This is a genomic window from Bacteroidota bacterium (assembly GCA_021300195.1).
In the GTDB taxonomy this organism is placed as follows: Bacteria; Bacteroidota; Bacteroidia; order J057; family JAJTIE01; genus JAJTIE01.
In genome coordinates this window covers 1-56738 of record JAJTIE010000021.1, presented here as the reverse complement: position 1 = coordinate 56738, position 56738 = coordinate 1, and the positions used below count along the sequence as shown (strand labels likewise).

General features: G+C 58.0%; 57 protein-coding genes (1 of these 57 running past the window's edge). 24 read left to right on the top strand and 33 right to left on the bottom strand.

Features of this window, described 5'->3' with window-relative positions; translation table 11 throughout:
- From LW884_05930 to LW884_05910, 5 genes are all read right to left on the bottom strand, one after another.
- Positions 1 to 390: the beginning of a sodium-translocating pyrophosphatase gene (locus tag LW884_05930; protein ID MCE3007873.1), read on the bottom strand. It extends 1842 nt beyond the left edge of the window; the window shows 390 of its 2232 coding nt (coding positions 1-390); the start codon lies at positions 388 to 390; its stop codon lies off the left edge, out of view.
- Between the two features lie 275 nt (positions 391 to 665).
- Positions 666 to 1649: a hypothetical protein gene (locus LW884_05925; GenBank protein MCE3007872.1), complete on the bottom strand. Its 984-nt coding sequence runs from the start codon at positions 1647 to 1649 to the stop codon at positions 666 to 668.
- Between the two features lie 10 nt (positions 1650 to 1659).
- Complete coding sequence (locus LW884_05920) at positions 1660 to 2331, bottom strand: hypothetical protein (GenBank protein ID MCE3007871.1); 672 nt, start codon at positions 2329 to 2331, stop codon at positions 1660 to 1662.
- A complete protein-coding gene (locus tag LW884_05915; protein MCE3007870.1) occupies positions 2328 to 2417 on the bottom strand; it encodes a hypothetical protein in 90 nt (29 codons plus the stop codon). Before LW884_05915 ends, LW884_05920 begins: the two co-directional genes overlap by 4 nt.
- On the bottom strand, positions 2389 to 2877 hold the full coding sequence (locus LW884_05910; GenBank protein ID MCE3007869.1) for a hypothetical protein: 489 nt from the start codon (positions 2875 to 2877) through the stop codon (positions 2389 to 2391). Before LW884_05910 ends, LW884_05915 begins: the two co-directional genes overlap by 29 nt.
- Positions 2878 to 3111: 234 nt before the next feature.
- Here LW884_05910 and clpB point away from each other — a divergent pair, with 234 nt between their 5' ends.
- A complete protein-coding gene (clpB, locus tag LW884_05905; protein MCE3007868.1) occupies positions 3112 to 5739 on the top strand; it encodes an ATP-dependent chaperone ClpB in 2628 nt (875 codons plus the stop codon).
- Positions 5740 to 5977: 238 nt separating this feature from the next.
- Here the strand turns inward: clpB and LW884_05900 are convergent, their stop codons facing one another.
- A complete protein-coding gene (locus LW884_05900) occupies positions 5978 to 8293 on the bottom strand; it encodes a patatin-like phospholipase family protein (protein MCE3007867.1) in 2316 nt (771 codons plus the stop codon).
- Positions 8294 to 8456: 163 nt separating this feature from the next.
- Between LW884_05900 and rfbB the strand changes: the two genes are divergently transcribed.
- On the top strand, positions 8457 to 9509 hold the full coding sequence (gene rfbB / locus LW884_05895; protein ID MCE3007866.1) for a dTDP-glucose 4,6-dehydratase: 1053 nt from the start codon (positions 8457 to 8459) through the stop codon (positions 9507 to 9509).
- A gap of 102 nt (positions 9510 to 9611) precedes the next feature.
- Positions 9612 to 10475, top strand: a complete 864-nt coding sequence (locus LW884_05890) for a hypothetical protein (GenBank protein MCE3007865.1) — start codon at positions 9612 to 9614, stop codon at positions 10473 to 10475.
- Between the two features lie 99 nt (positions 10476 to 10574).
- On the opposite strand, the gene LW884_05885 is transcribed toward LW884_05890, so the two are convergent.
- The 7 genes from LW884_05885 to LW884_05855 form a co-directional block, all read right to left on the bottom strand.
- Positions 10575 to 12011 (bottom strand): CCA tRNA nucleotidyltransferase, encoded by a 1437-nt coding sequence (locus tag LW884_05885; protein MCE3007864.1) that lies wholly within the window; start codon positions 12009 to 12011, stop codon positions 10575 to 10577.
- A gap of 12 nt (positions 12012 to 12023) precedes the next feature.
- A complete protein-coding gene (locus LW884_05880; protein MCE3007863.1) occupies positions 12024 to 12848 on the bottom strand; it encodes a Smr/MutS family protein in 825 nt (274 codons plus the stop codon).
- Positions 12848 to 13348 (bottom strand): ferritin, encoded by a 501-nt coding sequence (locus LW884_05875; protein MCE3007862.1) that lies wholly within the window; start codon positions 13346 to 13348, stop codon positions 12848 to 12850. Before LW884_05875 ends, LW884_05880 begins: the two co-directional genes overlap by 1 nt.
- A 168-nt stretch (positions 13349 to 13516) precedes the next feature.
- Positions 13517 to 14737, bottom strand: a complete 1221-nt coding sequence (locus LW884_05870; protein MCE3007861.1) for a T9SS type A sorting domain-containing protein — start codon at positions 14735 to 14737, stop codon at positions 13517 to 13519.
- A gap of 148 nt (positions 14738 to 14885) precedes the next feature.
- Positions 14886 to 15110, bottom strand: coding sequence for a T9SS type A sorting domain-containing protein (locus LW884_05865; GenBank protein ID MCE3007860.1), 225 nt, complete (start codon positions 15108 to 15110; stop codon positions 14886 to 14888).
- Positions 15092 to 15772, bottom strand: a complete 681-nt coding sequence (locus LW884_05860) for a hypothetical protein (protein ID MCE3007859.1) — start codon at positions 15770 to 15772, stop codon at positions 15092 to 15094. Before LW884_05860 ends, LW884_05865 begins: the two co-directional genes overlap by 19 nt.
- Before the next feature lie 75 nt (positions 15773 to 15847).
- The gene (locus tag LW884_05855) at positions 15848 to 16123 is read right to left on the bottom strand and encodes a hypothetical protein (GenBank protein ID MCE3007858.1); all 276 of its coding nucleotides are present in this window, start codon (positions 16121 to 16123) and stop codon (positions 15848 to 15850) included.
- 128 nt (positions 16124 to 16251) lie between these two features.
- Here LW884_05855 and LW884_05850 point away from each other — a divergent pair, with 128 nt between their 5' ends.
- Positions 16252 to 16749, top strand: coding sequence for a hypothetical protein (locus LW884_05850; GenBank protein ID MCE3007857.1), 498 nt, complete (start codon positions 16252 to 16254; stop codon positions 16747 to 16749).
- On the opposite strand, the gene aroC is transcribed toward LW884_05850, so the two are convergent.
- The 4 genes from aroC to LW884_05830 form a co-directional block, all read right to left on the bottom strand.
- Positions 16709 to 17806 (bottom strand): chorismate synthase, encoded by a 1098-nt coding sequence (gene aroC, locus LW884_05845; protein MCE3007856.1) that lies wholly within the window; start codon positions 17804 to 17806, stop codon positions 16709 to 16711. The two genes, LW884_05850 and aroC, sit on opposite strands and share 41 nt — an antisense overlap.
- Positions 17807 to 17822: 16 nt before the next feature.
- Positions 17823 to 19397 (bottom strand): acyl-CoA carboxylase subunit beta, encoded by a 1575-nt coding sequence (locus tag LW884_05840; protein ID MCE3007855.1) that lies wholly within the window; start codon positions 19395 to 19397, stop codon positions 17823 to 17825.
- Between the two features lie 248 nt (positions 19398 to 19645).
- A complete protein-coding gene (locus tag LW884_05835) occupies positions 19646 to 20824 on the bottom strand; it encodes a prolyl oligopeptidase family serine peptidase (GenBank protein ID MCE3007854.1) in 1179 nt (392 codons plus the stop codon).
- Between the two features lie 531 nt (positions 20825 to 21355).
- Entirely contained in the window at positions 21356 to 22006 is a 651-nt protein-coding gene (locus LW884_05830) for a nitroreductase family protein (protein MCE3007853.1), read from the bottom strand.
- Positions 22007 to 22502: 496 nt separating this feature from the next.
- Between LW884_05830 and LW884_05825 the strand changes: the two genes are divergently transcribed.
- The 3 genes from LW884_05825 to LW884_05815 all read left to right on the top strand — a co-directional run bounded on the left by LW884_05825 (position 22503) and on the right by LW884_05815 (position 24193).
- Positions 22503 to 22751, top strand: coding sequence for a type B 50S ribosomal protein L31 (locus LW884_05825; protein MCE3007852.1), 249 nt, complete (start codon positions 22503 to 22505; stop codon positions 22749 to 22751).
- 108 nt (positions 22752 to 22859) lie between these two features.
- Positions 22860 to 23927 (top strand): hypothetical protein, encoded by a 1068-nt coding sequence (locus tag LW884_05820; protein ID MCE3007851.1) that lies wholly within the window; start codon positions 22860 to 22862, stop codon positions 23925 to 23927.
- 92 nt (positions 23928 to 24019) lie between these two features.
- Positions 24020 to 24193, top strand: a complete 174-nt coding sequence (locus LW884_05815) for a 30S ribosomal protein THX (protein MCE3007850.1) — start codon at positions 24020 to 24022, stop codon at positions 24191 to 24193.
- Between the two features lie 36 nt (positions 24194 to 24229).
- Here LW884_05815 and LW884_05810 read toward each other — a convergent pair whose 3' ends face one another.
- The 5 genes from LW884_05810 to LW884_05790 form a co-directional block, all read right to left on the bottom strand.
- Entirely contained in the window at positions 24230 to 25126 is an 897-nt protein-coding gene (locus tag LW884_05810; protein ID MCE3007849.1) for a glutamate--tRNA ligase family protein, read from the bottom strand.
- A complete protein-coding gene (locus tag LW884_05805; protein ID MCE3007848.1) occupies positions 25096 to 25557 on the bottom strand; it encodes a GNAT family N-acetyltransferase in 462 nt (153 codons plus the stop codon). Before LW884_05805 ends, LW884_05810 begins: the two co-directional genes overlap by 31 nt.
- A gap of 2 nt (positions 25558 to 25559) precedes the next feature.
- On the bottom strand, positions 25560 to 26453 hold the full coding sequence (locus LW884_05800) for a hypothetical protein (protein MCE3007847.1): 894 nt from the start codon (positions 26451 to 26453) through the stop codon (positions 25560 to 25562).
- Positions 26454 to 26567: 114 nt separating this feature from the next.
- The gene (locus tag LW884_05795) at positions 26568 to 27407 is read right to left on the bottom strand and encodes a 2,3,4,5-tetrahydropyridine-2,6-dicarboxylate N-succinyltransferase (protein MCE3007846.1); all 840 of its coding nucleotides are present in this window, start codon (positions 27405 to 27407) and stop codon (positions 26568 to 26570) included.
- 190 nt (positions 27408 to 27597) lie between these two features.
- Positions 27598 to 29187, bottom strand: coding sequence for an NADH-quinone oxidoreductase subunit M (locus tag LW884_05790; protein ID MCE3007845.1), 1590 nt, complete (start codon positions 29185 to 29187; stop codon positions 27598 to 27600).
- Positions 29188 to 29403: 216 nt separating this feature from the next.
- On the opposite strand from LW884_05790, the gene trxA reads away from it, so the two are divergent.
- The 4 genes from trxA to LW884_05770 all read left to right on the top strand — a co-directional run bounded on the left by trxA (position 29404) and on the right by LW884_05770 (position 34486).
- A complete protein-coding gene (gene trxA, locus LW884_05785; protein ID MCE3007844.1) occupies positions 29404 to 29712 on the top strand; it encodes a thioredoxin in 309 nt (102 codons plus the stop codon).
- Positions 29713 to 29748: 36 nt separating this feature from the next.
- Positions 29749 to 31383 carry a tetratricopeptide repeat protein gene (locus tag LW884_05780; protein ID MCE3007843.1) on the top strand — a complete coding sequence of 545 codons (1635 nt, stop codon included), beginning with the start codon at positions 29749 to 29751 and terminating at the stop codon, positions 31381 to 31383.
- A gap of 51 nt (positions 31384 to 31434) precedes the next feature.
- Positions 31435 to 32604: a DUF1573 domain-containing protein gene (locus tag LW884_05775; GenBank protein MCE3007842.1), complete on the top strand. Its 1170-nt coding sequence runs from the start codon at positions 31435 to 31437 to the stop codon at positions 32602 to 32604.
- 154 nt (positions 32605 to 32758) lie between these two features.
- A complete protein-coding gene (locus tag LW884_05770) occupies positions 32759 to 34486 on the top strand; it encodes a Na+:solute symporter (GenBank protein ID MCE3007841.1) in 1728 nt (575 codons plus the stop codon).
- Positions 34487 to 34676: 190 nt separating this feature from the next.
- Here the strand turns inward: LW884_05770 and sucC are convergent, their stop codons facing one another.
- Positions 34677 to 35891 (bottom strand): ADP-forming succinate--CoA ligase subunit beta, encoded by a 1215-nt coding sequence (gene sucC, locus LW884_05765; GenBank protein MCE3007840.1) that lies wholly within the window; start codon positions 35889 to 35891, stop codon positions 34677 to 34679.
- Between the two features lie 183 nt (positions 35892 to 36074).
- On the opposite strand from sucC, the gene LW884_05760 reads away from it, so the two are divergent.
- Complete coding sequence (locus LW884_05760; protein ID MCE3007839.1) at positions 36075 to 37376, top strand: pyruvate dehydrogenase complex dihydrolipoamide acetyltransferase; 1302 nt, start codon at positions 36075 to 36077, stop codon at positions 37374 to 37376.
- Between the two features lie 157 nt (positions 37377 to 37533).
- On the opposite strand, the gene LW884_05755 is transcribed toward LW884_05760, so the two are convergent.
- The 5 genes from LW884_05755 to upp form a co-directional block, all read right to left on the bottom strand.
- The gene (locus LW884_05755) at positions 37534 to 38046 is read right to left on the bottom strand and encodes an FKBP-type peptidyl-prolyl cis-trans isomerase (protein MCE3007838.1); all 513 of its coding nucleotides are present in this window, start codon (positions 38044 to 38046) and stop codon (positions 37534 to 37536) included.
- Complete coding sequence (locus tag LW884_05750; protein ID MCE3007837.1) at positions 38036 to 39070, bottom strand: DHH family phosphoesterase; 1035 nt, start codon at positions 39068 to 39070, stop codon at positions 38036 to 38038. The genes LW884_05755 and LW884_05750 overlap by 11 nt, the downstream gene beginning before the upstream one ends.
- 64 nt (positions 39071 to 39134) lie before the next feature.
- The gene (locus LW884_05745; protein MCE3007836.1) at positions 39135 to 40574 is read right to left on the bottom strand and encodes a hypothetical protein; all 1440 of its coding nucleotides are present in this window, start codon (positions 40572 to 40574) and stop codon (positions 39135 to 39137) included.
- A gap of 77 nt (positions 40575 to 40651) precedes the next feature.
- Positions 40652 to 41113, bottom strand: coding sequence for a hypothetical protein (locus tag LW884_05740; GenBank protein MCE3007835.1), 462 nt, complete (start codon positions 41111 to 41113; stop codon positions 40652 to 40654).
- 6 nt (positions 41114 to 41119) lie between these two features.
- A complete protein-coding gene (gene upp, locus LW884_05735) occupies positions 41120 to 41782 on the bottom strand; it encodes a uracil phosphoribosyltransferase (protein ID MCE3007834.1) in 663 nt (220 codons plus the stop codon).
- Positions 41783 to 41873: 91 nt separating this feature from the next.
- On the opposite strand from upp, the gene LW884_05730 reads away from it, so the two are divergent.
- Positions 41874 to 42494, top strand: a complete 621-nt coding sequence (locus LW884_05730; protein ID MCE3007833.1) for a hypothetical protein — start codon at positions 41874 to 41876, stop codon at positions 42492 to 42494.
- Here LW884_05730 and LW884_05725 read toward each other — a convergent pair.
- Complete coding sequence (locus tag LW884_05725) at positions 42468 to 43340, bottom strand: flavin reductase family protein (GenBank protein ID MCE3007832.1); 873 nt, start codon at positions 43338 to 43340, stop codon at positions 42468 to 42470. The genes LW884_05730 and LW884_05725 overlap by 27 nt on opposite strands.
- 36 nt (positions 43341 to 43376) lie before the next feature.
- Here LW884_05725 and LW884_05720 point away from each other — a divergent pair, with 36 nt between their 5' ends.
- The 3 genes from LW884_05720 to LW884_05710 all read left to right on the top strand — a co-directional run bounded on the left by LW884_05720 (position 43377) and on the right by LW884_05710 (position 46199).
- On the top strand, positions 43377 to 44165 hold the full coding sequence (locus LW884_05720; GenBank protein MCE3007831.1) for a DUF4905 domain-containing protein: 789 nt from the start codon (positions 43377 to 43379) through the stop codon (positions 44163 to 44165).
- A gap of 175 nt (positions 44166 to 44340) precedes the next feature.
- Positions 44341 to 45708: a PhoX family protein gene (locus LW884_05715; GenBank protein ID MCE3007830.1), complete on the top strand. Its 1368-nt coding sequence runs from the start codon at positions 44341 to 44343 to the stop codon at positions 45706 to 45708.
- A gap of 71 nt (positions 45709 to 45779) precedes the next feature.
- Positions 45780 to 46199: an alkyl hydroperoxide reductase gene (locus LW884_05710; protein MCE3007829.1), complete on the top strand. Its 420-nt coding sequence runs from the start codon at positions 45780 to 45782 to the stop codon at positions 46197 to 46199.
- Here LW884_05710 and LW884_05705 read toward each other — a convergent pair.
- The gene (locus LW884_05705) at positions 46196 to 47023 is read right to left on the bottom strand and encodes a tetratricopeptide repeat protein (GenBank protein ID MCE3007828.1); all 828 of its coding nucleotides are present in this window, start codon (positions 47021 to 47023) and stop codon (positions 46196 to 46198) included. The genes LW884_05710 and LW884_05705 overlap by 4 nt on opposite strands.
- Positions 47024 to 47172: 149 nt before the next feature.
- Here LW884_05705 and LW884_05700 point away from each other — a divergent pair, with 149 nt between their 5' ends.
- The 8 genes from LW884_05700 (at position 47173) to LW884_05665 (ending at position 53947) form a co-directional block, all read left to right on the top strand.
- Complete coding sequence (locus LW884_05700; protein MCE3007827.1) at positions 47173 to 47529, top strand: hypothetical protein; 357 nt, start codon at positions 47173 to 47175, stop codon at positions 47527 to 47529.
- Positions 47530 to 47589: 60 nt separating this feature from the next.
- Entirely contained in the window at positions 47590 to 49065 is a 1476-nt protein-coding gene (locus LW884_05695; protein ID MCE3007826.1) for a lipopolysaccharide biosynthesis protein, read from the top strand.
- A 192-nt stretch (positions 49066 to 49257) separates the two neighbouring features.
- A complete protein-coding gene (locus LW884_05690; protein ID MCE3007825.1) occupies positions 49258 to 49590 on the top strand; it encodes a multidrug efflux SMR transporter in 333 nt (110 codons plus the stop codon).
- 83 nt (positions 49591 to 49673) lie between these two features.
- Positions 49674 to 50621, top strand: coding sequence for a rhodanese-related sulfurtransferase (locus LW884_05685; GenBank protein ID MCE3007824.1), 948 nt, complete (start codon positions 49674 to 49676; stop codon positions 50619 to 50621).
- On the top strand, positions 50611 to 51297 hold the full coding sequence (gene trmD, locus LW884_05680; protein MCE3007823.1) for a tRNA (guanosine(37)-N1)-methyltransferase TrmD: 687 nt from the start codon (positions 50611 to 50613) through the stop codon (positions 51295 to 51297). The genes LW884_05685 and trmD overlap by 11 nt, the downstream gene beginning before the upstream one ends.
- A 189-nt stretch (positions 51298 to 51486) precedes the next feature.
- A complete protein-coding gene (gene rplS / locus LW884_05675) occupies positions 51487 to 51840 on the top strand; it encodes a 50S ribosomal protein L19 (protein MCE3007822.1) in 354 nt (117 codons plus the stop codon).
- 128 nt (positions 51841 to 51968) lie between these two features.
- Entirely contained in the window at positions 51969 to 52691 is a 723-nt protein-coding gene (locus tag LW884_05670; GenBank protein MCE3007821.1) for an IseA DL-endopeptidase inhibitor family protein, read from the top strand.
- Positions 52692 to 52732: 41 nt separating this feature from the next.
- Entirely contained in the window at positions 52733 to 53947 is a 1215-nt protein-coding gene (locus LW884_05665) for an acetyl-CoA C-acetyltransferase (protein ID MCE3007820.1), read from the top strand.
- Positions 53948 to 54085: 138 nt separating this feature from the next.
- On the opposite strand, the gene LW884_05660 is transcribed toward LW884_05665, so the two are convergent.
- From LW884_05660 to LW884_05650, 3 genes are all read right to left on the bottom strand, one after another.
- Positions 54086 to 55177, bottom strand: coding sequence for a c-type cytochrome (locus LW884_05660; GenBank protein ID MCE3007819.1), 1092 nt, complete (start codon positions 55175 to 55177; stop codon positions 54086 to 54088).
- A complete protein-coding gene (locus LW884_05655; protein ID MCE3007818.1) occupies positions 55149 to 55907 on the bottom strand; it encodes a hypothetical protein in 759 nt (252 codons plus the stop codon). Before LW884_05655 ends, LW884_05660 begins: the two co-directional genes overlap by 29 nt.
- 630 nt (positions 55908 to 56537) lie before the next feature.
- On the bottom strand, positions 56538 to 56738 hold a 201-nt coding region (locus LW884_05650), incomplete at its 5' end, for a hypothetical protein (GenBank protein MCE3007817.1).

The following is a 56738-nucleotide window of genomic DNA, read 5'->3' as shown; positions in this document are numbered from 1 at the left end:
CCCACCGGCAAAGCTCACATCCATGGCCCGGCGCAGGCTGGTACGTGCGGCCTGGGTGGTGCGCACATTGCTATTGGTAGCCACGCGCATGCCTATATAGCCAGCCAGGGCACTGCAAAAGGCCCCGATGACAAAGGCGATGCCTACAAACCAGTGGCTGATCTTGCTATCGGCCGTAAACGCTAGCACTACGGCCACTACGGCCACAAAGCCCAGCAGCACGGTGTATTCGGCCCGCAGGAACGACATAGCCCCCAGCTGAATGCGGCGGGCAATCTCGCGCATCTTTTCATCGCCAGTTTCTTGCTTGTTTATCCACTGCGCGCGGAAGTAGGTAACGATAAGCGCCAGTATTCCGGCTGCCGGCACGGCATATAGGTAGGTTTCCATGTAGTGAGAATGGTTTTTTTCTTGGAACGGCAAAGATAGCAGCTAGCGCCAAAGTAGCAGTCCCTGCGATCAAAAAATTGGAAGGGGGACGGACTGGCTAGCCTTTGTGCGCCCCGGGCAGGAGGCCTGCGTGGCCAGTGGGGCGCGGCTCTGGCCAGTAGCCCGCAATTAGAACGCCATTATGGCATCCGTGAATGTCATAATGGCGTTCCGATTACTACTATCTCGGGAATGTTCTGTTGGTTTGCTTGTTAGCTGTATCGCAGCCTGGGAACCTACAGCCGGAAGCTTACACCCGACTGGATGTAATGAACCTGCGACCCGGACGTAGAGGTAAATGTCCGGAAGACAGGATCGCTGTAGTTTACAAACAACCCCAGCCATTTATATTCTACCCGTAGCTCTGTTCCTAGCAGTAGGGGTTCCATGGTGAATGGACGATTGGTATCAATATCACGATTAGTCAAGTCTACGGTATAGGTCTGCGTTCTGCTGCTGAATTCATCCCTATATCGAAACTTCAGTTTCGACCAGACCAGTATTTCTGCGAACGCCGTTAGCGAGAATCGCCAGTTTCCCTGCTGCCTGCCCAGCTCCAGGGGTATGCGCAGGTAGGTAGACTTAAACTTGGCCGCTTTCAGCTCGTCTACCAGTAAAGAGGGCCCTCCGGGTTTCGCTTCTTGTGTGCCATCAGTTATGTAGTCCGAGAAGGTTTCCAGGCTCGGGTTGGCTATGCGTATTTCGCGCACATTCAGTCCCAGGCCGGGTGCCAGGTAGGTCTTGCCGCTTCGGCCCAGGCCAAAACGGCGCTGTACGTACAGGCTACCGTGTATAGAGGTAGGCTTGGACGGTAGATCGCCCGAACCTGGGCCCACAAAGGCGTTGTGGTGCAGGTTGAAGCGCCACAGCCACTTATCCGGATCGGCGGGTATCAGCCTGCGGAAAAAAGAGGGCTTCGGAAGCCGCGAAATCTCTGTGAAGCCGGTATCCTGCAGGATCTCGTTAGACGCACCCAGCGGGTAGGTATGCGCCCACTCGGTATTTCCAGGTCCTCCCTCCTTCTGTGCGGTTTCGGCCAGCTGCTTCAGCAGGCTATCCAGGTTGTACTTGTCCAGGCCCTCGTACTGGGCCAGGTTGTCGGTTACTACGAATACACGGGCCCCATTCGGCAGGTCTATCCACACCGTGTCGCGCATGTGCCCCTTGGCTACGGGTGCCCAGGCAAGTACCAGTAATAGTAAAAACAGAAAATTTTTCATGACAAGGTTTTTATTTGGGGTTTTGGGTTTCTTGTTTGGAGTCCAGGTTGCTGAGCAGGCTGTGCATCAGCTTGCTGCTGAAGCCCAGGCGGGTCGCCGTTTCCGAGGTGGCCACCTGCTCGTAGCGCTGCGGGTCTAGCTTTACCCGCACTTTCAGCACCGCCGTGGGTTTGTTTTCGGCGGTTTTGGCTGGGGGGGGCACCGTAGCCAGTGGCCCAGCTTGGGCTGCCGCTGTGCCAGATGCGGAGCTGTCTGGTTGGCCCTGTGCCACAGGCTGTTCCGGCTCGGTGGGTCGGCTATCCACCACATGGGTAGCCGGGGTGGCGAGGGTCGTGGGCGGTGCACTCAGCCGGTTTTCGGCGGCCCGCGCTGGCCTGGGCGGGCTGTCGGCGGCGGCTAGGGGGGGTGGGGCATGCGGCTGCAGCGGGCGTATAGCCAGCACAGTGGGTGCCTCCTGGCTGGCCAGGCCCGGCTGTACCGCTTCCCCGAGCCACTGAAACAGGAACAGCAGGGCCGGCAGCAGGCAGGCCGCCGCCGCCAGGCTAAGGCGCACCGTCCACTGGTGCCGCCTTTTCCGCCTGCGGGCCTGTTCCATGCGCTGCCACAGGGCATCGGTATCCCAGGCCGGGTCGTAGTCCTCCAGCTTGGCCCTAAACCAGGCATCTAGTGGGTTTTCTTTCATAGCAGGCTCCTTTCCAGTTTTTTTTGCAATAGTTTTCGCGCTTTCAGCAGCTGTGTTTTAGAGGTGCTTACACTGCAGTCTAGCAGTTCCGCTATTTCGGCATGGCTGTAGCCCTCTATGGCGTACAGGTTTAAACACCAGCCTATAGCCGGTGGGCAGTGCCTGCACCAGCCTATGCAGGTATTCGGCATCGCCTTCGTAACCAGCGGTTACATGTTCGTCCGCTAGCCTCTCAGGCTCCACTACTTCGGCTTGCCATTTCTTTTGGGCACGCAGCTGCATGAGCGATTCGTTTACCACAATCTTCTTCAGCCAGGCCAGGGTGGCCTGCTGGCCGCGGTAGTCCAGCGTGGGCAGGGCACGGTAGGCTTTCTCAAAGCTTCGGCTTACAGCTTCTTCAGCCCAAAATCGATCGGCCAGGTAGCGCATGCTCAGGGCCAGCATGCGCGAGCCATATTGCCGGAAGAAGATGCGCTGCGCCCCAGGCTCCTGTTGGCGCAAGCCTAGCAGCAGTTCTTCGAATGAGGTGGATCCCGACGCTGACATTTGCCTGTATAATGCCTGGCGTGCTAGCCAGGGTTGCCTGCCTGCCAATAAAAAATTGCAGCACAAAACCCCGTACCGCATCGCGCTTGGCAAGCCGAATATAAGACATGTGGGCCCAGGCCGCCCATGCTCGGCACTGCCAGTGGTCTGCCATTATTGCGCATCCAGGTTTCTGGCATGCAGCTTGATCGTGAAGCAGGCATAGAAACCGGCTAAACACCAAAAGTCAACACCATGAACTTTAACAACTACACCCTGAAGGCACAGGAAGCTGTACAGAGCGCTTCGGCTGTGGCGCAGGCGCATGGGCAGCAGGCCATAGAAACGGGCCACCTGCTGCACACGCTGCTACAGGGAGACGAAAACGTGATTCCTTTCCTGCTGAAAAAGCTGGAGGTAAACCCGGCCCAGCTGAATAGCCAGCTGGACGAGCTGCTGAACAGCTACCCCCGTGTAGAGGGTGCCAGCGGGGGCCAGTACCTGAGCAACAGCAGCTACAAGGCCCTGGACCTGGCCAACAAGCAGGCCGGGAAGATGGGCGACGAATTTGTGAGCATAGACCACATGCTGCTGGGCATCCTGCAGGCCGATGATAAAACGAGCAAGCTGCTGAAAGACCAGGGCATCAGCGAAAAACTGCTGCTAAAGGCCATACAGGAGCTGCGCGGGGGGAGCAAGGTGAAGGACCAGACCGCCGAAGACAAGTACAATGCGCTGAAAAAGTACAGCACCAACCTGACCGAACTGGCCCGAGAGGGCAAGCTGGACCCGGTGATAGGCCGCGATGAAGAAATACGCCGGGTGATGCAGATACTGAGCCGCCGCAGCAAAAACAACCCCCTGCTGATAGGCGAACCCGGCGTGGGCAAAACAGCCATAGCCGAGGGCATAGCCCACCGCATTGTGAATGGCGACGTGCCCGACAACATCAAGAATAAGCAGGTGCACGCCCTGGACATGGGGACCCTGCTGGCGGGTGCCAAGTACCGGGGCGACTTTGAAGAACGCCTGAAGGCCGTAGTGAAGGAGGTAACGGAGGCACAGGGAGAGATCGTCCTCTTTATAGACGAGATACACACCCTGGTGGGTGCGGGCAAAACGGATGGTGCCATGGACGCGGCAAACATCCTGAAGCCGGCCCTGGCACGCGGCGAGCTGCGGGCCATAGGAGCCACCACCCTGGATGAGTACCAGAAGTATATAGAGAAAGACAAGGCCCTGGAGCGCCGCTTCCAAACCGTGATGGTAGAAGAGCCGGATACGGAAGATGCCATCAGCATCCTGCGGGGGCTGAAGGAGAAGTATGAGGTGCACCACGGGGTGAAGATTACCGATGCCGCCATCATCAACTCGGTGGTGCTGAGCCAGCGCTATATAGCCGACCGCTACCTGCCCGATAAGGCGATAGACCTGATGGACGAAGCTGCTGCCCGCCTGAAAATACAGATAGACAGCATGCCCGAGGCCCTGGACGAGCTGGAACGCCGCATACGCCAGCTGGAGATAGAGCGCGAGGCTATCCGCCGGGAGAAGGACGAGAAAAAGCTGGCCCTGCTGAGCGAGCAGATAGCCAACCTGAGCGAGGAGCGCGATGCCCTGAAGGCCCAGTGGCAGGCCGAAAAAGACCTGATACAGCAGATACGCCGCGAGCAGGAGAACATAGAGCGGAGCAAGACCGAAGCCGAGATTGCCGAGCGCAATGCCGACTTTGGCAAGGCAGCCGAGATCCGCTACGAGCGCATCATCCGGGCCGAAAAAAACATACTGGCCCTGCAAGAGGAGCTGAAGGAAATGACCGGTGGCCAGCGGATGCTGAGCGAGGAGGTGGATGCCGAGCACATAGCCGAGGTGGTGAGCCGCTGGACCGGCATACCCGTAAGCAAGATGCTGGAGAGCGAGCGAGAAAAGCTGCTGACGCTGGAGGATGAACTGCACAAACGCGTGGTAGGGCAGGCCGAGGCCATTGCCGCCATTAGCGATGCCATACGCCGCAGCCGGGCAGGCCTGCAGGACCCCCGAAAGCCCATCGGCAGCTTCATCTTCATCGGCAGCACCGGGGTGGGCAAAACTGAGCTGGCGCGCGCCCTGGCCGACTACCTGTTCAACGATGAGAATGCCCTGGTGCGGATAGACATGAGCGAGTATCAGGAGAAACACTCAGTTAGCCGCCTGGTGGGGGCCCCTCCGGGCTATGTGGGGTATGATGAGGGTGGCCAGCTGACCGAGGCCATACGCCGCAGGCCCTACAGCGTGGTGCTGCTGGACGAAATAGAAAAGGCACACCCCGATGTGTACAACACCCTGCTGCAGGTACTGGACGATGGCCGCCTGACGGATAACAAGGGCCGCACGGCCAACTTTCGGAATACCATCATCATCATGACCAGCAACCTGGGTGCCCACCTAATTATGGACAAGATGGCCCACCTGACGGATGAAAATCGGGATGTGGTGCTGGCGCAAACCAAGCTGGAGCTGTTCGACCTGCTGAAGCAGCAGCTGCCGCCAGAGTTTCTGAACCGGATAGACGAGACCATCCTCTTTACCCCGCTCACCCGCGAGGAGATAACCGGCATTGTGCAGATACAGCTGGCAGGCCTGCGGCACATGCTGGCCCAGCAGGAGGTGAGCATACAGTTTAGCCCGGCCCTGGCCGAGTGGCTGGGCGAACTGGGCTACGACCCGCAGTTTGGTGCCCGCCCCCTGAAGCGGGTAATACAGCGGAAGGTAGTGAATGAGCTGAGCAAGATGATACTGGCCGGAACCATAGACCGTGCCAAACCCATCTGGGTAGACATTACCCAGCAGCATGAAGTAACCTTTGCCAACAAGCAGCCGGAGGTGGACCCCAGCCTGAACTGATCCGCAACTGCTGCGCCGGTGTTCCCCTCAGGCTAAACTTTACCTATTTGAATGCAACAAAATATAGGTTTCAGCCGTTTTATTGGTGTTAGTAAGTAAGTAGTTAGTTAGGTTAGTGTGCAAAGAGGGGGCGAAGGCCCTCTCTTTGCATTTTAAACCAGTCTGTTTGCTACCTGTGTGCGGCCAATCAGCACGCTGCACCTAGTGGTTGGGTGGCCTGGCTTCTGCCAGGTTCCGGCTAGTCCCAGATTCCACGGCCAAACAGCAGATACCCGATATGCGCAATGATCCGAACCTGATCCTGGTCTTCCAGGTCGTGATCGTAGTAGCTGGCCATCAGGGCTATAGGCCCTACCTTGGTGTGGTACACCAGGCCCCCACCCGCTACGATTATCCGGTTATCAGGCTCCAGCACCAGGGTACGGTCGGTTACGCGGCTCGTGGTTTTGGTATCGTGAAAAGACTGCATGTAGTGCACCTGCCCGCGCAACTGCAGGTTTTTCGCCACGGTGTACACGCCCAGAAAGCCGGGTGCGGCAAAGGCCCTGCTGTATAGCTCCGGAATGAAAAGCAGGGGGCTATCCTGTAGCGGCAGGAAAAGCGGACTGCTAAGCACGGTAGCCGTGGGGGCATACAGGTTGGGCAGGGTACTAAAACCCGCATCTACACTGAAGCCCAGCACCCCACTCCTTAGGATTTTGAAATAGTTGACATAGCTAAGGCTAGTATGCAGCCAGCGGTGGTGCGCCCAGAACAGGGTGGATATGTCATCCTCATCATAGCTCTCCTTCATATCCATGTAGAAGGTAGAGAACCGGAGCGACTGGCCTTTGTCGGCATACATTTTTCGGTTTAGCTGGTTTAGCTCATAGCGGAAAAAGATACCCCCTCCACTAAGTTCTGTTCGGTCCAGGGTATCGTTTTGATTCCCCACTTCTTGATTGAAGTACAAATAATCAATGTCTTGTAATACATAGCCTGCTGCCAGCTGGCCCACATTCTTTCCGAGCCGCAGGTTTAGCTCGGGTCTTAGCTCGAACACACTCTGCGAAATATCTGCCGATTTTTCTCCGGCCCGGAGGGTAAAGCCTGGCTTCTGAAGTTCCCAGTTCGACAGCCGGTTGTGCAGTGCGAAGCTGAGCGGTAGCCGTGTGGGGAAGCGGATGCGCCCAAAAATATGTGCCTGGCTGGTAAACGTCCCGTTCACCAGGTCTGCCCCCAGCTCATACCCCACTACACTGATGCCCCGGAAGCGTGCCCCCAGCTGTAGCTGATAATCAGAAGGGGTAAAAAAACTGGCACCAAACTTGAAACTGAGCTTTACCGATGGGTTGATGTTAAATTTAAGGATAAAGCCCCCCCGTTCCGGATCGTAGATTAGTTCAGGAAAAATGCCCGCATAGTTGGCATCGGTGCGAATACGCAGGTAGGCACGCTCTATTTTATCAAAATTTATGGGCCCAGGTTGCAGGTCTAGTATGCGTTTTAAGAAGCTTCGTTCGCCGGCATTTACCCCCAGCAGTCGGACTTCAACCAGCTGTAGCGGGGGTTTGCTGGCCTCAAATGCCGCACGTGCCTGCTGCAGCTGCCGGGCCGAGGTGCGGCGTGCCACTAGTTTGCGGATTTCGGGCATCATGACCCTGGCAGCCTCGTAGCCCTGTCGGATTGCCTGCTCGATAGATGGCACACTGAAGTCCGTACTACTCATTTCCCCCAGCTGGGGCATAATCAGCAGGCTATTGGCCCCCATCTTTTGCCAGGTTTCATTGTCCATTACACTCTGAGACAGCAGCTCGCGCACAAAGCGGCCACTCTGCATCCGCTCTCGCTTGGATATGGTGGCCCCCCCCACATGCACCCCCAGGATCACGTCGGGCTCAAAGTCCTCTTGCATAGCCCGTATGGGGAAGTTGTCGTAAATGCCACCATCAAACAAATAGGCGTGTTCTTCATTTCTGGCCGGGGCAAAAAATAGGGGCACCGCGATAGAGGCCCGCACCGCAAAGGCCAGCGAGCCTTGCTTCAGCTTAATGGCCCTTTTATCAAAGATATCCGCAGCCATGGCACGGAATGGGACGAAGAGGCTGTCGAAATTGTCGCGCGCGGCCCCACTGGCCGGGCTTAGGTACTGTGCTAGCCGGAGGTTGAGCTCAAAATCGGAAATGAGCTGCTCGGGTAGCTGAAACTTATTGCCCTGTAGGGTGAAGGGTACGGATACAAAGGTGCCGTCTCGGTCCGTACGGTTCAGGTAGTCTGCCTCTTGTAGCACCCAGCCCGGGGCCAGCCAGGACTGTGCCTCGGTTTTTACAAACTGCTCAATCCAGTCTGGCGTGTAGCCGGCGGCGTACAGCCCGCCTATCAGTGCGCCCGAGGACGTGCCCGTAATGCAGTCTATGGGGATGCCCGCCTCCTCCAGGGCCTTGATAACGCCCACATGTGCCATACCCAGGCCCCCGCCGCCGCTCAGCACTAGCCCCACCCGCTGGGCCATACCCCGGTGCATAGGTACCAGGATCAGCATACTGCACAGTACGACCGCAGGCAGGGTTCTCATACAAAAAGTGAAGTTAACTAGAAAATCATTCCCGCCTGTATCTGCCCCCCCCCGTTGTGGCTGGCAGGTGGCGTGCAGCACTACGGGTGCAGGGCGGTACCATGTGCGCGGCATACAGGGCCCATGTCTGTAGCGCAAAGCAGATAATGCGTATTTTTGCAGTATGAAACGTATCCTACTAACAGGCGGTGCGGGCTTTATTGGCTCTCACCTGGTTCGGCTGCTAGTCAATAAGTATCCAAACTACCACATCTACAACCTGGATGCCCTTACCTATGCGGGCAACCTGGAGAACCTGCGCGATGTGGAGCAGGCACCCAACTACACCTTCTGTAAGGCCGATATTACCGATGCGGATGCGATTCGCAGCCTGCTGGAGACCTACGAGATCGATACCATCCTGAACCTGGCGGCCGAGAGCCATGTAGACCGCAGCATACTAGACCCCCTGGCGTTTGTGAAAACCAACGTGCTGGGCACGGTTACCCTGCTGAATGAAGCCCGCCAATACTGGCAGGGCCGCACGGATGTGCTTTTCTACCACATCAGTACCGACGAAGTGTATGGTAGCCTGGGCGCCGAGGGCTTCTTTACCGAAACCACCCCCTACGACCCCCGTAGCCCCTACAGCGCCAGCAAGGCCAGTAGCGACCACTTTGTACGGGCCTATGGCCATACCTACGGGCTGCCGGTGCGCCTGAGCAACTGTAGCAACAACTATGGCCCCTATCAGTTTCCCGAAAAACTGATCCCCCTCATGATCCACCACATACGCGAGGGGAAACCCCTGCCTGTGTATGGCAAGGGCGAAAACATACGCGACTGGCTGTGGGTGGGTGACCACTGCGAGGCCATAGACCTGATCCTGCACCAGGGCAAGAACCTGGAAACCTATAACATAGGTGGCCACAATGAATGGAAGAACCTGGACCTGGTGCACCTGCTGTGCGACCAGATGGATGAAAAACTGGGCAAGCCTGCCGGAACAGGCCGACAGCTGATCCGCTTTGTTACAGACCGGCCCGGGCACGACCTACGCTATGCCATAGATGCCGGAAAGATAGCGCAAGAACTGGGCTGGACACCAAAAATACAGTTCCCCGAAGGGCTGAGCCGAACCATAGACTGGTACCTGGAAAATGAGGCCTGGGTAAAGCACATTGTGGAGGGTACCTACCGCCAGTACTATGCGCGCCAGTATGCCAGCCGCAGCTAGCCGCTTTGCCCGCCCGGTAGTATACGGTGCCGGGTACCCCAGGGCCCAGGCTGCCCAGCTACTGCCGTGCATCTACCCGTTTAGCTAGAAATCAATACTACCTTGGGCTGGACACTGCTCTCCATCCTGCTCTCCAGCTTGCTGGTCATCTTGTTTCGGGTGCTCAGGCGCTACCGGGTCCATGTGTTGCAGACCGTAGTTTTCAACTACTGGGTGTGTGTGCTTATTGGCCTCGCCATCACCCCAGGCTATTGGGCCTGGGCTGCCCGGCTACCGGCGGGTGCCTGGGGGCTGGCTGTGCTACAGGGGGGCCTTTTTCTGGGTAGCTTTTTCCTGATTGGCTATGCCAGTACGCGGGTGGGCCTGGCCTACGCAGGCATGCTGAGCAAGATGAGCGTCATCCTGCCCACGCTCGCATCCTTCCTCTTCTTCGGCGATGCCATGCCCTGGACCCGCTGGCTGGGTGTGGGCCTCGCCTTTGTAGCGGTATACCTGCTGCACCTGCCCTACCTGCGTGCAGGACAGCTGGAAGCGAAGCACGTGCTGCTGCTTAGCCTGCTTCTGCTGATTGGCACAGGCCTGGCAGATACGAACCTAAAGGTGTTTGACTACTATTATGGCCAGCAGGTGCCCGAGTTTGTGTTTACCATCACCCTCTTTGGGGTGGCGGCGGTGCTGGGTAGCCTGGTGCTGCTCATCCGCTGGGGCCTGGGCCTGGGTAGCCCCCAGCTGCGAAACGTCCTGAGTGGCCTTGTGCTGGGGGTGCCCAACTACTTTAGCATCATTGTGCTGCTGCTAGCCCTGCGCCAGGTAGCAGGTACGCTCTTTTTCCCCCTCAACAATGTGGGGCAGCTGCTTATCATTAGCCTTGCAGGCATTGTCCTTTTTCGCGAGCACTACCCACCCCTTAGCTGGCTGGGGCTAGGCCTGGCTATGGTGGCCATCCTCTTGGTTAGCCTTGCCTAGGCGTGGGTGCATCCCGCTGGTACAAGTAAAGGATGACAGGTGCGGGGTACAGAGCCGATACCCTGCGTAGACCTGGTGCCGGGGGTATTTGGAAGAAATCTACCGGCCTAGCTGTTCGGCCTGTTCGATGAGCGCGGGGGCTATCTGCTGCATATAGGCGAATGCTGCCTGTTCCTCATTCGGAATCTCGCCCTCCAGGATTGCCTCTCGTATGGCATTTTTGATAAGGCCTACGGCGGGGCCCGGCTTTAGCTGATAGGCTTGAATAATCTGCTCGCCGGTAATGGGGGGTTGCCAGTTTCGCAGCCGGTCGTTCTCCAGCACCTCCATGATGCGTTCTTCTACCTTCCGAAAATTGCGCTGGTATCGGTTTTTTCGGTTCTCGTCTCGGGTGGTGATGTCGGCCCGGCAGAGCAGCATCAGGTCAGCCAGGTCTTCGCCGGCATCTACCACCAGCCGGCGCATGGCGGCATCGGTTACTTGCTCATTCACCAGGGCAATGGGCCGCTGGTGCAGCTGCACCATGTTTCGCACATAGCGCATGGCTTCGCCCTGGGGCAGCTTTAGCCGCCGGAAGATGTGGGGCACCATGCGTGCGCCTTTGTCTTCGTGCCCATGGAAGGTCCAGCCCGTGCCGGGTTCGAAGCGCTTGGTCAGGGGCTTGGCTATGTCGTGCAGCAGGGCTGCCCAGCGCAGCCACAGCTTCGGGCTTAGGGCCGCCAGGTTATCTACCACCTTCAGGGTATGGTGAAAGTTGTCTTTGTGCCGTTGCCCGGCTACCTCTTCCACCCCCTTCATGGCCTCCAGCTCGGGCAGGATGTAGGGTAGTAGCCCGGTTTTTTCCAGGTGGTATAGCCCTATGCTGGGCTTGTCGCATAGCAGGATTTTGTTTACCTCATCGGTAATGCGTTCCTGGCTGAGGATCTGGATGCGCTCGCGCTGCTGATAAATGGCCTTATAGGCTTCCGGCTCTATGTAATAGCCCAGGCGACAGGCAAAGCGGATGGCACGCAGCATGCGCAGTGGGTCGTCTGAGAAGGTAAGGTTGGGATCCCGGGGTGTACGGATAATCCCTTCCGCCAGGTCTCGGAGCCCGTCAAAAGGGTCGACCAGCTGCCCATAGTTTGGCTCGTTCAGGCTCAGGCTGAGTGTGTTGATGGTAAAATCCCTACGCAGCTGGTCATCCTCCAGCGTTCCGTCTTCCACTATAGGCTTGCGGCTGTCTTTCCGATAGCTTTCCCTGCGTGCGCCTACAAACTCCAGTTCATAGTCCTCTACCACCACCAGGGCAGTGCCAAAGTTGTCATAGGTTGCCAGCTTAGTGTGCGTCAGGGCTTCGGCCACTTTTTGGGCAAGCTGCACGCCGCTGCCCAGGGTTACAAAGTCGATGTCTTTTACCGCTTTTCCCAGCACGAAGTCTCGCACATAGCCACCAACCACGTACACGGGCTGGCCCAGTGCCTGGGCACAATTACTCACAACACGAAATAGCGGATGTGTGAGCGCCTCCGGGTAGGCCTGCTTACGCTCCCTCATCCGGCAAAGATACTATTTGAACTGGACTCGTGTGGCACCCTGGCCGAATCGCCCCGAGCTGTCTAGCTGATACGTCCTTACATCGGTGCGTTCTTTCAGCCGTTTCCATATTTCGGCCCGCAGCACCCCCTGGCCTACGCCATGTATCAGGATTATGCCCTTGCAGCCCTGCGCCTGTGCATCCTCCACGGCTTGCTCATATGCCCTTAGCTGTAGCCCCAGGGCATCCAGCACATCCAGCTGGGTTTCGGTAAGGGCCTCCAGGTGCAGGTCCACCTCTGCAAATGCAGGCGGGAGCGCCGTAGGCCTGGGTGTGGGCAGGTCTGCGGGCTTTGGCTGGGGTAGGCCGGTGGGTATATAGGCCTCGGGTACCAGGGTCCAGTCCGTTTGCTGCTTGTGGCTTTTGGCCAGCTTATAGGTATAGCGTGCTGGGGGCGGGGGCATGCCCTGCGTGCTGAGCAGCACGGCATCCACGGTCAGCTTTGCCGCATTTAGGGCCTGCACGGGCAGCGGCTGTGTGCCGGCCGGGGCCAGGCGTATGGCCATGGGCTCGGGCAGGTACGCATATCCCTCCAGGGTATAGCCCAGCCCGTTGTACAGCCCTAGCTTGTCATCCTGCTGTACCAGCACAAGTGTAGGCGGATAGTCGGGCTGGCCCACGGCTTTCTCTGCTCGTAGGCCAAGGGCTTCAGCTAGCAGTTCATCCTGGTGGAACTCCATCTCCAGCCCATCCACCTCCACCAGGTAGCGATTGGGTGGAACGAAGGATCGTACCACACCCCTGGCAGCTTCGTGCAGCAGCATCACCGCTGTTCCCGGCGGCAGTATGCGCTGCATCAGGCACCCGCTTTGCGGCTGCCCAGCTCTTGGTCGAACAGGAAGAGGGCACTGGTATTGTCGCCTATCATCTCCAGTTTTCGGATAAGCTGGTGCAGGGTGCTTTCTTCCTCCACCTGCTCAGTTACAAACCACTCGAAGAAGGTGTAGGTCGCAAAGTCTTTCTGCTTCTGGGCTTGGTCTACAATGTTGTAGATGGAGGCTGTAACCCGCTCTTCCAGCTTCAGGGCCAGGCGGAATACATCCAGGTAACCGCCAAATTTTTGCTCGGGTGCCTTCAGGTCTCCCAGGGCAAACTTGCCGCCTACGGCATGCAGGTAGTCAAACTGCTTCATGGCATGGCCATTCTCCTCCTGGCTTTGCAGCAGAAAGAAATTGCCTATCCCTACCAGCTCTTCGTCTATGAAGTGGCTGGCTATACACAGGTATTGATTAGCAGAGTGCAGCTCCAGGTTTATCTGGTCATTCAGCAGCTTTTGTATTTCAGATGAGATAGGCATGGGTTTCGGGTTTTGGATTCGTCGTATAAGTATAACAGCTTTTGTAGTAGGGCTGTTAGATGTAGGTGAAATTTAGAATGAGGCTAAATAAGCGGTGTTTTCTACTCAAATAAAAAGGGGGACTACTTCGTCCCCCTTTTTATTTAACACAAGCAGGTGAAATGAAAACTAGCGCACCACTTGCACTTTTTGCGTGATTACATTCCCGTCGTGGAACATCTGTACGTAGTAGGATCCTGCTGCGTAGTCGCTGGTGTTCAGGTCGTAGTTGTAGCTGCCGGCTGGCTGGTTGGGCAGGTTTACCTCCGTCACGGTCTGCAGCTGGTTATTCATTACGCGTATGGTAACACCGCCGGTGTAGGCCAGTTCGTACTTCAGGTTCAGCTTGGTATGCGCGGGGTTGGGGTAGGGGCTATACAGGGCGAAGGATCCCTGGCCAATTGCCTTGCGCTCGGTGCGCGATACCGGGGGATCATACTCATACACCAGGTAGAGCGCAATGTTCGTATTCAAAAAGTTATAGGGGAAGGTAGCGTTAACACCTCCGCCTACTTGAAGGGTTGGGATCCGGATAGGTACGCCTGACAATGCACCATTCGACTCTCTAAGTTGGTAGGCGCTCCGGAAGTCGGCACCGCAAACCATGGTATCGTTTATTAGGGGATTGGGCGGATTTCTTAGCAAAAGTAGCTGTGCCTCCAGTAGGCCTGGTGCCAGCGTGTCGTCCATAGTGCCGGCAGTGCTGTCTACTTGTACATATACCCAAAAGCTATCGGGTACCTGTATGGGGTTATCCAGCAGGATACGGTGCTGCTCGTTCTGGATCAACAGCAGGTCATCCACCGTAAAGTTTACTTGGCCATATACTTGGTTTAGATTTATACCCCGAGAGGCGGGTAGATTTATCTGATTTGAGGTGCTGGGGATAGTTTGGGAGACAGCGGCGAACTGTCCACCTACTCCGTAGAAGCGGATGTAGAGCGGATCGGGGGTTCCTACCTTTACGGCCCGATAGTTTGCCACGCCTCCGAGCGATGGAAAGATGATTTCTTTCACAAAGGCCTGGTCTACAGTCGAATTTTTGAGGGCATTTGCATTAATGAAGGAGTTGTTAAAGTTCTGCAGGCTGTAAAAGCCACTCACGTAGGCACCACCTGCCGTAACACTGCCCCCGGTTCCGGCTGCATAGCCTCTTTGGGTAGTTGGGTACTGAACCCGTGCAACCCCCAGCAGGGTTTCCAGGTTTACAGCGTTGTCGTTAATCCGCTGCCGGCAGAGCTTGAACGCAACGGAGTCTGTAACCTCAAAAGTGGCCTGGGTTTTGTTGAGGGCAGCGGCCTGGGTGTATGCCTCTGCTGGCCGCTGGGGATACACGTCCAGCACTTTCACTGAGATAGGAAGCTCATTTTGTGCGAATAAATGCCCCCCTGCTAATAGACAAGCTAGAAATAGAATTCTTTTCATGGGATGAGTTAATTTTTTCTTAACCGTAAATCTACAAGAATTTTTTTTCTCTTTTGTGAAGATCTGATGAAGTTTAATTTGCGATGCTGAGCTGGCTAGCCAGGGTGCCCTGTGTGGTCTCCAGCACATAGGTGTATAGGCCACAGGGCAGCATGCTCAGGTCTACATACTGCGTGTTGAGTCCCTGCTGTGCAGGCATGTTTTGTATCTGCCTTATTGTGCGCCCTTGCGGGTCCAGTATGCGCAGGCTAGCCTGGCCCGGCCGGGCCAGTGCGTATTTTAAGGTGGTGCCTGCCACGGTGGGGTTGTGGGGTAGTGTGCATACAGGTCCAGGCCGACAGCACTCAGCCTGTAGGCCCCTTCGCGGCTCACTGCGGGCTGAGACAGGATGGGCACCATAACTGGGCCTGTAAAGTCTTTCGTGTCGTTGTAAAACGTCCGGTAGAAGCGCCAGCCATACAGGTTCCGCAGGGTAGTGGGGAAGGTGGGGATGTTGTAGGTGCTCTGCCGGAGAATCAGGCCCACAAAGTCGGTGGCACTATCCGGGTCGCACAGGTTTCGGGCACGCACAAAGGCTAGCCCCACGGTATCGTCTGCATAGGTGCCGGTACTTGTGTTGAAGCTGAGAATGGAAGCCGAGATCATGAACCTTCCATTCAAGACCAGATAGGGCTGGTCAAAGTCTACCCGGCTTCCTTCATCGTATACATCCAGCACGTCGGGCTCCCAGTTTTCATTCAGCACCTGCAGCTCGGCCCGCTCGTCGTGGTTGATAAAAGTGCGTGCAGCAGGGGTGATTTGATAAGAACCGGGGCCAGACTCTGCCACGTCGTAGAGCGTAACCGGAAAGTCCTGAGCTGTAGTCCCCACTTTTTCCGAACTGTCCGTATAGGCAATGTACACCCCCGTAACATAGGCCGTAGGGAATCCATCCGGCTCAAACTTCTGGTGAAAAATCATGCCATACTCGGCAAATACCCCGATGGAGTCGGCCTCATCGGGCAGGCTTTGGTTAAGATTTACCCGCTCAGGGCCTCAGCGCTCAATAAAGGCACCACTACTACAGGCGCGTAGGAAGATACTATTATATAAGGTATCCACCAGCACCTCACTTGCTGCGCTTTTCTGTAGGCCTACGGCTTGGCCTGGGGCGGTGGTGGCTGCACTGTATGCCGTGTCTCGGGTGGTGGGCCTGGGTGCGTCTGCCTGCAGCAGCAGCGACTGGCCCCATGCGGCGGGCTGGATGGCCAGGCTAGCCAATAACATAAAAAGCCAGGCAAGCAGGCAGGTAGTGGGGTAGGGTTTTCTCATGACGACGCTATTTTTTGCGTTAATTTAGGCATATTCGGCCTATGTACAGGTGTTTATACGGCTTAGCCGGGAATGGGCATGGGACTTTCGGGCTTGTTGTTTCCCGCTTTGTCCGCCCATTCGTTTTCTTGTGCCTGTTTGGGCTGACGCAGTGTGCCGTAGAGGCCCCACTGGCCGACAGCCTACAGCAGGTGCTGCGCAAAACGACGGGTACTGCACTGGATCAGTATCCCATTGGCAGCCGGATAGACCAGGTTCCGGTGGGAGCGAGCCACGATAGCTTGGGTTACTACTGGCAGCAGAAGGTGCAGCGAGACCTGAGCTGGCGTTTTTCGGTATTTACCCTGCCTATCGGCAGCGATCGCTGTAGTGCCACCCTGCTACAGCTGCATACAGACCAATCGTACTACGCCCAGCAGCTTTTTGACCAGCTGGGCCAGCTGCTGCGGCTGCGGCTGGGCACGCCCAGCGCAGCTACCTTTGAGCAGCTGCTGTGGCGGGCCGAGCCGCAGGCGGGCGGCGGAGGCACCGCGCGGCCCGTGCTGTACGCACTGCGGCTGCACCCCGCCGCCCAGACTGTGAGCCTTAGTAGCTGGCAGGCCCCAGCCGGTCTAGCCGCGCCCTGAGCCAGAAGTCGGCCAGCACCAGTGCGCACATGCTTTCCACTATCGCTACGGCCCGGGGCAGCACGCAGGGGTCGTGGCGGCCCCGGCCCGCCACGCTAGCCGGTTGCCCGGCGGTGTTCACCGTAGGTTGCTCCTGCATCAGGGTGGCAATGGGCTTGAAGCCAAGCTTGAAGTAGATGGGTTCTCCGTTGCTGATGCCACCCTGGATGCCGCCGCTCTGGTTGGTGTGGGTTCGTATCCGCCCTGCCTCTTGGTAGTAGTGGTCGTTGTGCTGGCTGCCCCGCATGTGGGTGCCGGCAAAGCCGCTGCCGTACTCAAAGCCCTTGGCCGCATGGATGCCCATGAGGGCATGGGCCAGGGCCGCGTGAAGCTTGTCAAACACGGGTTCGCCCAGGCCCGTAGGCACTCCCTCTATGCGCCCCGCTACGATGCCGCCAATGGTGTCGCCCTCCTTTCGCACCTGGCGGATGAGGGCCTCCATTTCAGCGGCGGTGGTGGCATCGGGGCAGCGCACGGGGTTGGCCTCTATGGCGGCGGGGTCTGGCAGGGCGTTCAGCTCGGGCATGGCTATGCTGCCCACGCTGTGTACCCAGGCAGCTAGCCGTATACCGGTGTGCTGCTGCAGGAGCAGCCTAGCCACCGCCCCGGCGGCCACACGCGCTGCTGTTTCGCGCGCACTGCTGCGCCCGCCGCCCCGGTGGTCTCGGTGGCCATACTTGGCCTGGTAGGTATAGTCGGCATGGCTGGGGCGGTAGGTGTCTTTCAGGTGGTCGTAGTCCTGGCTCTTCGGGTCCTGGTTGGCTATATGCAGGGCAATGGGGGTGCCGGTGGTGATGCCACCGTATACGCCCGACAGGATCTCTACCCGGTCGTCCTCCTTGCGCTGGGTAACGATGGCACTCTGGCCCGGGCGGCGGCGGTCTAGCTCGGCCTGGATAAACGATTCATCTATGTGCAGGCCGGCCGGGCAGCCGTCTATGACGACCCCGATGCCCCGCCCATGGCTCTCGCCATAGGTGGTGATGCGAAACTGGCGGCCAAAGGTGTTGTAGCTCATGGTATAGGGGTGTACCTTACAGGGGTATATTGCCGTGCTTGCGGCGGGGGGGCTGCACCGCCTTGTTCTCCAGCATCTCAAAGGCCACGATCAGTTTGGCTCGGGTGTCTTCGGGCAGGATCACCTCATCGATAAAGCCCCGGTTGGCCGCGCGGTAGGGGTTGGCAAACTTGCGGGTGTACTCTTCTACTTTTTCGGCCAGTTTGGCTTCGGGCTCTTCGGCTTCGGCTATCTCTTTGCGGAAGATAATCTCCGCCGCCCCCTTGGCCCCCATTACGGCTATCTCTGCCGTAGGCCAGGCATAGTTCAGGTCGGCACCTATGTGCTTGCTGTTCATCACATCATAGGCTCCGCCGTAGGCCTTGCGCGTAATAACGGTTATGCGGGGCACCGTGGCCTCGCTGAAGGCATACAGCAGCTTGGCCCCGTTGGTTATGATGCCGTTCCACTCCTGGTCTGTGCCTGGCAGGAAGCCCGGTACGTCCTCAAACACCAGCAGGGGGATGTTGAAACAGTCGCAGAAGCGCACAAAGCGTGCACCCTTTCGGCTACAGTTTATGTCCAGCACGCCAGCCAGCACCGCAGGCTGGTTTGCCACAATGCCGATGGGGCGGCCATCCAGGCGGGCAAAGCCCACTACCAGGTTTTCGGCAAAGTCTTTGTGTATCTCGTAGAAGGAACCCTCGTCTGCCACCAGCCGGATGGCATCCTTTATGTCATAGGGCTGGTTTGGGTTTTGGGGCACCAGGCTGTTCAGCTCGGGCACCTTGGCGCTTGGGTCCTGGCTACAGGCATAGCGGGGTGGCAGGCTCTCGCAGTTCTGGGGCATGTAGCTTAGCAGCCGCTTCAGCTGGCGTATGGCATCCACATCGTCGGTAGCGGTCAGGTGGGTTACCCCACTCTTTGTGCTGTGGGCGCTGGCCCCGCCCAGTTCCTCGCTGCTTACGTCCTCGTGGGTTACGGTTTTCACCACATTCGGGCCGGTTACAAACATGTAGCTGCTGTCTTCCACCATCAGCGTAAAGTCTGTAATGGCGGGGCTATACACGGCCCCACCCGCACAGGGCCCCATAATGGCGGATATCTGCGGGATGATGCCACTGGCGCGGGTGTTTCGGAAGAAAATGTCGGCATAGCCGCCCAGGCTTACCACCCCCTCCTGTATGCGTGCGCCGCCGCTGTCGTTCAGGCCCAGCACAGGCGCGCCGTTTTGTAGCGCCAGGTCCATGATTTTGCAGATCTTCTCGGCATGTGTTTCGCTCAGCGAGCCACCAAATACCGTAAAATCCTGGCTAAACACATACACCAGTCGGCCATTTACCTTGCCATAGCCGGTTACTACCCCGTCGCCCAGATACTTCTGCTTTTCCAGCCCAAACTCGCTGCTGCGGTGGGTTACCAGCATGCCTATTTCCTGGAACGTTCCGGGGTCCATCAGCAGCTCCACCCGTTCGCGGGCGGTCAGCTTGCCTTTTTCGTGCTGGGCTTTTATGCGGGCTTCGCCGCCGCCCAGTAGGGCTTCGGCCTGCTTGGCGTGCAGCTTCTCAGTGGGGGGAAGCGCCTTTTTAGGTAAGGTTTTGGCTTCAGACATTGGTGGGGGTATTTTATGGAGCAGTGTTTGGGCCCCTGGGGAAATGTACACGAAGAAACATGCCAACTCCCCAGGCTCGCGATACAGTGCCCCAAGATACTAAAGCCCTTCCCATCTCAAGCCTACCGGGCGCGAGATGGCGGATAAAATTGCCTATACGCAGCGGCCAAGGTTGCTGCCCATACGTATGCGGCCAGGCGTTGGGCAGGGCTGACTTGGGGGTTGATTGCCCGCAGGCAGTCTTATTTCTACTCCTTGTGAAAGGAGTGGGCCGCTTCTAGCGAACCCTGCCTGAGGCGAACAACGTACAGGCCTGAGGCTAGCCCGGCAAGTGGGATCTGCTGATCTGCCACCTGGCCCTGCTGCACCGTTTGCCCAAATGCATTGACCAGCCTATAGTGCACGGTGCCAGGTGTGGAGAGTTGCAGTTTTAGTTCGGTATGGGCGGGATTGGGGTACAGGCGCACTGGTAAGACGTGGCCGGGCGCGGTGCGGGCAACGGTGGTGCCCGTGTCGCACACACAGGCGTTGCCCTCGCATTTACAGGCCTCGCAGCCACAGCTGGTACAGGGTTCGCTGCAGTTTTCTGCCGGAGGCGGTGGCAGGCTACAGCGGCTAAACTGGCTAAAGTAGTCCAGCAGCTCTTCGCTCCCATTTATATCTCTATTCGTAAAGCCCAGCAAATTTTGCTGGCCAACAAATACCCCGGGCCAGGTATGCCCCCCGCCTATAATCTTGTAGAGCTTAACATGGGCATTGCAGGCGCAGCCTGTATACGCTATTATCTTTACGCTGGAGTTATCTACCACTGCAGATTCGGGCACAAATACAGTATCCAGCTTAGTCTGGCACTGGTTATGCTCTACCCAGAACTGTACTACCTCTTCGGTGGGTGCCGCGTCTTGTGTTAGTTCGTTTCGCATGGCCCCGCCCTCGTAGGGCATTTCGGGGTCGGCAGTACCGTTTAAAAATGCCATCGGCACGGGCTTGGAGGGTTGACAGAGGGCAAAGTTGTCTACCCCCTGCGCTGCGCCCAGGCTGGCCATAGCCGCAAAGCGCTCGGGTGCCTGGCAGGCCATACGCTGCACCATAAAGCCTCCATTCGAAAAGCCACACAGATACACCCGGTTGGTGTCTATGTTATACTGCTCCTTCAGGCTGTCTACCAGGTTTAGCAGGAAGCCTACGTCATCTATACCTGCCTGGTCGGCGTTGGTGTTTCGTCCGTCGGCCCAGGTGTAGCCGTTTCCTAGCGGTGAGACCACGGTGGCATAGCCCTGCGGCCAGGCTACCAGATAGCCTTTGGTATTGGCCCAGGGGTTAAGCCGGCTGAAACCTTGCGCATTTACCATGTTCCCGCTGCCACCGTGCAGGCTGATAACCAGCGGGTAGGCTACCGTTCCGTCGTAGCTGTCGGGTTCGTACATAATAAACTTTCTGAACTTGCCATCGTGTACAATGCTATCCCGGTTGCAGCTCACAATAAAGCTCGGTGTGCAGGTCTGTGCAAGGCCCTGGGTGGTAGAAAAAAGCAGAAACAGAAAGAACAGAGGCTGAACAGGACCAGCTGTACTAAGGAAAAAATAGTTGGGCTTCATTTTTGTGTCCTGATTGGTATTATTCCGGGCGTAGCGTAAGATTCGGTCCGCTAATATTTAGAATATTATATTTTTTTATCCTCAATAGGATACCTACAAAGTTACAAAAAATTGCTTTTCCGGCCTAAGACAGTAATAGAATCTCCAGCCCACTACTTTTGAACCAACTTTGCTACTGCCAGATTTTTTGTGATCTGACGGCGGCTTTATTCCGCAGAAAACAGCATCTGGCTAACTACCCAAGCCGTCTTGCCCACACTTAGTACAGGGCCATGCACTACGCTACCCGAACTGAGGGAACTTGCAAAGCGGGAAATAGTGGAAGCGTGGCATGGTTTATTTCGCCCTACGCTTCGCTAGCTAGTAGGTAAAAATTACCTGCTCTTCGGGCACGCGTATGCGGGGGCCATACAGTCCCTCGGGTTTGCCCTTGCCCACTGCCAGCACCCAGCTCACCTCGCAGCCGCGCAGGCCCAGTACTTTCTTTATGCGGGCGGTATCCAGACCCTCCATGGGCAGCGAGTCGTATCCCGCAGCCGCTATCGACAGCATCAGCGTCTGCCCGGCCAGTGCCAGGCTCTTGTGCCCCATGATGCGCAAATCGGCCTTGAGGGTTTGTCGGAAGGTGGGCTTGAAAAGTCCCTGAAAGCTGAAAAAGGGTTTTAGTAGGTACCCCTTTAGTCCGAAGAAATCCTGCCAATATAGCAGAGGCATCAGCTTTTCATAGTAGGCAAAGCGCTCCTTTCGCTTGGATGGGGGGGTATTTGCCGGTAGGTTCTGCTTCAGGTATTCTAGCATAAAGCGCGTATGGGCTTTATACTTGCTACGCCGATATACCAGCACAATCAGGTCGGGTGCCGACACCGCACCCGGCTGGCTCATGCAAGCCTCGGCTATCTTGGCTTTCAGCTCAGGTGTGCGCACCCAGTGGAACTCCCAGGTTTGCATATTGCTGCTGTTTGCACTCAGGGTGGCCTCGTGCAGGGCCTTCCTCAGCAGTACTTCGGGCATAGGCTCTGGCTCAAACAGCCGGCATGAGCGCCTACGCTCCACAATCCTTGCGAAAGCAGTCTGCAGATTTATGTCCTCGTTTGGCTGTAGCTCAGCCGCTTGTGTATCAGGTGTCTGTGTCATCGGATGGGTGTGGTATAGACTAGTGTGATAGTTAAAAGTAATGAGCGTGCAAAGCAACGGTGCCACTTGGGACACCCAATTTGCTCCCCGGGCATTCGTAGCCCGCAGAGCGCACAACAATTTGAACCGCTAACAGGTTCGAATCATCTCGGTTTCGCGCGTTCGCGCGCGCGGCCAGGCAGTTTGGCCCAATAGGGTTTGCGCTCGGTGTGGCGGCTGATTGCTAGCCCGATCTATTTTTAGTTTGCTACAAATCAATGATTTGCGTTCAATCTGTATGGCAGGATAAGCTAAAATTAGTGTTTTTTTCGATCTGTGTATTGCGTACTTACCCGGCATCCGGTAACTTCGCAGGCTTAAACATCCGTGTGTTATGAAGAAAGGCATTCACCCCGAGTATAAAGAAGTCGTTTTTAAGGATGTATCCAGCGACTTTACTTTTATCGGTAAGTCTACCATAAAAACCAGGGAAACCATCCAGCTGGATGGTACCGAGTACCCCCTGGTTAAGCTGGACATTTCCAGCCGTTCGCACCCCTACTTTACCGGCAAGCAGCAGTTTGTGGACACAGCTGGCCGGGTAGACAAGTTCTTTGCCCGCTACGGCAAAAACAAGAAGTAAGCGGGTAAACGTAAACGAGCGTACATACTCGGATAAAAGGCAGGTTTTGTCTTTTGTCTTGCGTTTGTTTGTTCTTCAGGCACATGGGGCATCTAACATAGAAAACCCATGGGAATATTTAAATTTTTGGGCGGCTCGGCAGATAAGACTAAGACTGCCCACAAAGCCGGAAACAAAACAATGGTGGTGTTCGACTGGGATCGGGTAGCCCCATTGCTCACAGATCTTTCTTTCCTGCAGGGAAAGAATAACCCCGAGCTCTTTATCTACGCCCGAAAGGCATCGGGTGTACTGCTGGAGGACCTGCAGAAGCGCTACAAAACGTATGTACACAAGGTTCCGCAGGCCGAGCGCAACTTCAGCAACTACATGAGCTGCAGTGTGATCTACGAATTTGCCAAGCGCGGCGAGTACAACAAGATCCTTTTTGTCTTTGAAGGCAAGGGCCTCGGCAGTACGCAGACCTTTCTGGAGGCGCAGGGCATAGCTGTAGAGAACATAAGCCTGGGCAGTGGCGATAGCCGAACGGGCCGGGGCGAAGCGCGTGGCCGAGAAAGAGGCCGGGAGCAGCCCGGCAGAGAGCGGAATGATAGGCGCAATGAGCGCCCGGCAGAGCAAAGGGATAAGCGCGAACAGAACAGACCCCAGCGCGAGCCACGAGCGGAGCAGGCGGGAGAGGAGCGCAAGGATAGCCGCAATGCACGCGATGGCCGTACGGGTAGCAGGCGCGACCAGCGGGATAAGCCCGGGCGCACAGCCAGCTATACCCCTACCGAGGAGGATGCTGCAAAAATGGCTGCACGGATGCGCGAGAACTTCAATCTGTTTAAGGACTATAACAGCGACCAGCTTACCCTCATCTTGAAGCAAGCTACTGATCATTCTTCGCAAGATATATTTGGTACCAAAAGCCCCAAACCCATTGTGCGGGGCCTGACGGCAGCCGGTTTTGCAGAAGAGCCCGAAGAGCGCAAGTTCAGGCTGACGGATTATCCGGATGCCAGGTTCTACGCCGACCTATTTGCAGGCAGGGTAAGAAGCAAGCCGAAGCCACGCCCCGAGGTGGAGATAAACACGGAGGACGACGATGCGGAGGAGCCGAACCGAACCGCTGCCGTAGCGCCGGCGGCCAGCACAAACTCAGAAAGCGATGCTGCCGCTAATGCCGAAGTATAGGGCATTTGTACCCCTTTTCTGTTGCCTTTTTAGCTTTGTCGCGCTAATTTTAGATTCTGTTTACTTATTCACGTAACTAATATACCGCATCCATGGGAAGAGGAGATCGTCGTTCTCGCAAAGGGAAAATCTGGTTGGGCAGCTTTGGCAAAACCCGCCTGCGCAAGCGTAGCAAGCCTGTAGCCGCACAGGCCGAGGCTGTGGTGGCCAAAAGCCCTGCCGAGAAGAAAAAGGCACCCGCCAAGAAGGCTGCTGCCGCCAAGTAGCGGCACGCTGGCTGGCGGAGCTTTCGGCCATTTTGTTCAGCTGAACAGGCTGGCAATTTCCGAGGCTGCCAAGGCTTTGGGCCGGGGGATTAGCCCAGCCAAGTGGGCTGCTTCGCCAAGTAATACAGGGGCCAAGGCCCCTTTTTCTTTGCGCTGGCGCAGGCTTTCGCTGTGCTGCCGTTTGCTCAGCTTCTGGCTCGTACCAGGCTCGTACAGCAGGGGGTGGTGTAGCCACACCATAGGCTCGTCTTGGCCCAGCATGCGCCGCAGTAGCAGCTGGCGTCCTGTGCTGGCCAGCAGGTCTTCTCCCCGGATCACTACATTCACCGCCAGGTCGTCTACCGCCACGGCCCACTGGTAGGTTTCATTCCCGTTTCGGTCGTACAGCAGCAGGTCTCCACACTGGCTGGCTGGGCACTGCTGCTGGGGCCCTAGCCGCAGGTCTTCAAATAGCACCTTTGTATCGGGTATCTGCAGCCTTAGGGCCGCACCGGCTCTATCCAGGCTCTTGTGTCGGCAGTGTCCGTCGTACCCTAGTTCGTCCGCGCTGTCCCGCCCCGTACGTGCCAGTATCTCGCTGCGGCTGCAGTGGCAGGCATATACCGGCAGGCCCGCAAGGGCCTGGGTATACAGGGCTTTCCGCTGGCTTTGGTACTGCCAGGGCCGGCCCGGCCCTGTTAGGCCCAGCCAGGCAAAATCTTCTTCTATGGCCCGTGCATACTCGTGCCTGCAGCGCTGGCGGTCATGGTCTTCCATGCGCAGCTGGACTGCTATGCCCAGCCTGCCAGCCAGGCCGAACACGTACAGGGCGTGCACCAGGTGCCCCATGTGCAGGTAGCCCGTGGGGCTAGGGGCCAGGCGCGTAACTGGCTGTGGCGGCAGCCGCTGGGCCAGGCGCTCCGCTACTTGCTGCCCAAGGCCGGTGGGTTCCATCGGTAGAAATTTACGCCTGCCACGGGGTAAAAGCCTTCGGCTTGGTATAGGGCGTTGCCTTGCACATTGTCCACGGCTGTTTCCAGTGTCAGCTCTATGGCACCGGTGTGCACACAGTGCTGCTGTGCGGCCTGCACCAGTGCACGCCCTAGCCCGGTACCCCGCTGTGCAGGGGCTACATACAGGTCATTTAGTATCCACAGCGGGGCCATGCGGGTGCTGCTCCAGCCGGGGTATAGTTGTACAAAGGCTGCTAGGGTTCCGTCTGCCTCGGCCACCAGTATCACGCTCTGTGCCTGCTCCATCCGAGCCAGTAAATAGTCTTCTGCTTCGTTCAAACTTCTGGCTATGCCATAAAAAGCCAGATACTGCACAAATAGATCTGCCAGCCTGGGCATATCGGCAGGGTTGGCCGGGCGTACGTGGGGCATGGTTAGTAGGTTTCTTGATTGTCGGTATCCTGTTCCATCAGTGTTTCGGCCTCATCGGCGTGTACACGCTCTACCACCAGGGTGGCGCCATGGCTTTCCAGGCTGGCCCTGGCCTCGCCTAGGTGCTTGAAGGTAAAATAGTTCTGCTCGTCTATGTTCAGCAGGTCTCCGGCATGCAGGTCCTTGCCTTCGAAGTAGAAGTACAGCGCTATCTCGTGCAGGGTATTCAGCACCTCCATGGGGTCGGTCAGTTCATCCACGGGCCAGGCCAGCTCTGGCAGGCGAAACAGGCGGTTGCCCCGTGTAATGAGCCACTGCTCTTCCTGCCAGTCCACACTCAGCAGGCCCGTCCAGTACACCAGCGGGGGGCTGTGGCGCACCATGGGCAGGAAGTGCGGATCCAGGATTTGGTCTACGATCTCCACCGGATGGCAGGTCCAGGCTGGCTCGTTTACCACAGCCAGGGTTCCATCGGTGCGCAGGGCTGCCGCCACCTTGTACAGGGCCAGGTACTGCTCCACGGTGTCGTGGGCCTTTCCCTCATACAGCAGGATGAGGTTGGCACCATGGCTCTGGGCCATCTCCTTCCAGGCGGGGTTCCAGGGGCTGGGGATGATGCAGCGCTCTACCACGGCAGGGGGCAGGGGGCTGGGTAGCCCGCCTATGTGGATGGTATGCGCCTCCCAGCTTACAGTAGCAAAAAGCATACTGCCGGTTTTCAGGTCTTGCTCTATCCGCAGCAGGGGCTTTTCGGCCATAGGCTCAAAGCTGTCCAGGGCCTGCAGGGCTACCTCCAGGTTCAGGGTCGGCAGCCGGTCATACAGCAGGCATATCACCGGCTGTGTGCTTGCTTCCAGGTTCGGTTTGCTTAGGAATAGCTTTTGGAATAACTGCATGATGTACCGGTTTCAGGGTTGATCGAGTGCATTTCCCGCACCTCTGTGGTGGATAAACTGTGGCGGAAAGATGGGTGTGGTCCTCTCCGGGGGGATCGCGATCCGCGCATTTCTTTATACTGCCACGTTGTGCGTGCGCAGGGCATCGTTCAGGCTGGTCTTTTTGTCGGTGCTTTCGGTTCGGCGGCCAATGATAAGGGCGCAGGGTACCTGGTAGGTGCCCGCCGCGAATGCCTTGGGGAGGCTACCCGGTATCACCACTGCCCGTTCGGGCACCTCGCCCCGGTATTCTATGGGCTCGGGGCCGCTTACGTCTATGATGCGGGTACTGGCCGTCAGCACCACATTTGCGCCCAGTACGGCCTCTCGGCGTACGTGTACGCCCTCTACCACAATACAGCGGCTACCAATAAAGCAGTCATCCTCGATGATAACCGGGGCTGCCTGTACTGGCTCTAGCACGCCACCTATACCCACCCCGCCGCTCAGGTGCACGCGTTTGCCTATCTGGGCACAGCTGCCCACCGTGGCCCAGGTGTCTACCATGGTTCCCTCGTCCACATAGGCACCTATGTTTACGTAGCTGGGCATCAGGATGACCCCGCGTGCCAGGAAACTGCCGTGGCGTGCCAGGGCGTGGGGCACCACGCGCACCCCCTGGCTGGCGTAGTCGCGCTTTAGGGGGATCTTGTCATGAAACTCGAATGGGGGGCACTCCAGGGTCTCCATCTGCCGAATGGGGAAGTACAGGATGACGGCCTGTTTCACCCAGTCATTTACCTGCCAGCCCTTTTCTGTGTCGGGCACTGGCTGGGCGGTGCGTAGTAGCCCCTTGTCCAGGGCCTCTACCACGGCCTCTATGGCCTGGCGGTATTCGGGCTGCTCCAGCAGGCTGCGGTCTGCCCACACGGCCTGTATTTGGGCTTTCAGTACATCCAGGGCTAGGGTCTTCATGGAATGTGTCTTTTAATAGGTGTGTGTCGGGTCGCTAGCCTGTAGGCCAGGCAGGTTGGGCGCTTGGTTGCCGCACTATTTACCAGCGGGCGGGCGGGTGCACCAGGTTTTGGGATCGCAGCACTGTCTCAATACTGTGCCCGGTAGCTTGCTTGGCACATGTCTTTGTACCAGGCGTTTAGTCGCCGTCTTAGCCGCCGTAGTTGCTCAGGCTGTCATTTACCAGCCGGACCACATAGTCGCTGCTAACGTTGATTTGCTCCAGGAAAGGGGTGGCATGGAAGCCTATGACGAACATCAGCACCGTGAGCGGAATCAGTATGGCAATTTCGGTGCCATTCAGGTCCTGTAGTGTCTTGTTCTCCTCTTTGTCCAGGGTGCCAAACATGACACGGCGGAACATCCACAGCATGTATACCGCAGCCAGAATTACCCCGGTGGTGGCTACCACGATTACCCAGCGTTCCATCAGCCCACTGCCAAAGCTGCCCAGCAGGATGAGGAACTCGCCCACAAAGCCATTCAAGCCCGGCAGGCCTATGCTGCTCATGGTGGCAATCATGAAGAAGAGTGTGAAAATAGGCATCTGCTTGGCTATGCCCTGGAAGTCTTTGATCTCGCGGGTGTGGCGGCGGTCGTAGATCATGCCCACAATCAGGAAGAGCGCACCGGTACTGATGCCGTGGTTTACCATCTGTAGCACAGCCCCGCTCATGGCCTCGGCTGTCATGGCAAAGATGCCCAGCACCACAAAGCCCATGTGGGCCACCGAGCTATAGGCCACCAGCTTCTTGATATCCGTCTGAACCATAGCGGCCATAGCGCCGTAGATGATTCCGATAAGGGCCAGGATGCTGGCAGCTGGTGCAAAGTAGGCACTGGCCTCGGGGAAGAGGGGCAGGCAGAAGCGGATGAGGCCGTAGGTGCCCATCTTGAGCAGTACGCCTGCCAGGATAACAGATCCGGCCGTGGGGGCCTGTACGTGGGCATCTGGCAGCCAGGTGTGCACCGGAAACACCGGAACCTTAATAGCAAAGCTGATGGCAAAGCCCAGGAAGAGCCAATACTGCTCGTTCCAGCTGAGGGCGGCGGGCGAGCCTGGATCGAACAGGTAATGCATCAGGGTGGACAGGTCGGAGGTAAACAGAAGGTCGGGCGACACATGCGGCCCTACCTTCAGCCCCAGGTAGATAACGGCCAGTAGCAGCAGCACCGAGCCCGCCAGGGTGTAGAGGAAAAACTTGAGCGCGGCGTAAATGCGGTCTTTCCCCCCCCAGATGCCGATCAGGAAGTACATGGGGATCAGCCCCAGCTCGAAGAAGATGTAGAACAGCACCAGGTCCAGGCTCATGAATACCCCCATTACCGAGGTCATGAGCAGCAGCAGCAGCGCATAGTAGCCTTTGTCCATCTTGTGCACACTGGAGAAGCTGAACCAGATGCTGAGCGGAAAGAGCAGGGTAGTAAGCAGGATGAGGTAGATGCTAATGCCATCTATGCCCAGTATGTACTTGATGTCATATCCTTCCAGGAAAGTACCCTGGGCCATCTCGAAGGCTCGGTAAAACACATAGCCACCATCCTGGGCACTTAGCTGCTGGCCGCTAACGGCCAGGTAGCCCTTGAACACCACCAGGCTGAGCACAAAGGAGACCAGCGAAAAAACAAGTGCCACATATTTGGCCGATGCTTTGGGTAGTGCCAGCAGCACGGCTATGCCCAGCAGGGGCACAAACAGCATCAGGTTTAGCAGCAGATGGTAGAAATCCTCGTTTACCATAGGGTTACGTTTTATTCGGCCCAAATATAGAGAGAAGAAAGCCACTAAAAAAGTTGAAAAATGCGCAGGCCGGCACGCAGCGTGCCCCAGCGCCCGGCGTACAGGATTAGGCGATCGGGCATCGGCCTACGGGATAAAGGGGGCTGCCCGGCCCCGGGATTTTCGGAACCAGGATGGAATGATTTTTTGTTGTAATTCCAACAAAATAGAAAGAACGTGGCAAAAAAGACATTTGTAGATATCATCAACCAGAGCGATCACCCCGTGCTGGTAGACTTTTGGGCCGACTGGTGTGGCCCCTGCAAGGCGATGAACCCGGTACTGAAAGAGCTGGCTAGCAAGCACAAGGGCAGCCTGACGATCGTAAAGGTGAACGTAGACGAAAACCCCCGGGCCGCCCAGCATTACCAGATACAGAGCATTCCCACCCTGCTCCTGTTCGACAAGGGGAAGATCCGGTGGCGAAAGTCGGGTGCACTGCCGCTAGGTGCCCTGGAGCAGGAACTACGGCCCTACATGGCCTAGGCCTGGCCTAAAGCATAAGCAGCCCTATCTTTGTACATGCGTTGGCTGTGGGTATACTTGGCGGTGGTGGCTGCGTGCCCCGGGCACTACAGCAGGGGGCAGGCGTGGCTGGCCCAGGCGCGGCAGGAGCCAGACCCCGCAGCCCGGCTCGCCCTGTACGAGGCGGAGGCAGCCCGGCAGCCCGGAGACCTGGTTTACTTCTACATGACTACCACACTGATCGAGCTAAGCCGATACCGGCAGGCCCTACAGTGTGCGCAGCAGGGCCTGGATGTGCCCGGCTGCCGCTATGCCGCAGACCTGTACGCACAGCAGGCCCGTGCCTACTACCAGCTGGGAGAGCAGGGCAGTGCCATACAGGCGGCGCAGCAGTGCCTGGCGCTACAGCCCCGGCACACCACGGCCTACAACATACTGGGCCTGGCCTACATGGCCACCCAGTCGTACCCCGAAGCCCTGCAGGCCCTGGAGGTATACGTAAGCCTGAAGCCCGACAGCGACTATGCCTACTACCTGCGGCACCTGGTGCACTACCGCATGCAGCAGTATGAGGCCGCACTGGCCGATATAGAGCAGGCCATGGCCCTAAGCCCCGAGGGGGCAGAAGAAGATAAAACCTACCTGGAGCGCAAGGTGCTAACCCTGAATGAGCTGGGCCGGGGCGAGGAAACCCGCCAGCTGATGGGCAGGCTGGTAGACCCGGCTGGCAGCGACCCCGCCAGCCTGACAAACCTGGGCAACAGCTACTACCAAAATGGCCAGTATCTGCAGGCCATGGGCTACCTGAACCATGCACAAGCCGAAGTGCGCAGGCTGGAGCAGCAGGATCCCCGCTACACAGACCTGAACCGCGAGCTGGTGCACCAAGTGTACCTGAGCCGGGGCAATGCCTGCATGATGCTGAATGACTACGAACAGGCCCTGCTAGACCTATCGCTGGCGCGAGACCTGATGCCAGAGGACTACCGCGCCTACGCACGCCTGGGCGAGCTGCACATCCAGCTGGAGCACTGGGAGGAGGCGGTGCTAAATTACGAGCTGTGCTTCCGCTACAAGCCAGACTATCCGGCCGGCTGGGTGAACTACGGCTTTGCCTGGGGCAGGCTGGGCGAGGACCACCGCAGCCTGGAGGTGTATAGCCAGGCCCTGCAAAACCCAGATGTGGAGAGCCGGGCACTCATTTTGAATAATCGGGGTTTTACTATGCTGGAGAGTGGCCATATGCGCGAAAGCAAAGCAGACCTGGAAGCAGCCATAGCAGAGGACCCCTACATGGCCATGGGCTATGTGAGCCTGGGTGAGTGGTACCTGGGGCAGGCTGCCTATGTGGATGCCATTGCCCGTTTTGACCAAGCCCTGCAGCAGCCCGAGCCGGGCCAGCGCGAAAAGTACACGGCCTACCTGAAGCGGGGAATGGCCTACCAGGCCCTGAAAAAGCCAGAACAGGCAAAATCTGACTATGAGCAAGCCCTGGCAATAGACCCCACCGATGTGCAGGCCTATGAGCAGCTGGGCCTGCTGTACTATGAGCAGAAAGACCTATGCACCGCCAAGCGATTCCTGACCCGTGCCGTGGAAGAAGATAGACGAAACCCCTACCGCCAGGAAGCAAAAGCGGCACGCCTGTACCTGCTGTTTATAGAAAAAAGTGTAAATTCACCCTGTCTGTAATTTTTTGTAACCAAACTCAGTTCTTTTATTCGTACCAAAATGATGTATACCATGATGAAAAAAGTATTTGCTACTTGTTTTGTCTTGCTCTTCGCTGTGGGCGGCCTATTTGCCCAGAACAATCTGATCAAGTTTAACAACGAAACCCACGACTTCGGAAACCTGAAGGAGGAAGGTGGTAATCCCGAGCATGAGTTCGAATTTACCAACACAAGCACCAAGCCGGTGCAGCTGGTGTATGTAAAGGCGAGCTGTGGCTGCACCACCCCTACCTGGACGAAAGAAGTAGTGGCCCCGGGTGCCAAGGGCAGCATAAAGGCCAGCTACAACGTTAAGCCCGGTGCCTTCAATAAAACCATAAGCGTGCGGGCCACCACGGCAGATAACGTGGATAAAGAGGGCAATGCCGTAGATAACAACCTGGTAGACACCAAGGTGCTGACCATTAAGGGCGATATTGCAGCCCGCCCCAAGGGGATAGCTGACTTCTACCCATTCGAGGATGGCAGCCTGCGCTATACTACCAACCACGTAGCCTTTGGCACCACCCAGCCTGGTAAGCAGAAGACCCAAAGCATGAAGATATACAACCAGGGTGAGAAGGATGTAACCCTCCAAACCATTACCCTCCCCACGCATATCCGCCTGAGCATTGCCAACGGAACCGTGGTAAAGGCGAAAGACTCTGTGCAGGTAACGGTTACCTATGATGCCAGCAAAATAAATGACTGGGATTTCATCCACGACAACGTCACCATCGAAACCAACGACAGCGACCGCCCACAGAAGCGCCTGTACGTTTCGGCCAAGATTGAGGAAGACTTCTCTGCCATGACCGAGGCACAGAAGGCAAATGCCGCCCATATACGCTTTGCCGAAGAGAGCCACGACTTCGGAAAGATAGGTGCTACCACCCCTGTAACCCACAAGTTCGCCTTTACCAATACGGGCAAGAGCGAGCTGCTGATACGCAAGGTAAAGGCTAGCTGCGGCTGCACTGCCCCCACCCCCACCAAGACTACCCTGGCACCGGGCGAAAGCAGCGAGATTGTAGTAACCTTCAACCCCTCTGGCAAAAGTGGTGAGCAGCAAAAAAGCATCACGGTGGTAACTAATGACCCCGACAAGTCTGTCATAAACCTCGTTATCAAGAGCAATATCGAGAAAGAGGGTGCCGAGAGCGAAGAAGGCCATAGCAACCACGATGGCCACAGCCACTAAGGGCTGGTAACGGGAGCCGCCACAATGAGCCGTTTGGCCCACACATGTGCTGAGCGCTGAATGTAGCCTTGCTCCTAAGCACCAGGATGCAGGCCGATACAAAAAAACAAAAAGGGGGACAGCTGTCCCCTTTTTTTGTGTCATATTAGGGCCTATGATTACCATCTGGGACTGGATCATTCTGCTTGCATTTGTAGGTGCGAGCCTGGGTATAGCCCTCTATGCCAGTAGGCAGAGTGGGCGTAGTATGGGCGAGTTTTTTCTGGGCGGACGGCAGCTGCCCGCCTGGCTGGCTGGCCTCAGCATAGTAGCCACCACCTTTGCCGCAGATACCCCCCTGCTGGTGACTGAGCTGGTGCGCACGCAGGGAATAAGTGGAAACTGGCTGTGGTGGAACATGCTGGTGGGTGGCATGTTTACCACCTTCTTCTTTGCCCGGCTATGGCACCGCGCCCAGATAACCACCGATGTGGAGCTGGTCTCCATCCGCTACAGTGGGCCAGGTGCCCGCCTGCTGCGCCCAGTTAAGGCTATCTACTTTGGCCTGCTGCTCAATGCAGTCATTATGGCCTGGGTAAACCTCGCCCTGGTAAAGATCTTTCAGGGTCTTTTTGGCATAGCGGCAGACGAGGCACGGCTGTGGACCTTTGGCCTGCTGCTGCTCACCGCGGTCTACTCACTCATAGGGGGCCTGCGTGGTGTGGTGCTTACCGATGCCTTTCAGTTCCTGCTAGCCATGGGGGGCTGCATTGTGCTGGCCTTTCTGGTGCTAGGCAGTAGCCAGATAGGGGGTATTAGCGGCCTGAAGGCTCAGCTGGTGGCCAGCGGCCAGTCTTCAGCGCTCTGGTTCTTCCCACAGGTAGGCGCACAGGCCAGCGGGCTACAGGTGCTGAGCATCAGCCTGGCTAGTTTGCTCAGCTTCTTTGGGCTACAGTGGTGGGCCGCCTGGTACCCGGGCAATGAGCCGGGTGGGGGGGGCTATGTAGCCCAGCGGCTAATGGCCACGCGCGGCGAGGCACAGGCCCAGCAGGCCAGCCTGATCTTTCAGATTCTGCACTACTGCCTGCGCCCCTGGCCGTGGATCCTGGTAGCCCTGGCCAGCCTGGTGTTATACCCCCAGCTGGACGACCCCGGCCTGGGCTATGTGCTGGCCATGCGCGACTTCCTGCCCGAGGGCCTGCGGGGTCTGCTGCTTGCGGCCTTTCTGGCAGCCTATATGAGCACCATTAGCACCCAGCTGAACTGGGGCGCCAGCTACCTGATACACGATGCCTATGCACCTGCCCGGCCGGGCCTTTCGGCCAGGCAGCTGGTAGGGGCTGGCCGCCTGGCTACGCTGGGCCTGGCCCTGGTGGGCATGTTCGTTACCCTTTTTATGGACTCGCTCGGCCAGGCTTTTCTCTTCCTCATCGAGGCCAGCGCTGGGCTGGGTGGGGTGCTGATAGCCCGCTGGTACTGGCACCGCGTAAATGCCTGGGCTGAGCTGGTAGCTATGGCCACCCCCATCGTGCTGATGATCCTGCTGCGCTGGCTGGCCCCAGAACTGCATGCGCCATACCCTTTTGTCCTCACGGCCCTGGCCACCACCCTGTGCTGGGTGCTGGCGGCCCTGCTGGGGCCACGTACAGATCCCAAGGTTTTAGCAGCCTTTCAGGCCCGTGTGCGCCCCATGGGCAGCTGGCCAGGGGGGCCCGGCTGGCTGCCTACCCTGCGCCTGGCCGGTAGGTGGTTGCTCTCCATCGTGGCGGCCTATAGCTGGCTGCTTGCCATTGGGCACCTGCTGCTGGACCTCCCCCATGCTTATACCCTGCTGGCCCTCGCACTATTGAGTAGCCTGCTCGCAGCACTGAGCCTGCGCAGCCGCTCGCACCCGTTTGCATGATGGCCTCTTGCCTGTAGGCAACCCGCGAATCCCGCCCATCGTGCCGCCTAATCCGCCTGCATGCCATACTTGAGCCTGCGGGTTGGATGAATCTTGCGCTACCGCCAGGCTGCCAGGAGTGCGCACAAAAAAAGGAGGAGTATTGCTACTCCTCCTGGTCAGTCTTTGGGCTATATACGCTGAATGCGGGCTATACGCTCTGCTTCAGGGCATTGGTTACGGCGGCGGCAGCCTCGCGCAGCTCAATAGCCGGAATTACCTTCAGGCCGGAATTGCGGATAATGTCGGCAGCAATGTCGGCATTGGTGCCCTGCAGGCGCACGATGATGGGCACCGGAATTTCGCCGATGGACTTATAGGCCTCTACCACACCGTTTGCCACCCGGTCGCACTGCACAATGCCGCCGAAGATGTTGATCAGGATTGCCTTTACCGACGGATCCTTCAGGATGATGCGAAACGCAGCCTCTACCGTCTGGGGGTTTGCGCCACCGCCCACGTCCAGGAAGTTGGCCGGCTCGCCGCCACTTAGCTTGATCATGTCCATGGTAGCCATGGCCAGCCCGGCTCCATTCACCATGCAGCCCACGTTTCCGTCCAGCTTGATGTAGTTCAGGTTATAGGCCCGGGCCTCGGTTTCCAGGGGTTCCTCCTCGGTTATGTCGCGCAGCTCCAGGTAGTCCTTGTGGCGGTACAGGGCATTGTCTTCAATGTCCAGCTTGCAGTCCACGGCTATTATCTTGTCATCGCTGGCCTTCAGCATCGGGTTTATTTCCAGCAGGCTGGCATCTATACCCTGGTAGGCCTGGTACAGTTTTTTGATGAAGGGTACAGCATTCTTGAAGGCCTGCCCCTCGAGGCCAAGCTTGAAGGCAATCTTTCGTGCCTGAAATTCTCCCAGGCCGATCAGGGGATCAATCCACTCCTTCACGATCTTCTCGGGCGTCTTTTCGGCCACCTCTTCTATGTCCATGCCCCCCTCGGAGGAAGCCATGATCACATCTCGCCCGGTGGTGCGGTCCAGGGTGATGGATAGGTAGTACTCTTTGGGCTCGCTGGGGCCGGGGTAAAACACATCCTCGGCGATCAGAATCTTGTTTACTTTTTTGCCCTCGGGGCCGGTTTGATGGGTTACCAGCTGCATGCCCAGTATCTGGCTTGCCACTTCTTTCATTTTGTCCAGGCCCTTGGCTACCTTCACCCCGCCGCCTTTGCCACGGCCTCCGGCATGAATCTGCGCCTTTACTACATAGAAGTGGTCGCCTGCCCCCTGGCCATTGGTAGTGGGATACAGGTTCCGGGCTACCTCTACCGCCTGGTCTACGGTATCGGCCACAAAGCCTTTCTGAATCGGGATGCCATATTGAGCTAGCAGCTCTTTGCCTTGGTATTCGTGCAGTTTCATGGATGTGGATAATAAGGAGAGCAAGTTTACGCAGATTTTGAGGAAAGGCAAAGCCCGGGCGCTGCTTTTCGGGATCAGCAGCCGCTTCATTCTTGTACAGGCCGAGTGTGCCTGGCCGCCGCACCCAAAACATTTGGGTAAAGCAGGCCAAGGTATAGGCCGTATGCGGGGCTTTTTGTAATTATGCGGTACAAATACACCCTGAAAAAGGATAACCGAAAAATTATGGCAGATATCATCGAAATGCCCCTGCTGAGCGACACCATGGAGGAAGGAGTAATAGCAGCCTGGCACGTGAAGGAGGGCGATACCGTAGCCAGTGGCGACCTGCTGGCCGAGGTGGAGACAGATAAGGCCACCATGGAGGTAGAAAGCTACTACGACGGCACGGTGCTACACATAGGGGCCAAGGTGGGCGAGGGCATACCGGTAGGCAAGCTGATGATCATCATCGGCAAGAAGGACGAAGACGTAAGCGGCATTCTAGCCGAATACAACGCCCGGACGAAGGGCGGAAAGCCTACCGAACCGGCCAGCAGCCCGGCTGCCGCCGCCACCCCCGCTGTGGCTTCAGCTACCGCTGTGGCTACCCCCCCCGCTAAGGTTGATGGGGCCGACAGCCGCCTGAAGGCTAGCCCCCTGGCCAAGGCAATGGCCAAAGAAACAGGCCTGGACCTGGCACGGCTGCAGGGCAGTGGCGATGGCGGACGCATCGTGAAGAAAGACGTGGAAGCAGCCATGCAGGCAGGGGGCACCCCCGCCGCTGGGCACGCCGCCACCCCCACCCACCTGGTGCCCGCACCAGATGCACAGTACGAGGACGTGGCACTCAGCCAGATGCGCAAAACCATTGCCCGCCGCCTGAGTGAGAGCAAGTTCAGTGCCCCGCACTTCTACCTCACTATGCCGATTGACATGGAGCGGGCTGCCGCCTTCCGCGAGCAGCTGAAGCAGGAGGACACCAAGATCAGCTTCAACGACCTGGTGGTGAAGGCCTGTGCTACGGCCCTGCGCAAGCACCCAAAGGTGAACAGCAGCTGGCTAGGCGACCGCATACGCTATAACCACGACATTCACATTGGCGTGGCCGTGGCTGTGGAAGAGGGGCTGATTGTACCCGTTATCCGGCATACAGACCGAAAGGGCCTGGGCGACATAAACAGTGAGGTGAAACTGCTGGCCGACAGGGCACGAAACAAGCAGCTGCAGCCCGATGAGTTTCAGGGCAATACCTTCACCATCAGCAACCTGGGTATGTATGGCATCGAAGAGTTTACCGCCATTATCAATCCCCCCGATGCCTGCATCCTGGCCGTGGGGGCCATACAGGAGGTGCCGGTAGTGAAGAATGGCCTGGTGGTACCCGGAAAGCAGATGCGGGTAACGCTGAGCTGCGACCACCGTGCGGTGGATGGGGCTACGGGCAGCGAATTCTTGCAGACCCTGAAGTTTCTGCTGGAAAACCCGGTGCGGATGCTGCTGTAGCAGGGTGTAGGCCACTTGGCCAGTACGCGTCCGGCATGCCGTACAGCTGGTTTGTCCACCTTCTCCTGCAAATAAATAAGGGGCCGCTTGGCCCCTTCATTTTTACTTAAAAAGGGGCCGATCAGCCCCTTTTTTGTGGGTGAGATTTAGCCAGGCCCTAGGAAGGATTGGCTGCCAGCAGCTGTACGTGGAAGTAAAGGGTAGAGCCGCCCGGGATGTTGGGCCGGTCCTGGTCGCCGTAGGCCAGGCCAGCGGGTATAATCAGGATGGCCCGGGTGCCCACAGGCAGTAGGCCAAATGCCTCGTCCCAGCCCTTTATTACCTGGCCCTGGCCCAGGGTAAAGTTGAAGGGCTGCCCTCGGTCAAAGCTGCTGTCAAACACACTGCCATCGGCCAGCATGCCGTGGTAGTGCGCCAGGATGCTGTATCCGGGCTTGGGTATATTGCCGGCCCCCTTGCTCACCACATAGTACTGCAGGCCGCTGGCCGTGGTTACGATCTGGCTACTGTCCGCTATTGCGTAGGGCGGGCGGCCTGTGCTATCTCCGGCCTGGGATTTTGCATCCGGTCCGGGTAGGGCCACGGTCTCCGCATCGGCAGATTGGGTGTCGGGCTTGCAGCCCAGTGCACATACGAGCACCAGGGCCAATAGTAAAAACTTAGGGTACATAATCTAGTTGGGATTGAAACTGTGGAAGTAACTGTAGGAAATTTTGCTCCGTTTCCGCCAGAGATAGCTCACTCTTGCCCCCGCTGGCATTGTGGTGGCCCCCCCCCATAAAGTTTGCGGCAAACTCGTTTGTGGGGAATGTACCCAGGCTTCGGAAGCTCATCTTTACCATCTCGGGTGTTTCCTTCAGCAGTACGCCAAAGTTGATACCCTGTATGCTGAGCGCATAGTTTACCAGGCCCTCGGTGTCGCCCTCTTTCAGGCCGAAGCGTTCCTGATCCTCCAGGCTGATGCGGAAATAGGCCGTGCGATACTCGGGCAGCACCTGTAGGCACTGGTATAGCGCATAGCCGATAAAGCGGGTGCGGTGCTCGCTGAAGTTGTTGAACAGATGGAAGTTTACCTGCCCAATGTCCACCTGATACCGCAGCAGGTCGGCCACCGTATCGTGCACCTTGGGCGTCGTACATTCGTAGCGAAAAGAGCCCGTATCGGTTAGTATGCCCGTGTAGAGGCAGGTGGCAATGTTGGTATCCAGGTGCCGGCTACCGGTATGCAGCTGGATGAAGTCATAAATGAGCTCGCAGGTGGAGCTAGCCGATACGTCGCGGTAGTTATACTCGGCAAAGGTGCGCCCCATTTTCAGGATGTGGTGGTCTATGTTCACCTTGATCGCCGCGCTCTCATGGATAGCCCTGCCCACGGTGCTGGTGGCGCGGTGCAGTTCGCCAAAGTCGACGCAGAAGATCACATCCGCTTTGGCAATCTGGTCCAGGTAGTGGGTTTCGTTATCGGTAAACACGGCTGTGTGTTCGGCCCCCGGCATCCACTGGAAGTAGTCGGCATAGGGCGTGGGGCTTAGGAATACGGGCCGCTGCCCCAAGTTCCGCAGGTAGTGGTACAGGGCCAGGCCGCTGCCCATGGCATCGCCATCGGGCTTCTGGTGGGTGGTAATCAGGATGTGCGCCGGGTGTGCCAGGCGTACATACAGTGCGTCCATATTTTCCGATACCTGTAGCGACATGCCGTAAAATTAAAAAAAGCGGAGGGTTTAGCTCCGCTTTTCTGGTCACATCATCCATCAATCTTTACTCATCTGCGGGGGCTGTGGCACTGCCCGTGTTGATGAAGTTCACATTTTGTGCGGTTTCCGGGGTGTTCAGGTAGGGTTTCACGTTGCGCAGATCCGTACGTTCTGTGCCGCTGCACACCATCTCAGTTTTGAACTCCAGGTAGTAGTACTGGGCTACCGATATGCCCGTGGGGCTAAACTCCATGCCCCGGAATATGCCGGGCAGGGTGTTGTACACCTTTTCGTTGTTGGCGGCAAACACTCGGTAGTCCACCACCTTGCCGTCGGGCGAGATGGTCAGCTCGGCTAGCACATGTGCCAGCTCACACACGCCCTCTTTGCGCAGGGCCTGGCGGAGGTACACACCCATGGCGGGTTCGCCGCCGCGGTAGCTGGGGCGGGGTATGCTGGGCCCGGACGAGTTGGCCACGGTGCGGATGTGGCTCTCATTGGGCTCCAGGTTGCCCACTGTCCGGTCATACGTCTGGGGTGGGAGGCTAACGGTAGGCACGCGGAAATTCCCCTGCTGATCCGTTTCGCCTGCGGGTAGTTTGGCTATTTCGTTGGTAGTGGCTGTAGTAGTGCCCGTGGTGGCAGCAGCTGTAGTGGCGGCACCGGTGGCGGCCTTGGGAGTAGTAGTGGCAGTAGTGCCCGTGTTGCTTGCGGCCGTTGTGGTAGCGCCCGTTTTTGTGGCACCGGTCGTCGCTACAGGGGTGGTAGTGGCAGTAGTGCCCGTAGTGGCAGCAGTTGTAGTGGTGGCACCGGTGGTGGCTTTAGGAGTAGTAGTAGCGGTGGTACTGGTGGTGGCTGTAGTAGCAGTTGCTACAGTGCCCGTGTTGTTCGCGGCCGTGTTGGCAGCCGTAGTGTTGGTACTGGTGGTGGCTGTAGTAGCAGTTGCTACAGTGCCCGTGTTGCCCGTAGCCGTAGTGGCAGCAGGCGTAGTGGTGGTGCCGGTGCCGGTGGTGGCTGTAGTAGTAGCAGCGGTTGTAGTGGCCGTGTTGCTGGCCGGGCTTTCCGCCGTGGCCAGGGTAGCCGGCCCTTGCCATCCGGCAGGTGGGTTGATGGCGGCGTATACATTCTTCCTGTTATCGGGGCAGTCTTCCAGTACACGGATTTTTACGGGCATAAAGGTTTGCTTGCCCTCGTCATTCGTGGGGGTCCAGCGTATGTAGCGCACAATGTCGGCCACCGATTGCTTGATGCAATCATTCTTGCCCGCCAGCACGCGCACATCTGTTACATACCCCCGTGCGTCTGTTTTGAAGGAGAGGAAAATGTCATCTCTGCCGCAGCAGTTTGTCTGTGCTTCTATTACTGCGTTTACATAGCCGGTTACGGTGTTCTTGCCATCGCTGAACATACGCGTTGTTTTATCCGCGGTCAGCTGGGTTACATCCACCAGTTGGGCCTGTGCGGCACCCAGGAGCAGGCTAAGGCATACCAATAGGTACTTCATTGTAAAATGGAAATTATGCTTTCTGCAAAAGTAAACGAATTTCTGGAATAGCTGCACAACTCCACATTTTATCTGGCTTATAGTCCGATATAAGCCAGCAGGGGGCGCACCAGGCTGCCCAGCAGGGCAAAGGCCACCGCCCAGAGGAGGATGCTGGGCACCATATAGCGCAGGATTTTGCGCTTGGGGGTGCCAAAGGCCAGGGCAATGCCGGTGGCTACCAGGGGCATAAGAAAGGGCACCAGTATGCTAACACCCCACAGGCCAAAGCGCTGCCAGATGTATTGCCCCCGCCTGCGGGGCTGTGGCTGGCCCTGCACGCCCGCCTGGCTGCGGCCGCGCCGGTGGTGCAGGTGGGCCCAGTACCGGCGGATCCAGTCGCCACCATAGGTGGACACCACCACCCCCAGCGTGCCCCCCAGGCCCGTAAGCACCATTTGCTCGGTTGTGCCCAAGCCATAGGCCAGGCTGAGTGCCACTGCCGGCAGAAACTTAAAGCCCGACAGGAGCAGTACCGAGAGGTAGAGAAGAAACTGCACCGGCTCCTAGCTATGGATTTCCTTGCTGCCAAAAGCCAGGTCGCCCGCATCACCCAGGCCGGGCACAATGTAGCTTTTGGCTGTCAGTTCGTCATCTATTGCCGCTACGTAGATGTGTGTGTGCGGCGGCAGCTGGCGCTGTAGCAGGTGTAGCCCCTCGCTGCTGGCTATCAGCCCCGCCACATACAGCTGGGCGGGCTGCCCATACTGGCCCAGCTGCCGGTAGCAGGCCACCATGCTGCGTCCGGTGGCTATCATGGGGTCTAGCAGCATCAGGCAGCGGCCTGCCAGGTTCGGGCAGCTGCTGTAGTCCACGCTTATCTCAAAGGCTTCTTCGCCCAGCGGATTCCGATAGGCGGCCACAAAGCCACAGTCGGCCTGGTCGTACACCTGCAGAAAGCCCTCTTGCATGGGTAGGGCTGCCCGCAGGATGCTCACCAGTACGGGCTGGGCAGGCAGCTGTGGCAGCTGCAGGCTGCCCAGCGGGGTGGTTACCTCACTGGGCGTATAGGCGAGTGTGCGGCTGATTTCGTAGGCCAGCAGGAAGCCAATACGCTGCAGGTTGTGCCGAAATCGCTGGCGGTCTTGCTGGATGGCGGTGCTGCGCAGCTCGGCCATCCAGCTGTGTAGCATGCCCGGCTGGAGGTCCAGGTTTGTAACAGTAGCCATGCACAAAGGTAATCGGGTGGGGGGCATCGTGCCAGGATTTTTTTTGCCGATAGGTGCTATCCATCGGCCAATTTTCGCGTAGTTTAAGCCCATGGGGCGGCATGCCACAGCCCGTACAGCGGCCAATAGCACAGCTGGCAGGCCAGGTGCCAGGATGCAGGGCTGCCAGGCCTGTGCGTGCCTGCTGGTGTGCGGCTTGCTGCTGCTGGCCGGTGGCGGTAGCCTGTGCGCCCAGCCCACGCATGGCACGCGGCCCGTGGTGCCTATGCCGCTGGATACCAGCCTGGGCCGCTTTCTGTATCAGCGCGAGATCTATAACCCGGATCATCACCGCGTAGCCTACTTCCTGGAGGCAGCCCGCTTTATAGGCAGGCACCCCCAGCTGAGCGATATTTTGTCCTTCGATACGGTACATACCGATGCCACGGTTATCCTGGCACGCGGACGGCTACAGCCCCTCATCTACGAGGTACGTGTGCGGATCGAGTACAACATCCGCATAGCCTTTACGCCCGACGGATATAACTATCAGGTGTACGACTTCTACCTGGACCGGCGGCGGCTGGAGGACCTGTACTACTACCCGCGAGACCAGCTGACGCTTGAATATCTGCGCGTGCTGGACCGCAGCTATGCGCTGATAGACAACCACGTGCGGGGCGTAACCGCTACGCTGAACCGCATTCTACTGGGCATTGGGCGAGAGGAGTAGCTGCCAGGCAGCCTCTACCTGGCCATCGGCTAGCAGGGCCTGTGCACGCCGGTGGTAGCTTGCGCGGCCATTCAGGCCTTCGGTCAGGCTGGCTCCCGGGGCGTGTGGGGTGGGTATGTCTCTGCGGTTGGCCAGCTTGCCCAGGTCGTTCCCACTCAGTATCTCGCTATTGCGGATGTGGGCTGGCAGGGCATCTATGCCGATCAGGTCGGTCTTGTCTACCGCCTTTTCTACCTCAAACAGGGCGTCGCCCTGGGCGCGGCAGTACCAGTTTCCGCCCATGCGGGCTACCAGGTCTAGCTGGTGGGGGTCTATGGCTCCGCTGGCGGGGTCCAGGGCGGCCTCCATCAGGTGGATCATCTTTACCTCGCATATCACCAGCACGCCGCTGCCGCCGGTGGTGCCTAGCATCATTACCTCGCGCACGGTGCACTCCAGCTGGGCGGGGCTTTCGGCCACCCGTGCGGGCTTTACCACCGTGCTGGCCAGGGGTGTAAGCCCCGCTTTCTCAAACTCATTTACCCCACGGGGATACTCACAGCTGGCTAGGTTCTGCTGCTCCACAATGGCGTGGCTTACCAGGTTGATTACTACTTCGCCGGTTTCTATCACATTGCGAGCTGTGTCCTTCAGCTCGTTGGTCCGTCCGCTTCGGTTTGGGCTGAAGATGACGATGGGGGGCTGGGCGCTGAACAGGTTGAAGTAGCTGAAGGGTGCCAGGTTCGGGTTACCGGCTCGGTCCAGGGTGCTGGCCAGGGCAATGGGCCGGGGGCCAATTACACCAGTCAGATAGGCATAACGCTCGCGCAGGGGTGTTTCGGTCGGGTTAATAGAGCGAAAGTTCATGCCTGCAAGTTAGGGATCTCTCTGCATCTTTGCATCATGCTACTGGCCCCTGCTGCCCCCCTGCTGCCCCGGCTGTACCCCCTCCCGGGGCGCATCTGGCAGGTGCGGGCGGGCAGGCGGGGCCTGGGGGTAGAGCTGCGGGATGTAGCAGCCCGCCAGGTGGGCTATGCCTGGCTGCCCCTGCGGGGCAGGCCCCGGCTGCTGCCTACTGAGGACTGGTGGCGCGGCCTGCGCGCCGTAGGCCACAGCTGCCTGTACACACATGGCTATGCCCACCCGGGCAGCCCTACCCAGCGGCACCTGGCGGCCTATGCCTGCCGCACGGGCAAAAAGCTGTGGGAGCAGCCCGAGCTACAGCTGCGCAGCCTGAGTGCCACTGGGCTGTGGTGTGCCGATGGCCAGGGCCAGGCAGTGCACCTGCACCCAGGCACCGGCCGCCCACGGCGGCCAGACCCCAACCCATACCCGCTGCCGGAGCAGCACTTTCCGGGCACAGCCGTGTATACCGATGCCCTGTGGCCCCAGCTGGTGGCCCGTGTGCGCCCCTGGCTGGACTATGAGCCCGCCCTGCAGCTGGAGTACCTGAGCTGGGGGCCCTACGAGATCTGGTGTGCCCTGCGTGCAGGGCAAGCGGAGCAAGGCACACAGCCCGCACACTACACGGCCGAGCTGCTGGTGCTGCATGCCGGCGCCGAACTACAGCGTGCTACGCTATACCAGGGGCGCGAAAAAATAGGCATCGACAGTTTCTTCGTCTGGCAGCACCACCTGGTGTACGTGCAGGACGACCGGGCACTGGCCCTGCTGCCACTCTCCCGGTGGTAGGGCCGCAGGGGTTGGAGCGGGCTGTGGGTGCCCGGGCCGCAGTGCCGCGCTTTTGTGTGGTTTTTCGCTTTATATTTGGCTGTCTGCTCATGCCTGGCAGCGGTACCCTTGGCAGGGAATGATTATGACCTTGCACCTGCGGCTTCTGTTGTTTTTTTGTTGCCTACTCAGTCGTTTGAGTTCGCAGCTACCCTTTACGCCAGTCGATACAAGTTTTTCTGCTTCGGGTATTGTTTATCCCAGCGAGCTACAGCTACAGGTTCTGTTCCAGGCTGGCGATACGGTATGGCTGAATGGGCGGCCAGCACACAGCAAGGGTAAGCTCGATTTTATGGCCTATTTGCCCCTGAACGGTAGCGAGCAGGGGTATCTGTGGATCAATCATGAAAGCACCGGCCCCGACCCCGTGCTGGGCGATGGCGGCGGCGCAAGTATTTTGACCCTGGCGCACAGGGGCCGGCAGTGGGTACAAACGGAACCCCCGAGGGCAGTGGATTTTTCGCCTGTACGCGGCAGCTGGAACAACTGCCTGGGCACAGCCACCCCATGGGGTACGGTGCTTACTAGCGAAGAGTATGAGCCTGCCAGCAATGCCGAACTATGCCTGGGGGGCCAGGGCCTATGCGACACCAGCCTGTACCAGGGCCACCCGGCCTACCAGCAGTATGGGTGGATGGTGGAAGTAGAGGTTGGAACTGGCCGAGTGCTGGGCAAGCGTACGGCCATGGGCCGTTTCAGCCACGAGGGAGCCCTGCTGCTAGCAGACGAGCGCACGGTGTATCTGCTGGACGACTACGCCCCCGGCATCTTGTTCAAGTTTGTGGCCCACAGGCCTCGCGACCTAAGCAGTGGCAGGCTCTACGCCTACCAGCAGCAGGGGGCGGGCGGGCGCTGGCTGCCCCTGCCGCCGGACTATGAGGCACTGGCGGAGGCACGCCGCACAGCCCTGAGCCTCGGTGCCAGTTTTTTTCTCCGGCTGGAAGACCTGGTGCTGCTGCCAGATGGGCGCATCTTGCTGACCGAAACCGGCAAGACCGATGTAGATCTGCAGGCAGCCATACGCATGGGCGGAAGGCCGGCTGCGCACCTGGAGCCCTACCAGCAGGGGGGGCGTTTTCGAGACCTCTATGGCCGCATTCTGGTATTCGATACCACCCGCCTCCACATCCGGCCCTACCTGGAGGGAGGGCCTGCCACCCAGGGTGCCAACCACCTGGCAAACCCGGACAACCTGTGCTACGACTCCCTGCGCCACCTCCTCATCATCCACGAAGACATCAATGAGCCAGATAACGGGCGGGTGCCGGCCTACGCCAGCGGCCAATACTACAACGAGGTGTATGTGCTGAACCTGCGCCTGGAAAACCCACGGGTAGACGACCTGAACCGGCTGCTAGTTGCACCCCCGGGGGCAGAAACCACGGGTAGCTGTTTTACGCCCGACTATCAGCATCTGTTTATTAACCTGCAGCATCCCGACCCCGGAAACCCCCGCCCATTCTGGCTCGATACCACGATTGTACTCAGTGGATTTGCACACTAGCTTCTGAGATTAGTGGGCGGCTATTGTGTGCCTGGCGCGGGCCGAAAGAAAAGAATCTCTATTTTGGGATCATGCAAAACGCCCACCCACCTGCCCCCTCACGTCCCTGGCTGCGCACCGTGCTCCGCATTGCTGCGGTGTACAACATCCTGTGGGGCCTGTGGGTGGGGCTGTTTCCACAGCAGTTTTTCAGGCTGCTGGGCATACCCGAGATAGACTACCCCATGGTGTGGCAGGGTATGGGCATGGTCATTGGGGTGTATGGCCTGGGCTACTGGTGGGCAGCTGCAGACTATATTCGCCACTGGCCTATGGTGGCTGTGGGCCTGCTGGGCAAGGTGCTGGGTCCGCTGGGCTTTGCCGCGCACTGGCTGGTAGGAATGACCTATCCGCAGTTTGGCTATGCACTGATCCCGAATGACCTTATTTGGTGGTTTCCCTTTGGCCTTATGCTATGGGATGCCTACCGGCACCACCGGGCACCCCACTAGTTGGGATACACATAGGCCAGCCAGTCCGCCTCATATTCCAGCACGCAGGCCACTTCGGCCTGTGCGAAGGCTTCGGCCCACCGGCCCTGCATCAGCAGCAGGCTGCTGCGCTGCCAGTGTGCCATTGCGTTCCGCTCGTTGTGCGATATAGCCCGATTACTATCATCCAGCGCCTGTGGGGCTGCCCCCAGTGTTAGTAGCACCTCTGCCCGGTTGCTCAGGATGGTGCTGCGCTCTTCGGGGTCGTCGGCCCGCTCCACGCCTTCGTTAAAGGCCACCAGAGACTCCTCTGCCCGGTTGTGGGCATACAGGGCCATACCCAGGTGGTTCCAGTAGATGGCCCGCTCCGGATAGTCCTCCGTCAGTTGAGCAAATCGCTCAATTGCCTCTTCGGCATCCCCGTTGTACAGGGCCGATAGGGCCAGGGTAAACAGGGCCTCGGGGTTGTGTGGGTCCGCCCGTAGCGCTCGGTCTGCCGCCAGGCGCGCAGCCGGATAGTCCGCCAGTTTCAGAAAGAGCAACCCCATCAGCTGGTGAAAACTGGTGTCCTCTATCTGGCTACCGTCTATGTGTTTCAGGTCGGCCAGGGCTGCCTCGGGCTGCTGGCTGCGCACATAGGCCAGGCCCCGCTCCAGGTAGTAGGTGGGATTGTCTGGGTAGAGGGCTATTAGTCGGTCGTATCGGCGTATGGCAAGCAGAAACTGGCTGTGCTCCAGGTAGTAGCGGGCCGACAGAAAGAGCTGCCGGGCATAGCGCGTGCGCATGGCCTCCTCCTGCCGTAGCCGCGCTGCCAGCAGGTAGTAGAGCAAGATTAGTAAAACCATTCCCTGCATGTGCTTGTCTTTTTGATGACCGGAGGAGCCAGATGAATAGTTATCTCTTACAACGCAGTCTTCTGCTCATTTGTGCAATACCGCTGCCACCCCCCCCCCGCAGACAGCTTAAATCCTATATTGCGACAAATTTGGCACACATGGAGGCAGTAGCAGTCAATGACTGGATCAATACTAGCCCGGTCTTTTACCACGAAAAGACAGGCAAGTATAGCCACCGGTTAGCTGATGTGATAGATTTTGACAGTTTTGACTGGGACTGGGTCGGCCTGCGGGTTTACCTCCGGTTTGGCTACTGTGCGCTAGGGCTTACGCCCATCCGCCAGGTGCGTTTTGTAGAAGCCAGGCAGGAGCTGCTGCGTTGCCACTTCTTCCAGCCCTTCCGGATAGGTGGGAAACACCGCCCCGAGGCCCTACAGCGCTGGATAGACGCCCTGTGCTGTGTACTGAAGCCCTGGCCAGCTCACTTTGCCAAACGATGCCATGCTGCACCATAACCTGCTGGTAGATACCAACCGATTCTTCACCGAGCTGGCCCTCACCGAGCTGTCATTCTGATGGGCATCATTATCCGCCAGTCTATCCAAAACACCCTGCTCTCCTATGCCGGGGCGGGCTTGGGTATCCTGAATGTCATGTTCCTGATGCCCCGCCTGATGGAGGATGAGCGGGTAGGATACATACAGCTGACCAATAGCGTAGCCATGCTGCTGAGTGTTGTTATCCTCTTCGGGCTGAGCAGTGGCCTGCTCCGCTACTACCCAAAATTCAGCAGGCAGGGGCGGCTAGCCGCCCTTTACCGCTTTCTGGCCCGTACGCTGCTGCGCGTGGCGCTGCCGCTGGCCGTGGCCTACCTGCTGCTGTGGCCCGTGGCCCACCACCTGCTGCAGGCCAGGTCGCCCCTGTTTCTGGCATATTACCCCATAGCCCTTGCCCTGGGCATGGTGCTGGCTGTGGTGGGTATGCTCGAGGCCATCCTACAGTCCAACCTGCAGACCAGTGTGCCCCTGTTCCTGCGCGAGGTGGGCCTGCGCCTGGGTATTACACTGTTGCTGCTGCTGTATGCCATGCAGTTGCTTCATTTCCATATGTTTGTGTACGCCTATCTGGGGCTGCACCTGCTGCTGCTGTTCTTCATCTGGCGGCGGGCACGGCTGCTGCTGTGGCAGCCTGCAGCCCCCCCGCTACGGCCCCGCGAGCGGCGCGGCCTGCTGCGCTACAGCCTGCATAGCCTTGCCTCTGCAGGCAGCATCATCCTGGTGTTCGAGCTGGATAAGATCATGATCGGCAGCCTGGTGGGCGAGGCCCAAGTGGCCTATTACAGTCTGTTTATTGCCATGGCCACGGCCATCGCCCTACCCAGCAGGGCTTTTCTCCGGATCGGCCTCCCACTGGTGGCACAGGCCTGGCAGCGCATGGATATGCCCTACCTAAGGCGCATATATGTGCAGAGCAGCCTGGTAAACACCACCCTGTGCAGCCTGCTGCTGCTGCTGGTGCTGGCCAACCGGGATGCACTGGCTGGCCACCTGCTCAAGCCTTCCTATGCGGCTTTTTTCGATGTGTTTTACCTTCTGGCCGCCTCCATGTGGCTAAATATTCTTTTTGGGGTAAATCACTATCTACTCAATACATCGAGGAAGTATGTGTATGAGCTGTACAGCAATCTGCTGCTGCTGCTGCTGGCCCTGGGGGCCAACCTGCTGCTGATCCCCCTGTGGGGCATGCGGGGTGCAGCACTGGCTACCCTGCTCAGCATGGCGTGTACCAACCTGCTGAAATCGGCCTGGCTATACCGCTTCTACGGTCTGCAGCCCTTTGTGCCCGCGCACCTTAGGCTGGTGGTGGCGGTGCTGGTGGGTGGGGCCGTGGCCTGGTGGCTGCCTTCCTTTCACTGGCTGGCCGACCTTTTTTGGAAAAGCGCCGTAGTGGCAGGCATATACCTGCCCCTGGTATACCGGCTGCACATTAGCGAGGAGCTGAATGGCCTGATCCGTCGGCTACTGCCCACCCCCAGGCATAGGCAGGGCTAGGGGGGGATATTTGTATGGTCGCGTGCTTTGCATGCAATGGGCTGTGGGTATGCGCACCCGGGTGCCACGCTTATCCCTGCCAGGTCCTGTAGGGTTCGTTTGATAGACGATGCTTACCGAAAATTTGATTACCTTGTAGTACGGCTGCCCAGGCGGAAGTGGGAGGCCGTGGCAGCCTCATGCAACATCCCTATGAAGTGGCTCCACCTCGCATTTGCCATATGCCTGGAGACTATAGGCACCTATAGCCTCAAGTACGCCAACGGTTTCGGGCGTTGGTGGCTTATCCCGTTCATTGTACTGGGCTATGGGGGTGCCTACTACTTTTTGTCGCTGGTGCTGCAGCGGATGCAGGTAAATGTGGCCTATGCCGTATGGTCTGCGGCTGCCATCATCCTTACCCTGCTGGTGGATGCCATCTGGCTACGGCAGCACATCAGCCGGCTCCAGCTGCTGGGCATTGTATTGGTTTTACTCGGCATCCTGGCTATACAGCTGAGCACGAGTGGGCGCACCGGGCACTAGGCAGCCTGCCACAAAGCCCGAGATGCCAACCCACATGTGCTACCGGGGCCCCTACACACGTGCCTAAATCGTATCTTTGCAGCATGAATCCGTATCAGATTTTGCTCTATTACTATTTCACGCCGCTGGATGATCCCGCAGCCATTGTGGCCGATCAGCAGCAGCTGTGCACCCAGCTGGGCCTGCTGGGCCGCATCCTGGTGGCACACGAGGGCCTGAATGGCACGGTGGCCGGTACGGTAGCTGCCACACAGGCCTATATGCAGGCCATGCAGCAGCACCCTCAGTTTAGGGGTATAGAGTTCAAGGTAGATGCGCACCACGAGCTGCCCTTCTACAAGCTGCATGTGCGCCTGAAGAACGAAATTGTAAACCTGAGTGCCCCCGAGGAGCTGAAGCCCTGGGAAGAAAGCGGTGCCTATATAGAGCCGGAAGAAATGCGCCAGCTGCTGAAGGACCCCGGCGAGGTGGTGATCCTGGATGCGCGCAGCCGGTACGAAACCGAGCTGGGCCACTTCAAGGGTGCGCTCACGCTGGATATCGATAACTTTCGCGAGCTGCCCGATAAGCTGGACGAGCTGGAGCACCTGAAGGACAGACCCATCGTAACCTACTGCACCGGCGGCATCAAGTGCGAGAAAGTATCGGCCCTGCTGCTCAAGCGGGGCTTCAAGGATGTACGCCAGCTGCATGGCGGCATTGTGCGCTATGGGCACGAGGCAGACGGCGAAGACTTTGAGGGCGCCTGCTACGTGTTCGATGGCCGGGTGGTGGTGCCCGTAAACCGGGTAAACCCCACGGTAGTGGGCCACTGTAGCCTGTGTGGCAGCCCCACCGAGCATATGCTGAACTGTGCCAACGCAGACTGCAATACCCATGTGCTGGTGTGCCACAGCTGTGCCGAGGCGCACGAGGGCTGCTGCTCCACCGCCTGTATGCACAGCGAGCGCAGACGGGTGTATGACGGCCGGGGGGCCTACTACCGGGGCATAAACAGCAAGCAATTTGTGAACCAGACGGATGCACATTGACCTGCTGACCGCCCTGCCCGAGCTGGTGCAAAGCCCGCTGCAGCACAGCATCCTGAAGCGTGCCCAGCAGAAGGGGCTCCTGACCGTAGGGGTGCATGGCCTAAGGGACTATGCCGAGGGCAAGCACCGCCAGATAGATGACTACCCCTATGGCGGACAGGCTGGTATGGTGCTGATGGTAGAGCCTATTGCCCGCGCCATACGCCACCTGCAGCAGCAGCGCAGCTACGACGAGGTAATCTACCTGACCCCCGACGGAGAACCCCTGACACAAGCCCTGTGCAACCAGCTGAGCCTGAAGCAGAGCCTGCTGCTACTGGCCGGCCACTACAAGGGGGTAGACCAGCGGGTGCGCGATACGTTTGTTACCCGAAACATCAGCCTGGGCGACTATGTGCTGAGCGGTGGTGAGCTGCCCGCCCTGGTGCTGATAGATGCCATAGGCCGCCTGCTGCCCGGCGTGCTGGGCGACGAGAGCAGCGCCCTGGAAGACAGCTTTCAGGATGGACTGCTGGAGGCCCCCCTCTATACACGCCCTGCCGAGTGGGAGGGGCAGGCCGTGCCCGAGGTACTACGTTCCGGCCATTTTCAAAAGATTGCCGAATGGCAGCACGCCCAGGCCCTGGCCAAAACCCGGCGACTAAGGCCCGACCTGCTGGCAGAGGAAGAAGGGTAACTAAACGACCCCGAAAGCAGCCAGAGCTACCTGCTCCCCCCGGTTCCGCGCTGGCAGGAAAGAGCGAGCACCCGGAAGCCCCAGATACGGAAAGGCAAAAAAAACACGCGCCCGAACCACTTGGAAGAAAATCCGCAGATTTTATCCTTATATTTGCCCCTCATTTTTCGGTTCGAAAAGAAAAAGACAATGGAAGATCTGATCAACCTGGTACAGGCCCAGTACGTAAATGCCGAGATTCCCCAGTTTCGGGCCGGCGATACCATCAATGTACATCAGCGTATAGTGGAGGGTAACAAGGAGCGCATTCAGCAGTTTGAGGGCGTGGTAATACAGCGCAGGGGTACCGGCAGCACCGAGACCGTAACCGTTCGCAAAATAAGCAACGGCGTAGGCGTTGAGCGCATCATCCCCATACACAGCCCAAACGTGGAGAAAATAGAAGTAACCCGCCTGGGCAAGGTTCGCCGCGGACGCATCTTCTATCAGCGTCAGCGCTTTGGCAAATCCTCTCGTATCAAGGAGCTGGTTGCTGGCAAATAAGCTGCCCACTCAAAAAAGAAACGGTTTATGCAGGTGTCAAATGGCACCTGCATTTTTTTTGTCTATATTTTCCTGCTTTTTCTGTGCGCTTCGCTGCGGTTCTGCGTCATTTCCGGCTACTCATCATCATGTATCGTCCCCCATATATCCATACAGTATGTGTAGTGGTGCTACTGGCCGCTGCTGCCTGCACCCGCCCCTCTACCCGTGCCCGGCTGGAGGCCGAGCAGCGCAGGCAAGACAGCATAGCCCGCGTTCGCGATGCCGAGATACAGAACCTGGCTAGCCAGCTGAAGGGGAAACCCGCAGCCCCGCTGTCGCCAGACTCGGCACGGGCCGTACTGGCTGCTGCAATCAGCCGGACAGACTGGATACTAAAAGGTGGAAACGGGGGATACGCATACAAAGATGCCCTTACTCAGTCGGGCTACATTGTGATGGGGGCCGACTGCAATACGCCTGCCAAAATACAAGCCTATCTGGCCCCCGTGTACAGCCCCGATGCTGTAGAGCGCTTTGTACTAAGCCTGAATGCAGATACCGTGGACGGAAGGTTTGTTATCAGCGAACCAATTGCCTACACGCTGCCCGACCTGAGCCGCGCTACGTTTGAAACCAAGATTGAAGACAGTGCTAAACGCCTGATACACGCCCGGATAACCCAAAATGGACAAGAAAAGATCTACCCCATCAGCTTCTACAACCCCGGAGGGGGCCGCTGGTTGCTAGACCTCTCTGTGGGCGAGATAGCCCTGCGGGCCGAGGCCGAAGCATCTGGCAACGCTGTGGCCAATGATGCGGATCTACAGCGCCTGCGCAATCAGCTCTCGGGAGAGGCAGGTGCTGAATAAACGGCACCTGATGTAAAGCGCACCCAACCTAGACAACGAAAATGCCCAACGCCTACATTATAGATGCGGTGCGCACGCCCAGGGGGCGGGGCCACCGCGAGAAGGGAGCCCTGCGAGACGTACCTGCCCACCAGCTGGGCGTGCAGCTGCTGCATGCCCTGCAGCAGCGTGCGCAGCTAGATCCCGCTGTGGTAGAGGACGTACTGCTGGGCTGCGTAGACCAAGTGCAGGAGCAGGGGGGAGACCTGGCCAAGCTGGTAGCCCTGGAGGCTGGCTGGCCCAGCGCCGTGGCAGGCGTTACCCTCAATCGCTTTTGTGGATCGGCACTCGAAGCCGTACACCAGGCAGCAGCTGGCATCATGAGCGGCATGCAGCAGCTGGCCATAGCCGGGGGTATAGAGAGTATGAGCCGCGTGCCCCTGGGTGCCGACGGCGGGGCGTTTTACGTCGGCTCCCCGGCCTCGCAGCTCGTTTCGCATACTTTTTTGCCCCAGGGTGTATCGGCAGAGCTGATTGCTACCGAGCTGGGCCTATCGCGCGCCGAGGCCGATGCCTGGGCGGCGCGTTCGCACCAGCGGGCAGCCGGGGCAACCCGGGACGGGCGATTCCGGAGCATAATCCCGGTACGGGATACAAGCGGACAGATCCTACTCGAAACCGACCAGATCATCCGCCCGGAAAGCACCGTGGAGAGCCTGGGGCAGCTGCCCCTGGTATTTCGCGAATATGCCGAGCAGCACGGCTATGACAAGGCTGCCCTGGCCCAGCGCCCCGACCTGGCCCCCATACACTACCTGCACACTGCCGGAAACAGCAGCGGCATTGTGGACGGGGCCTCGGCTTTATTGATTGCCGGAGCCAATGCCGTTAACCAATATGGACTCCGGCCTCGGGCGCGCATCCGCAGCTGGGCAGTGGTGGGCAGCGACCCCCTGCTGATGCTGACAGGCACCGTGCCCGCCGCCCACAAGGCCCTTAAGCTGGCGGGTATGCAGCTGCCGGATGTGGACCTGATAGAGGTAAACGAGGCCTTTGCCAGCGTGGTGCTTTACTTTCTGCATCACACCGGGGTGGATGCGGATAGAGTGAACGTGAATGGCGGCGCCATTGCCATGGGCCACCCGCTGGGGGCCACGGGCGGCATGCTGCTGGGCACCCTGCTGGATGAGCTGGAGCTGCGCGGCCAGGCTACCGGTATGGCTGTGATGTGCATAGGCGCAGGCATGGGCATTGCCACCATCATTGAACGGATATAGCTACAGGCGTGGTACTACCCGCCTGGCACCACCTACTATTAAGCCGGTCAGCGCGTAGGAATGCGCATTCCCAGCGTAAGCAACATACAAGCGGGCCAGCAGGGCGGCTTCCTTGCTAGCCTGTAGCTGTATCACCGGCTAAGGCTGTTGATTGTCCTGGCGATGGCGTTCCAGAAATTCCTCGTCCGTTAGTGCGTTCAAAAAGGCAACCAGGTCCACTATCTCCTGTTCCGATAGGTTTAGGGGCCGCATTAGGGGGTCCTTGTTCGGATTTTCGGCATGCCCCCCTCGGTTATAGTGGCGTACTACTTCCTCCAGCGTAGCCATGCTGCCATTGTGCATATAGGGTGCCGTCAGGGCCACATTCCGCAGGCTAGGTACCTTAAATTTGCCATCATCTCGCGCGTTTAGGGTTATCTGTCCCCGGCCACGGTCCCCTATCGTAGCGGTTATCGCCGTATTATGGAAGCCGTTGCTGGTAAAGAGGTCGGTACCATGGCAGTGAAAACAGTCTCCCTTTTCATTGTTAAATAGCTCCATGCCACGCAGTTCTGCGTCCGTCAGGTGGCTTTGGTTGCCACTGCGTACGTACTGGTCATACCGGCTATCTGCGCTTACCAGTGTGCGGGTATAGGCGGCCAGGGCACGTGTTAGGCTACCCACTGTGGGCTCTGTGCCGTAAGCCATTCTAAATCGTTCCACATAGTCCGGGTCGGCCCGTAGTCGCTCCACACTTTCGTGTACCGGCAAGTCCATTTCCAGGTGGCTTTCCAGGGGCACCAGTGCTTGCAGCTCCAGGCTAGGGGTTCCACCATCCCAGTTGAAGAAGCGAGGAAGAAAGGCCATGTTCACCAGGCTAGGTGCGTTTCGCATACCCAGCCTGCCAGCTACCCCTGCGCTCAGCTGCCGTCCGTCGGTAAAGGCCTTCTCGGGCAGGTGGCAACTGCCGCAGGAGATGCTTCCATCTCGGCTAAGCACCGGGTCAAAAAATAGCCTTTTGCCCAGGTTTACTCGACTGGTTGTCAGTCTATTATCATCTGGAAAGGTGGCTTCAGGGAAATTTTCGGGTTGATAGAATGGATACGGCTCATCTGCCTGGGGGGTATCGGGTTCGCTTAGCAGCGGGCCGGCCCGCTGGCAGCCCAGTGCGTGGATACACACCAGGGCTGCCAGCAGCCATTTGCCCGGCTGTAGCAGCGGGCTATTCTGCTGAGAATACGCTCGGTACATTAGTCTTTATCTTATTGGCCAGGGGTAGGTTATTTCCGGTGTGGGTTACCCGCTCGGTGGCCAGGTCTACCCCATTTAGCAGTTCACGCAGGTCCACATTCATGTGTAGGGTATTGTGGCCATCGGCCGAGATTACAAAGGAGGTTGTCTCCAGGCTGCTGACGGGCATCGCAAAGTTATTAGTGCCCAGGTGCAGGGTAAGGGGGCTGTTGTCATCACTCGCCACCCCATCGCCATCCATATCCACCCAGCCGTCCAGGCGCATAAAGATGTAACCTGAGTTCCATGTCCACCACATGCCCGGATCTTGCAGGGCCAGCGGGCCACTTTCGTAGTCTATGGGCTGCTTGGTGTTCAGTGCCGCACTCCCTACACTGAAACGCACACCTTTGTACGTGCCAATTGGTACCTGGCCCAGGCTAAATGCCTGTTCTGATCCGGTTTTCAGCAGAATTACCTGCCCGCTGAGTGGCAGTTCGGTATTGTCTTCTTGGATTAGCACAAAGTCGGTCAAATACATGCCGGCATAGTCTAGGCTTAGGCTGTCTTCTCCCGTGCTTACCAGCAGGGTTTGCGTCTCAAGGGGGGCACTACCCCACTTTAAGTGGCTATCCAGGAGGAGCTCCGCATGCGTTGCCGCAGGCTCTTGGGGCTTATTATCCTCATCCCGGGCACAAGAGAGCAAGAATGCTACCGCTACGGCAGCTGTATATAGTGTCGCTTTTTTCATGATTTTTTAAGTGAAGATTGAGAGAAATTAGCGTGCGATCCGACCACTGAATCGGTTGCACACCGCCGTGCAGCCTGGCAGGTGCAGGCATACGCAGTAAGGGGGGTATGTAGGCTGGCTAGCTACCCGGATGTTGACCAGGGGCTCCTGGTCGGGGTTTTATACTCATTGGGGTGGTGGTGTGTCTGGCACACCCTGCCTGTTAGGCAGCAAGGGTAGCGGGGCACCGGTATGCGGCAGCCGTACTACAGGGGTAATAGGTATCTGTATGTGGGTTGGCGCTATATACTCTTGGACGTATTGAATGACAGGTGGTGCCTTTTGTTCTTCATTCGGCTGTGCCTGCCTTAGTTTGCTCATAAAATAGCAGTGTCCCTTGCAGTTCAGTTCAGGCCTATCCAGATTTGCACAGTATGTTCTGGTTATAAACGCTTGATTGGCTCTAAAAGCCAGGTACGGCAACGCAGGACCCAGCATAACCAGCAGGTAAAGCAAGCTGAAGATGATGGAAAGCCGCTTTCGCATATTCAAGCGCAAATTTAGTGAAAGATTAAATGCAGGGGGGCTTGACTAGCAGGTTTTCTTAGAAGTTGTTATTTTTTCTATAAAAAACTCCTCTGTTGGTGATGCCTAGCGTGTGGAAATGGTGGAAAAGGCTCGCCAATCAATAATTTCAAGAAGAGCCTTTTCCACATTTCCACCACGCAAATTAAAACAAAATTCGATTTCTTTTAAATAAATAGCATAATCTTGCCTTCGTATACCATAGTATCTGGCTAGCTTAGCCTTGGCGTAGCTCCAAAAGCTTTCAATACCATTAATATGGTTACG

Coding starts and splice junctions, on each gene's coding strand:
- LW884_05925 (MCE3007872.1), bottom strand. CDS start 1,649: ATGAAAAATTTTCTGTTTTTACTATTACTGGTACTTGCCTGGGCACCC.
- LW884_05920 (MCE3007871.1), bottom strand. CDS start 2,331: ATGAAAGAAAACCCACTAGATGCCTGGTTTAGGGCCAAGCTGGAGGAC.
- LW884_05910 (MCE3007869.1), bottom strand. CDS start 2,877: ATGTCAGCGTCGGGATCCACCTCATTCGAAGAACTGCTGCTAGGCTTG.
- clpB (MCE3007868.1), top strand. CDS start 3,112: ATGAACTTTAACAACTACACCCTGAAGGCACAGGAAGCTGTACAGAGC.
- LW884_05900 (MCE3007867.1), bottom strand. CDS start 8,293: ATGAGAACCCTGCCTGCGGTCGTACTGTGCAGTATGCTGATCCTGGTA.
- rfbB (MCE3007866.1), top strand. CDS start 8,457: ATGAAACGTATCCTACTAACAGGCGGTGCGGGCTTTATTGGCTCTCAC.
- LW884_05885 (MCE3007864.1), bottom strand. CDS start 12,011: ATGAGGGAGCGTAAGCAGGCCTACCCGGAGGCGCTCACACATCCGCTA.
- LW884_05880 (MCE3007863.1), bottom strand. CDS start 12,848: ATGCAGCGCATACTGCCGCCGGGAACAGCGGTGATGCTGCTGCACGAA.
- LW884_05875 (MCE3007862.1), bottom strand. CDS start 13,348: ATGCCTATCTCATCTGAAATACAAAAGCTGCTGAATGACCAGATAAAC.
- LW884_05860 (MCE3007859.1), bottom strand. CDS start 15,772: ATGATTTTTCACCAGAAGTTTGAGCCGGATGGATTCCCTACGGCCTAT.
- LW884_05855 (MCE3007858.1), bottom strand. CDS start 16,123: ATGAGAAAACCCTACCCCACTACCTGCCTGCTTGCCTGGCTTTTTATG.
- aroC (MCE3007856.1), bottom strand. CDS start 17,806: ATGAGCTACAACACCTTTGGCCGCCAGTTTCGCATCACCACCTATGGC.
- LW884_05840 (MCE3007855.1), bottom strand. CDS start 19,397: ATGTCTGAAGCCAAAACCTTACCTAAAAAGGCGCTTCCCCCCACTGAG.
- LW884_05835 (MCE3007854.1), bottom strand. CDS start 20,824: ATGTACGAACCCGACAGCTACGACGGAACGGTAGCCTACCCGCTGGTT.
- LW884_05830 (MCE3007853.1), bottom strand. CDS start 22,006: ATGCCCGAAGTACTGCTGAGGAAGGCCCTGCACGAGGCCACCCTGAGT.
- LW884_05825 (MCE3007852.1), top strand. CDS start 22,503: ATGAAGAAAGGCATTCACCCCGAGTATAAAGAAGTCGTTTTTAAGGAT.
- LW884_05820 (MCE3007851.1), top strand. CDS start 22,860: ATGGGAATATTTAAATTTTTGGGCGGCTCGGCAGATAAGACTAAGACT.
- LW884_05815 (MCE3007850.1), top strand. CDS start 24,020: ATGGGAAGAGGAGATCGTCGTTCTCGCAAAGGGAAAATCTGGTTGGGC.
- LW884_05810 (MCE3007849.1), bottom strand. CDS start 25,126: ATGGAACCCACCGGCCTTGGGCAGCAAGTAGCGGAGCGCCTGGCCCAG.
- LW884_05805 (MCE3007848.1), bottom strand. CDS start 25,557: ATGCCCCACGTACGCCCGGCCAACCCTGCCGATATGCCCAGGCTGGCA.
- LW884_05800 (MCE3007847.1), bottom strand. CDS start 26,453: ATGCAGTTATTCCAAAAGCTATTCCTAAGCAAACCGAACCTGGAAGCA.
- LW884_05795 (MCE3007846.1), bottom strand. CDS start 27,407: ATGAAGACCCTAGCCCTGGATGTACTGAAAGCCCAAATACAGGCCGTG.
- LW884_05790 (MCE3007845.1), bottom strand. CDS start 29,187: ATGGTAAACGAGGATTTCTACCATCTGCTGCTAAACCTGATGCTGTTT.
- LW884_05780 (MCE3007843.1), top strand. CDS start 29,749: ATGCGTTGGCTGTGGGTATACTTGGCGGTGGTGGCTGCGTGCCCCGGG.
- LW884_05775 (MCE3007842.1), top strand. CDS start 31,435: ATGATGAAAAAAGTATTTGCTACTTGTTTTGTCTTGCTCTTCGCTGTG.
- LW884_05770 (MCE3007841.1), top strand. CDS start 32,759: ATGATTACCATCTGGGACTGGATCATTCTGCTTGCATTTGTAGGTGCG.
- sucC (MCE3007840.1), bottom strand. CDS start 35,891: ATGAAACTGCACGAATACCAAGGCAAAGAGCTGCTAGCTCAATATGGC.
- LW884_05760 (MCE3007839.1), top strand. CDS start 36,075: ATGCGGTACAAATACACCCTGAAAAAGGATAACCGAAAAATTATGGCA.
- LW884_05755 (MCE3007838.1), bottom strand. CDS start 38,046: ATGTACCCTAAGTTTTTACTATTGGCCCTGGTGCTCGTATGTGCACTG.
- LW884_05750 (MCE3007837.1), bottom strand. CDS start 39,070: ATGTCGCTACAGGTATCGGAAAATATGGACGCACTGTATGTACGCCTG.
- LW884_05745 (MCE3007836.1), bottom strand. CDS start 40,574: ATGAAGTACCTATTGGTATGCCTTAGCCTGCTCCTGGGTGCCGCACAG.
- upp (MCE3007834.1), bottom strand. CDS start 41,782: ATGGCTACTGTTACAAACCTGGACCTCCAGCCGGGCATGCTACACAGC.
- LW884_05730 (MCE3007833.1), top strand. CDS start 41,874: ATGGGGCGGCATGCCACAGCCCGTACAGCGGCCAATAGCACAGCTGGC.
- LW884_05725 (MCE3007832.1), bottom strand. CDS start 43,340: ATGAACTTTCGCTCTATTAACCCGACCGAAACACCCCTGCGCGAGCGT.
- LW884_05720 (MCE3007831.1), top strand. CDS start 43,377: ATGCTACTGGCCCCTGCTGCCCCCCTGCTGCCCCGGCTGTACCCCCTC.
- LW884_05710 (MCE3007829.1), top strand. CDS start 45,780: ATGCAAAACGCCCACCCACCTGCCCCCTCACGTCCCTGGCTGCGCACC.
- LW884_05705 (MCE3007828.1), bottom strand. CDS start 47,023: ATGGTTTTACTAATCTTGCTCTACTACCTGCTGGCAGCGCGGCTACGG.
- LW884_05700 (MCE3007827.1), top strand. CDS start 47,173: ATGGAGGCAGTAGCAGTCAATGACTGGATCAATACTAGCCCGGTCTTT.
- LW884_05695 (MCE3007826.1), top strand. CDS start 47,590: ATGGGCATCATTATCCGCCAGTCTATCCAAAACACCCTGCTCTCCTAT.
- LW884_05690 (MCE3007825.1), top strand. CDS start 49,258: ATGAAGTGGCTCCACCTCGCATTTGCCATATGCCTGGAGACTATAGGC.
- LW884_05685 (MCE3007824.1), top strand. CDS start 49,674: ATGAATCCGTATCAGATTTTGCTCTATTACTATTTCACGCCGCTGGAT.
- trmD (MCE3007823.1), top strand. CDS start 50,611: ATGCACATTGACCTGCTGACCGCCCTGCCCGAGCTGGTGCAAAGCCCG.
- rplS (MCE3007822.1), top strand. CDS start 51,487: ATGGAAGATCTGATCAACCTGGTACAGGCCCAGTACGTAAATGCCGAG.
- LW884_05670 (MCE3007821.1), top strand. CDS start 51,969: ATGTATCGTCCCCCATATATCCATACAGTATGTGTAGTGGTGCTACTG.
- LW884_05665 (MCE3007820.1), top strand. CDS start 52,733: ATGCCCAACGCCTACATTATAGATGCGGTGCGCACGCCCAGGGGGCGG.
- LW884_05660 (MCE3007819.1), bottom strand. CDS start 55,177: ATGTACCGAGCGTATTCTCAGCAGAATAGCCCGCTGCTACAGCCGGGC.
- LW884_05655 (MCE3007818.1), bottom strand. CDS start 55,907: ATGAAAAAAGCGACACTATATACAGCTGCCGTAGCGGTAGCATTCTTG.